42 protein-coding genes (2 of these 42 cut by a window edge) are annotated in these 57,671 nt (G+C 52.6%); 34 read left to right on the plus strand and 8 right to left on the minus strand.

The features are described from left to right. A protein-coding gene (locus tag ACI1P1_RS06950; RefSeq protein WP_416215942.1) for an MFS transporter crosses the window boundary here: on the plus strand, positions 1-191 show its end. 910 nt of this gene lie to the left of the window's left edge; only the last 191 of its 1,101 coding nucleotides appear in the window; the start codon falls outside the window, past its left edge; the stop codon is at positions 189-191. A 15-nt stretch (positions 192-206) separates the two neighbouring features. Here ACI1P1_RS06950 and ACI1P1_RS06955 read toward each other — a convergent pair whose 3' ends face one another. Next, complete coding sequence (locus ACI1P1_RS06955) at positions 207-650, minus strand: Lrp/AsnC family transcriptional regulator (protein ID WP_416215639.1); 444 nt, start codon at positions 648-650, stop codon at positions 207-209. Positions 651-795: 145 nt separating this feature from the next. Between ACI1P1_RS06955 and ACI1P1_RS06960 the strand changes: the two genes are divergently transcribed. The 5 genes from ACI1P1_RS06960 to ACI1P1_RS06980 all read left to right on the plus strand — a co-directional run bounded on the left by ACI1P1_RS06960 (position 796) and on the right by ACI1P1_RS06980 (position 5,370). After that, on the plus strand, positions 796-1,962 hold the full coding sequence (locus ACI1P1_RS06960) for a serine hydrolase domain-containing protein (protein WP_416215640.1): 1,167 nt from the start codon (positions 796-798) through the stop codon (positions 1,960-1,962). Positions 1,963-2,022: 60 nt separating this feature from the next. Further along, the gene (locus tag ACI1P1_RS06965) at positions 2,023-2,736 is read left to right on the plus strand and encodes a response regulator transcription factor (protein ID WP_416215641.1); all 714 of its coding nucleotides are present in this window, start codon (positions 2,023-2,025) and stop codon (positions 2,734-2,736) included. 1 nt (position 2,737) lies between these two features. Then, positions 2,738-3,679 carry a sensor histidine kinase gene (locus ACI1P1_RS06970; protein ID WP_416215642.1) on the plus strand — a complete coding sequence of 314 codons (942 nt, stop codon included), beginning with the start codon at positions 2,738-2,740 and terminating at the stop codon, positions 3,677-3,679. 82 nt (positions 3,680-3,761) lie between these two features. Continuing rightward, a complete protein-coding gene (locus tag ACI1P1_RS06975) occupies positions 3,762-4,685 on the plus strand; it encodes an ABC transporter ATP-binding protein (protein ID WP_416215643.1) in 924 nt (307 codons plus the stop codon). After that, entirely contained in the window at positions 4,672-5,370 is a 699-nt protein-coding gene (locus tag ACI1P1_RS06980; protein ID WP_416215644.1) for an ABC transporter permease, read from the plus strand. The genes ACI1P1_RS06975 and ACI1P1_RS06980 overlap by 14 nt, the downstream gene beginning before the upstream one ends. Before the next feature lie 23 nt (positions 5,371-5,393). On the opposite strand, the gene ACI1P1_RS06985 is transcribed toward ACI1P1_RS06980, so the two are convergent. After that, a complete protein-coding gene (locus tag ACI1P1_RS06985) occupies positions 5,394-6,263 on the minus strand; it encodes a GNAT family N-acetyltransferase (protein WP_416215645.1) in 870 nt (289 codons plus the stop codon). Positions 6,264-6,668: 405 nt separating this feature from the next. On the opposite strand from ACI1P1_RS06985, the gene ACI1P1_RS06990 reads away from it, so the two are divergent. Both ACI1P1_RS06990 and ACI1P1_RS06995 read left to right on the plus strand, forming a co-directional pair. Continuing rightward, on the plus strand, positions 6,669-7,241 hold the full coding sequence (locus ACI1P1_RS06990) for a DUF1062 domain-containing protein (protein ID WP_416215646.1): 573 nt from the start codon (positions 6,669-6,671) through the stop codon (positions 7,239-7,241). 321 nt (positions 7,242-7,562) lie between these two features. Beyond that, positions 7,563-13,376, plus strand: coding sequence for an S-layer homology domain-containing protein (locus tag ACI1P1_RS06995; RefSeq protein ID WP_416215647.1), 5,814 nt, complete (start codon positions 7,563-7,565; stop codon positions 13,374-13,376). Positions 13,377-13,424: 48 nt separating this feature from the next. Here the strand turns inward: ACI1P1_RS06995 and ACI1P1_RS07000 are convergent, their stop codons facing one another. After that, positions 13,425-14,327: an EamA family transporter gene (locus ACI1P1_RS07000; protein ID WP_416215648.1), complete on the minus strand. Its 903-nt coding sequence runs from the start codon at positions 14,325-14,327 to the stop codon at positions 13,425-13,427. Between the two features lie 113 nt (positions 14,328-14,440). On the opposite strand from ACI1P1_RS07000, the gene ACI1P1_RS07005 reads away from it, so the two are divergent. The 5 genes from ACI1P1_RS07005 to ACI1P1_RS07025 all read left to right on the plus strand — a co-directional run bounded on the left by ACI1P1_RS07005 (position 14,441) and on the right by ACI1P1_RS07025 (position 18,226). Further along, on the plus strand, positions 14,441-15,337 hold the full coding sequence (locus ACI1P1_RS07005) for an AraC family transcriptional regulator (protein ID WP_416215943.1): 897 nt from the start codon (positions 14,441-14,443) through the stop codon (positions 15,335-15,337). A 262-nt stretch (positions 15,338-15,599) separates the two neighbouring features. Beyond that, positions 15,600-15,806, plus strand: a complete 207-nt coding sequence (locus ACI1P1_RS07010; RefSeq protein WP_416215649.1) for a hypothetical protein — start codon at positions 15,600-15,602, stop codon at positions 15,804-15,806. A 31-nt stretch (positions 15,807-15,837) separates the two neighbouring features. Then, entirely contained in the window at positions 15,838-16,497 is a 660-nt protein-coding gene (yidC, locus tag ACI1P1_RS07015) for a membrane protein insertase YidC (protein ID WP_416215650.1), read from the plus strand. Between the two features lie 383 nt (positions 16,498-16,880). After that, a complete protein-coding gene (locus ACI1P1_RS07020) occupies positions 16,881-17,222 on the plus strand; it encodes a thioredoxin family protein (RefSeq protein WP_416215651.1) in 342 nt (113 codons plus the stop codon). Positions 17,223-17,359: 137 nt separating this feature from the next. Beyond that, positions 17,360-18,226, plus strand: coding sequence for a hypothetical protein (locus tag ACI1P1_RS07025; protein WP_416215652.1), 867 nt, complete (start codon positions 17,360-17,362; stop codon positions 18,224-18,226). A gap of 223 nt (positions 18,227-18,449) precedes the next feature. Here ACI1P1_RS07025 and ytxJ read toward each other — a convergent pair whose 3' ends face one another. Continuing rightward, positions 18,450-18,788 carry a bacillithiol system redox-active protein YtxJ gene (gene ytxJ / locus ACI1P1_RS07030; protein WP_416215653.1) on the minus strand — a complete coding sequence of 113 codons (339 nt, stop codon included), beginning with the start codon at positions 18,786-18,788 and terminating at the stop codon, positions 18,450-18,452. Positions 18,789-19,343: 555 nt separating this feature from the next. On the opposite strand from ytxJ, the gene ACI1P1_RS07035 reads away from it, so the two are divergent. Beyond that, positions 19,344-20,699, plus strand: a complete 1,356-nt coding sequence (locus ACI1P1_RS07035) for an FAD-dependent oxidoreductase (protein WP_416215654.1) — start codon at positions 19,344-19,346, stop codon at positions 20,697-20,699. Positions 20,700-21,003: 304 nt separating this feature from the next. Then, positions 21,004-26,718 carry an S-layer homology domain-containing protein gene (locus tag ACI1P1_RS07040; protein ID WP_416215655.1) on the plus strand — a complete coding sequence of 1,905 codons (5,715 nt, stop codon included), beginning with the start codon at positions 21,004-21,006 and terminating at the stop codon, positions 26,716-26,718. A 62-nt stretch (positions 26,719-26,780) separates the two neighbouring features. Here ACI1P1_RS07040 and ACI1P1_RS07045 read toward each other — a convergent pair whose 3' ends face one another. Further along, positions 26,781-27,413, minus strand: a complete 633-nt coding sequence (locus ACI1P1_RS07045; RefSeq protein ID WP_416215656.1) for a TraX family protein — start codon at positions 27,411-27,413, stop codon at positions 26,781-26,783. Between the two features lie 136 nt (positions 27,414-27,549). Here ACI1P1_RS07045 and wecB point away from each other — a divergent pair, with 136 nt between their 5' ends. The 3 genes from wecB to ACI1P1_RS07060 are packed head-to-tail and all read left to right on the plus strand — an operon-like array spanning position 27,550 to position 30,867. Next, positions 27,550-28,734: a non-hydrolyzing UDP-N-acetylglucosamine 2-epimerase gene (gene wecB, locus ACI1P1_RS07050; protein ID WP_416215657.1), complete on the plus strand. Its 1,185-nt coding sequence runs from the start codon at positions 27,550-27,552 to the stop codon at positions 28,732-28,734. An 18-nt stretch (positions 28,735-28,752) separates the two neighbouring features. Continuing rightward, positions 28,753-29,979, plus strand: a complete 1,227-nt coding sequence (locus tag ACI1P1_RS07055; RefSeq protein ID WP_416215658.1) for a MerR family transcriptional regulator — start codon at positions 28,753-28,755, stop codon at positions 29,977-29,979. Positions 29,980-30,024: 45 nt separating this feature from the next. Then, complete coding sequence (locus ACI1P1_RS07060) at positions 30,025-30,867, plus strand: SDR family oxidoreductase (RefSeq protein ID WP_416215659.1); 843 nt, start codon at positions 30,025-30,027, stop codon at positions 30,865-30,867. Positions 30,868-30,900: 33 nt separating this feature from the next. On the opposite strand, the gene ACI1P1_RS07065 is transcribed toward ACI1P1_RS07060, so the two are convergent. Beyond that, complete coding sequence (locus ACI1P1_RS07065) at positions 30,901-32,628, minus strand: amylo-alpha-1,6-glucosidase (protein ID WP_416215660.1); 1,728 nt, start codon at positions 32,626-32,628, stop codon at positions 30,901-30,903. 117 nt (positions 32,629-32,745) lie between these two features. On the opposite strand from ACI1P1_RS07065, the gene ACI1P1_RS07070 reads away from it, so the two are divergent. The 10 genes from ACI1P1_RS07070 to ACI1P1_RS07115 all read left to right on the plus strand — a co-directional run bounded on the left by ACI1P1_RS07070 (position 32,746) and on the right by ACI1P1_RS07115 (position 46,660). Then, positions 32,746-33,633 (plus strand): helix-turn-helix domain-containing protein, encoded by an 888-nt coding sequence (locus ACI1P1_RS07070; RefSeq protein WP_416215661.1) that lies wholly within the window; start codon positions 32,746-32,748, stop codon positions 33,631-33,633. A 221-nt stretch (positions 33,634-33,854) separates the two neighbouring features. Further along, on the plus strand, positions 33,855-34,811 hold the full coding sequence (locus tag ACI1P1_RS07075; protein ID WP_416215662.1) for an ABC transporter permease: 957 nt from the start codon (positions 33,855-33,857) through the stop codon (positions 34,809-34,811). An 11-nt stretch (positions 34,812-34,822) separates the two neighbouring features. Then, positions 34,823-35,704, plus strand: coding sequence for a carbohydrate ABC transporter permease (locus ACI1P1_RS07080; RefSeq protein WP_416215663.1), 882 nt, complete (start codon positions 34,823-34,825; stop codon positions 35,702-35,704). Positions 35,705-35,774: 70 nt separating this feature from the next. Beyond that, on the plus strand, positions 35,775-37,352 hold the full coding sequence (locus tag ACI1P1_RS07085; RefSeq protein ID WP_416215664.1) for an extracellular solute-binding protein: 1,578 nt from the start codon (positions 35,775-35,777) through the stop codon (positions 37,350-37,352). A gap of 133 nt (positions 37,353-37,485) precedes the next feature. Continuing rightward, positions 37,486-39,987, plus strand: coding sequence for an endo-1,4-beta-xylanase (locus tag ACI1P1_RS07090; protein WP_416215665.1), 2,502 nt, complete (start codon positions 37,486-37,488; stop codon positions 39,985-39,987). 134 nt (positions 39,988-40,121) lie between these two features. Beyond that, positions 40,122-41,960 carry a sensor histidine kinase gene (locus ACI1P1_RS07095; RefSeq protein WP_416215666.1) on the plus strand — a complete coding sequence of 613 codons (1,839 nt, stop codon included), beginning with the start codon at positions 40,122-40,124 and terminating at the stop codon, positions 41,958-41,960. Continuing rightward, positions 41,935-43,026 (plus strand): response regulator transcription factor, encoded by a 1,092-nt coding sequence (locus ACI1P1_RS07100; protein ID WP_416215667.1) that lies wholly within the window; start codon positions 41,935-41,937, stop codon positions 43,024-43,026. The genes ACI1P1_RS07095 and ACI1P1_RS07100 overlap by 26 nt, the downstream gene beginning before the upstream one ends. A gap of 105 nt (positions 43,027-43,131) precedes the next feature. After that, the gene (locus ACI1P1_RS07105; RefSeq protein ID WP_416215668.1) at positions 43,132-43,707 is read left to right on the plus strand and encodes a LysE family translocator; all 576 of its coding nucleotides are present in this window, start codon (positions 43,132-43,134) and stop codon (positions 43,705-43,707) included. Positions 43,708-43,732: 25 nt separating this feature from the next. Continuing rightward, the gene (locus ACI1P1_RS07110) at positions 43,733-44,512 is read left to right on the plus strand and encodes a helix-turn-helix domain-containing protein (RefSeq protein WP_416215669.1); all 780 of its coding nucleotides are present in this window, start codon (positions 43,733-43,735) and stop codon (positions 44,510-44,512) included. 198 nt (positions 44,513-44,710) lie between these two features. Further along, positions 44,711-46,660: a hypothetical protein gene (locus tag ACI1P1_RS07115; RefSeq protein ID WP_416215670.1), complete on the plus strand. Its 1,950-nt coding sequence runs from the start codon at positions 44,711-44,713 to the stop codon at positions 46,658-46,660. Positions 46,661-46,744: 84 nt separating this feature from the next. Here the strand turns inward: ACI1P1_RS07115 and ACI1P1_RS07120 are convergent, their stop codons facing one another. Together ACI1P1_RS07120 and ACI1P1_RS07125 are read right to left on the minus strand one after the other, a co-directional pair. Continuing rightward, a complete protein-coding gene (locus tag ACI1P1_RS07120; protein ID WP_416215671.1) occupies positions 46,745-51,064 on the minus strand; it encodes an S-layer homology domain-containing protein in 4,320 nt (1,439 codons plus the stop codon). Between the two features lie 277 nt (positions 51,065-51,341). Further along, positions 51,342-51,605 carry a hypothetical protein gene (locus ACI1P1_RS07125; protein ID WP_416215672.1) on the minus strand — a complete coding sequence of 88 codons (264 nt, stop codon included), beginning with the start codon at positions 51,603-51,605 and terminating at the stop codon, positions 51,342-51,344. A 169-nt stretch (positions 51,606-51,774) separates the two neighbouring features. Between ACI1P1_RS07125 and ACI1P1_RS07130 the strand changes: the two genes are divergently transcribed. From ACI1P1_RS07130 to ACI1P1_RS07155, 6 genes are all read left to right on the plus strand, one after another. Beyond that, positions 51,775-52,182 (plus strand): Rrf2 family transcriptional regulator, encoded by a 408-nt coding sequence (locus ACI1P1_RS07130; RefSeq protein WP_416215673.1) that lies wholly within the window; start codon positions 51,775-51,777, stop codon positions 52,180-52,182. A 79-nt stretch (positions 52,183-52,261) separates the two neighbouring features. After that, the gene (locus ACI1P1_RS07135) at positions 52,262-53,632 is read left to right on the plus strand and encodes an MATE family efflux transporter (RefSeq protein WP_416215674.1); all 1,371 of its coding nucleotides are present in this window, start codon (positions 52,262-52,264) and stop codon (positions 53,630-53,632) included. Between the two features lie 17 nt (positions 53,633-53,649). Then, positions 53,650-54,549, plus strand: coding sequence for a methyltransferase domain-containing protein (locus tag ACI1P1_RS07140; protein WP_416215675.1), 900 nt, complete (start codon positions 53,650-53,652; stop codon positions 54,547-54,549). A 203-nt stretch (positions 54,550-54,752) separates the two neighbouring features. Then, positions 54,753-55,211, plus strand: a complete 459-nt coding sequence (locus tag ACI1P1_RS07145) for a hypothetical protein (RefSeq protein WP_416215676.1) — start codon at positions 54,753-54,755, stop codon at positions 55,209-55,211. Between the two features lie 71 nt (positions 55,212-55,282). Beyond that, complete coding sequence (locus ACI1P1_RS07150) at positions 55,283-56,290, plus strand: NAD-dependent epimerase/dehydratase family protein (protein ID WP_416215677.1); 1,008 nt, start codon at positions 55,283-55,285, stop codon at positions 56,288-56,290. A gap of 672 nt (positions 56,291-56,962) precedes the next feature. Beyond that, on the plus strand, positions 56,963-57,671 hold the 5' portion of the coding sequence (locus ACI1P1_RS07155) for a sensor histidine kinase (protein WP_416215678.1). Its footprint extends 629 nt past the window's final position; the window shows 709 of its 1,338 coding nt (coding positions 1-709); its start codon is at positions 56,963-56,965; its stop codon lies off the right edge, out of view.

Consider the following 57,671-nt stretch of genomic DNA (forward strand, 5'->3'; position numbering starts at 1 on the left):
AAGCTGGGGGAAAAAACGCAGATATAGCCCAATCGATGCTGGTTACCGCATGGAATGTGGCAATCGGCGGAGGAGGAATTATCGGCGGGTTTCTTCTCGAGCTGCTTGGAGCCGGATTCCTCCCGGGAGCATTAATCATCCTGCTGCTTCCCGCCTTGTGGCTAGCTAAAAAGCATGGTTTTCCTTCCTGATGAGAGAATTACAGCTTATGCGAGCAAATTCGTTTCTTCGATGAGATTTTTGTAAGGGATCGGGGAAGACATGACGATCAGAGTCGTATAGGTTCCGTATTGATCGCACCGGTTTTCAAACTCCTCCAGCTCCTGGGTTGTTCCCGTGAGGACCTTCAATAAATAATTATGCTCTCCGCTTATCCGGTAACATTCCGTGACCTCCGGTGATAAACGGCAAAAATCCAGGAACGGATAGCAATTCCGGGTCCGAACAAGCATATAGGCTGTGCATTGTTTACCCACCTTTTGCGAGGAAATGACGGTTCGGTACGCCTCGATAACACCCTTTTCCTCCATACGTTTCACACGTTCAGTTACGGCTGGCTGAGATAGGCCCACCAGCTTTCCTAATTCTGTCATGGATAATCTCGCCTGGTTCTGCAAGTGGAGCAGAATGTTTTTATCAATGTCGTCCAAGAAAATCGCTCCTTTTAATTTTAAAGTGATCTCTTCCAAATACCTTTAGAATCATCGGAAATGTAAAGAGGCAGAAATTATTTATATAATAAAACATACTTGCCATGAATAATCAAGCAAATAACAGCAGGAGAGGATGAGAAGCATGAGAAATATAGATCTGGAATTGTTGCATAAAAATGTTAATGAGATAATGGATCGCACATTGGAGGACAAAAGGATCGTGGGTGCCGTTGTCCAAATTGCATTAGGCGGAAATCTCGTTTACAGCAGGCCTGCCGGTTGGGCCGACCGCGAGCAGAAACGGCCGATGCAGGAGAATGCTCTGTTTAGATATGCTTCAGTAACCAAGCCTGTCGTGTCAACGGCAGCCTTAGTATTAATTTCACAAGGGAGATTGCAGTTAAATGATCTGCTGGAAAAATGGCTGCCCGCCTTTCGTCCCAAGCTGCCAAACGGACAGTATGCTTCCATTACCGTTCGCCATCTGATGACACATACCGCCGGCTTAACCTACCGTTTTTTCCAGGAAGAAAAGGGAACTTATGAGCTTGCTGGAGTATCCGACGGCATGGATCTGGCGGGAATTACACTTGAAGAGAATCTGCAAAGACTGGCTTCTGTCCCGCTTCTATATGAGCCGGGGAAAATGTGGAGATATTCCATAGCAACAGATGTGCTTGGAGCGGTCATCGAAAAGGTTACCGGAATGCCGCTTCGTGAAGCTGTACGGGAGCTTGTCACTCATCCGCTTTCCATGCTGGACACGGATTTCAAGGCCGTGGATATGGACAGATTGACCGCAGCTTACGCAGACAGCGTTGGAGAGTCACGGCGCTTGCATGATTTTGATACCGTTCCTTTCGTGGAGGGGACGGCAGGATTCCTTCTTTCACCCAACAGGTTTACCGACAAAACAGCTTATCCTTCCGGGGGAGCCGGCATGATTGGCAGCGCAGGAGACTTTCTTAAGCTGCTGGAAGCTTTGCGGCAGGGTGGAAATCCGATTCTGCCGGAGGCTCTAGTCACGGAAATGACAACCAATCAAATTGGCAACCTTGTGATGCCTTATTGGCCGGGGAGAGGCTTTGGGCTTGGTTTTACGCTGCTTAAAGACCCGGCTGCTGCCCATACACCGGAATCGCCGGGGACGTGGCGGATGGGCGGCACTTATGGTCACTCCTGGTTTGTTGATCCGAGTGAGGAGCTTAGTGTTGTAGCGTTCACCAATACGGCCCTTGAAGGAATGTCAGGCAGGTTTACAACGGAGCTGTGCGAAGCTGTCTACAAGGGTATTCGGGGAGTGAAGTAAAACTATATTTTCTTAGGACATGAAGTATAATCTCCTTATAGCAGTAAAGGGGGAGCATACATGCCGCACAACATCTTGCTGATTGAGGATGATATTGAAATCGTGGCAATCCTGCAGAGCTATCTGACCAAAGAGGGGTATGCGGTATCGGCGGCATTTAACGGGCTGGATGGGATGGAGCTGTTCCGGAAACATGCGTTTGACGTCGTGATGGTGGATATTATGATGCCGAAGATGGATGGAATCGAGGTAATTAAGCATATTCGGGAGATAAGCTCAGTACCGATTCTTATTATGTCGGCCAAGGATAGCGAAGTGGATAAAGCGCTGGGACTCGGTTTTGGAGCGGATGATTATATCGCCAAGCCGTTTTCTTTGATCGAGGTGTCCGCCCGGATTAAAGCAGCGATCCGCCGGGCTACGATTTATTCAAACGCGGGCGCGGATACCGAGAAGCTGCTGCCAATGCCCAGAGTGGTTGAGATCGGGGCGCTGCGTATTGATTTGGACAATTACTCCGCGTCGAAGAATGGTGCGGATCTGAAGCTGACGGCTAAAGAATTTGAGATTTTGAAGCTGTTTGTTAAAAACCCGAATCGCGTGTTTACCAAGCCACAGCTGTACAGCTTCATCTGGAAGGAAAACTATTACGGCGACGATAATGTCATCAATGTCCACATTCGGCGTTTGCGTGAAAAAATGGAGGATGATCCTTCCGAACCCCGTTATATCAAAACATTGTGGGGAATCGGCTACAAGTGGGACGTTCATTGATATGGTGATCGTCCTGGTTATCGTTGTCATTATGTTGGCCGCGGTTATTGTCATGCAGCATCTGGCGATCCGGAAAAGAACCTCCAGCCTTGAAGAAATTCACCACAGACTAAATGATATCATCACCGGAGGATCAAGAGAGAAGCTGCTCTTTTTTACGGATGATCGCGCATTGATTCCGTTTTTAATCGAAATCAACCGGATGCTTGACCATAACCAGCAAGTAGCTGCGGATTTTGTAAAGATGGAGCAGTCCATCCGGAGGATGATTTCGAACATCTCCCATGATTTGAAAACGCCGCTTACCGTTCTGCTGGGATATGTTCAAATCCTGAACCTGGACCCGGACATGAGCCCGGAAGAACGAACCGTTCTGTTGTCCAAGCTGGAGGCCAAAGGAAATGATGTGTTGGGGTTGATCCAGCAATTTTTCGATTTGGCCAGAATTGAATCGGGGGACAAGCCTATTCCCCTATCCCGGGTGCATATGAACGAAATCTGCGAAAAAAATATATTAGCCTTTTACGATACCCTGTCGGTTGTAGGGTTCTCGGTGGTCATCCATCTCCCGGATAAGCCGCTGCTGGCGTGGGGGAATGAAGAGGCGCTTGACCGTATCCTCAATAATCTGATTACGAATGCCATCCATCACGGCGGCGAGGGTAAGACGATAGGACTTGATCTGCGGAGCGACGAACAATTTGTGTATGTGGATGTATGGGATCGGGGAAAAGGGATCGGCGAGCTGCATCAGGACCGGGTATTTGAACGGATGTACACGCTGGAGGACTCACGCAATCAATCCTACCAAGGCAGCGGGCTGGGCCTGACGATTACGAAGCGCTTGGCCGAGGCGCAGGGCGGGACGGTGTATGTGCACAGCAGACCCTACGACAAAACCGTGTTTACGGTCAAGCTGAAACGAATCACCTACACGACTTAAGAAATATGTAAGAAACGGGTAAGAAAAAAGCAGAAACTGACATGTACCCTATAGATAAGAAATCCAAAGGGGAGGCTGTCTGATGGTTCATATCGTAAAGACCAACCAACTGACACGAACATATGGGGGAAAAGAGGCAGTTTCGAATGTCAGCATGAGTGTAAAGCAAGGTGAAATTTATGGCATGCTTGGACCCAATGGGGCAGGCAAAACAACCGTTATGAAAATGATCACCAACCTGGTAAAGCCCACAGCGGGTGAAATCGAATTATTCGGTGAGCGAATCACGGACTCATCCTACAGACACTTGGGGCGGATGGGGATGATCATTGAGACCCCTATCTTCTATGATAAAATGACGGCCCATGAAAACCTGGAGCTTCATTGCGATTACATGGGCTACCATAACAAGAACTCGATCAAGGAAGCATTGGAACTCGTGAATCTGAATGCAATCGACAAGAAGCCGGTCAAGGAATTTTCATTGGGGATGAAGCAGCGCTTGGGCATAGCAAGAGCCATTACGACCAAACCCGAGCTGCTTATTCTGGATGAGCCGACCAATGGTCTTGACCCGGTAGGCATTAAGGAGATGCGGGAGTTATTCAGTGTACTGTCCAAGCAGTTCGGCATGACGATTCTTGTATCCAGTCATATTCTCGGAGAGATTGAGCTGATCGCGGATACGATTGCCGTGATGAATGGCGGGAAGCTGCTTCAGGAGGTTCCTATGGAGCATATCACGCGGCAGAACACGGAGTATATCGAAATTACAACCCGTGAATGCGGCAAAGCCGCTTATGTCCTAGAGAAGCAATTCCAGCTAACCAATATCCGTGTTTTCGATGGCGGGCAAATCCGGGTTTACGATTGCCGCGTGGCTCAGAATGATTTGATGAAAGCCTTGGTTCTGCACGACGTCGCCATCGAATCCATTTATAAGAAAACAGGGTCGTTAGAGGATTATTTTCTGTCCATTATTAATGGGGGTGATGTCGTTGTTTAAGCTGATGAAGCTTGAATTGCGCAAGTTCCGGATGGGCTTCTACATCCGTTCGGCAATCATCGCCAACATCGTGATATTAGGTCTAGTGTGTTTCATGAGCCTTAACCCGGAGATTCAAGACGGGTTGTCTCTGACCCATTACAGCATGGCCTTCACTGTCATTGATACGCTGGTAAGAGGAACCTACATCGTATTCGCCGCTGTCCTTATTTCAAACCTGGTGATCGATGAGTTCCGTACCAAATCGATCATGCTTTTGTTCATGTACCCGATCAACCGTAAAAAACTCATTGCCGCGAAGCTGATCATCATTCTGTTATTTACCCTGATTGCCAATATTGCAGGAAATCTGATGGTAGGAGCGGGCTTTCTGGCAGTAAACCTGTTCACTCACACGATATCCGGTCCGTTAACAGCTGCTGTATTATCTAAAGCCCTTCTTATGATCCTGATGAGTGCAGTCGTCACAGGCTTCATGGGGTTGATTCCGCTTTATGTGGGGATGAGGAAGCACTCCACTCCTGCTACCCTCGTATCCTCTCTCCTTATTGTCGCGATTGTCTGCCAAACCGTAGGTGGCGTCACGTTATACTCCTTTATTGCTGTACCCATCGGATTGGCCGCTCTTGGAGCAGTCATTGCTTATATGGCGATTCGCAACATTGAGTATACCGATGTGCCGTAGGTCGTGAGAGGCCTGCAATGGCACTATTCAAACCTCAACTGCAGGGAATCGCAAACCGGCGTATAGCCGATCTTTTGGTAGATGCTGTTCGAGGTGGGATTGGCCAGGTCCGTATATAAGACGCACTTGGTGAAGCCTTTATCCAAGGCAAGCTGGCTGATTTGGGCGACAATTGAAGTGGCGTAGCCCTTCCTGCGTTCATAGGGAGGGGTATAGACGAAGGCCACGCCAATCGCCGTCTGCATGACCCTTGTAAAGCCTGCCATGGCAACGGGTATCCCGTTGTCCTCCAGAATATAGAGTTTTTTCGATGCGATCCGGTAGAGGTAGGGGGTGGCATCCTCCTGCGGGATGGACATGTCGGTTTTGCCGTAGCTCCCCGCTGCGTTGAAGGCTTCTGCCCAGTAGGGGAAAAAGGGCATATCCTGTTTATTTAACAATCGAATGGTGCCCACCTGTTGAATGTCCGGGTTGACTGCCGTAAGCTCATAGATCCGCTGGTTCATAGTGGTTTGAAAGGTTAATCCTTTGCGCATGGTATAGGCTCTGGCGAAATGCTCTGCCAGGGTCTTTTCGGTGATGACTCCCGGAAGGTCACGGTCCTTCAGCCCGTCGATGAGACAGTCCACCGCTTCCGAATGGATGATATTGTCTGTTGCATAAAGCGTAATATTGTGGGGAGGGGTCATGAGGGCAGTAAGCTGAATGCCTCTGGCATCCGAAACGGTAGCCATTAGCCAATGGACAGGGTCGCGCCAGTCGGTTTTGTCTTTTCCTTCATGCCCCATGATGAGATTGCCCAGTGGAATCATATTCTGCGCTTCATGACGCATCAGCACCTCATAGGTATCCTTGTAGAACTCGTGCACATCTGCATACAGCTTGAATTGCATGGCCGCATCACCCTTTCAACTGTTCCTTGTTTGTTATGAGAATGCCAAAAAGCTCCATCCCACTATAGGAGATCAGGAATATTCTGTCAATCATTGAAACAGCAAGTTCATGAAGTGGGGAAAATCAATACAATCATTTATTCCATTTTGGTCAGGCACCAATCAGGATATAGTTGGGAATAGGAGAATGCAAAGGCGGGATTCTTGTGCCAATAACTCTGTAATGGTTAAGGACATGGAAAAGGATAAACCTCTTTTTTTGAAAGTAATGTTCAACAGGGAGAGGTCTGTCCATTTTTAACCATCACAGAGAACGCGGGATAATTTGTTTGCACTTCCATCGGGTACCCAATAGGGTCCCGCAGCTCATTACCGGCGTTCCTCTGATCCGGAGGAGCCAAGACTATGATTTTGCCCGGGGAATATCGGATTGAGATTATCCCTTTAGAAACGCCTAAGCTTCAAATCCATTGTCATAGATGCAAAAAATCGGCCGCCTTCTATTGCAGTGAAAAGTTCAGGGTAAATGCACAGCAGAAGCATATCGATGTTTGGCTTATTTATAAATGCGGACAATGTGACAACACCTGGAATTACCCTATTCTGTCCCGAATCCATACCCACGCATTGGATAAGAATCTCCACCGGAAGTTTATGAACAATGACAGAGAGACCGCTTGGAGGTATGCCTTTCAGATTGATCAGCTGCGCAAGGTATGCCACGAGGTGGACACAGACATTTCCTATACATTGAAAATAGAAGCGGTAGACCGTAAAGAAGAGAGCTGTAAGATTTTTTTGTTTTCTCCATATCTGTTTGATCTGCGGTTGGATAAGGTATTGCGGCAGATTCTTGGGATATCCAGGTCCAAGCTGGAGCACATGGCGGACTGCAACGGCATCCTAACAAATCCGCCGGTCCGTTTGAACAGTAAGCTAAAAGAAGATCTGTGGATTACCGTTTTGCCTCTTGAATAAGACTCCTACTATAAAGTCGTCCTTGAAGGAAAAAGGGCGGCTCTATTTTTTTAACCTGGCTGCAGAAAAAGATTAAGATTTTAATCATTCTTTAATTAGACTTAATGATCTGGATGAAGAATATTGGAGGATATTAGCGTGAAAAGTCGAAATATTATACATATTTTAGAAAATACATTCCTTATGCAGTATAAAACTGGAGGTTTATTAGTGGCTAAAAAAATGCAAAGGCCCCTCTCTTTATTGTTATCGTTTGTGCTGCTGCTTGCATCTCTTTCATTGTCTTCGATGCCGGCATCTGCAGCGGGAGCGCTCATTAATGTGAAAGGAAATGAAGCGACAACTGCTGTCACTCCTATAGCAGGGACTTCGGACAGCCATGGCAACACGTATGCTGCGGGCTCCATTGCAGGGACGGGAGCAGCAGGCTCTGCGACCTTTGGAGGTACGACAATCACGCAATCCGCCGAGGGAAAAAGCACGGCTTTTGTAGCCAAGTATGATGCAGCGGGGGATTTTGCCTGGGCCAAAGGAATAGAGTCCTCTGGAACGGGGGGCGGCGTTACTTCCGTTAAGGCGGATGCATCAGGTGTGTATATTAGCGGATATTTTGCTGATAAGCTTGATATTGGACAAGATGGAAGCTATGAGCAGGCACCTTCGGTTACAGGCAGCCTGACAGGGTATATTGCCAAGCTTGATCCAAACGGGGCTTATTTGTGGTCCATATCGATTACTTCAACGGATGCAGGCTCCACAGCATCGAGATTGGCGCTTGATGCCAACGGCAATGTCTATCTGACAGGCTATTATTATTCCTATGAGAACGATGTCATTGTCAACGGAACGCATGGTACGTCGGCGGTTCTGACTAAAGGTGAGAGCAGAGATTTTTATGCGATGAAAGTGGACACGGATGGAAGGATTATTTGGTCGACAGTGGGAAAGGGTTATATTGGTGATAATACTCCCTCCGGGATTGCGGTCAGCCCCTCCGGAGAGGTTTACGTGGTGGGGACCGCTCTTGGTTTGACCTTTGGAGGGGTTACTTATGGCAATGCAGCTGTGGGCGGATTCATTCTGAAGCTGGACGCAACAGGCGAGTTTCAATGGTTCAAAAAAATGATGGGCGCTGCTGCTGACAAGGTATTCCAAATTGCGGTAGATTCGCAGGGCAATCCTGTTATGGTTGGCCTCTTCAGCGGGACGACGTTTGATATCGATCCGGGTGCCGAAGTAACGGCAATCAGTGCCGACCATACGGACGGTTATGTGGCGAAACTAGACCCTAATGCTAATTTGCTCTGGTACAAGCAGGTGAAGGGCGCGGAAGGCGGGGTCGGATTATTTAATCGGGTGTTTATAGATCCCCAAGACAATGTATATGCTTCGGGAACGGTTGATGCGGCAGGCACTCATTCCCTGGACGGAATTCCCCTCAGCGGTAACGGGATTTCGGAACCATTCGTGTGGAAGGGCAATTCGGCAGGCTCTACAGCGTGGTTGAAATCGGTGGGGGGGCCAGGTTATGACCAGTTCGTTGATATTGAAATAGCTCCCAATGATGGAATCCGGGCCATACTGAGAATCGGGGATACGGCGGATGTTGACCCGGGCCCTTCCGTGCTTAACGCGTACACCTCGGCAGTTAATAAAAATGCGTTGGTGATTACCAACTGGTCCGCATCGGGTGAGCTTGCACCTTTTGCGGCAGCGGCTCCCGCCTACCAAATCAACGGTATGGACTATAGCTGGCAGGATGCTGTTCTGGCGGCTGATGGAGACCGGCTGGCGATTACAACCGATGGCTCTCCTTCTGCGCCGGTACGTATTCATGTGACGGCACCCCAGGGTTCAACGGTTACCTTACAGGGCAAACCCGGTAACACCTACACGGGTGTCTATGTTCAAGCGGATGAGCATATTACCCTGAATCTGGAGGATTTCAATATTACAGCTCCTGCCGGTGACAGCTTCAGCGGGATCAGCTTCACCAAAACGAACAGCACCGGCAATACGGTGTTGAATCTGACCGGGAGCAATACCATTCAAGGCTTCGAAGGCATCCGTGCGGCATTCAACCATCAGCTTACCATTACCGGTACCGGCTCCCTTATAACCAAGGGGCGTCCGGCTGTGGCAGAAGGAGCAGACAGCGGCCACGGCATCCATTTGCTCTCGGATGGCACCGGAGCTACACAGCCGGGGTCCAAGCTTATTATTGAAGCTGCTGTAACGGCGATCGGCGGCGATTCGACGGCGGAGTCCGGCGGGAACGGCATTTTCCTGGACTGGGGCAATATGCTGGTGAAGAGCGGTGTTGTGACAGCGAAGGGCGGCAACACCGACGGAGACCGGACAGGACTTTCCTCAGGATCTGTCACCAGGCGCGGCGGCCGGGGTATCCAGCTTGTTGGCTGGGGTTTCCCGCAGTCCTCCTCCGGCATCCTGACTGTCGAAGGCGGACAAGTGACAGCAGCCGGCGGTGAAGCCCTGGCGGTGAATCCGAACGGGTATTTTTTTGAGGGTGGCAAGGGTATCGACGCCGACACGGGAGTGTCCATAACCGGAGGTACGGTAACGGCAGCCGGTGGAAGCAGTGTGAACGGCATCGGCGGCCACGCCATTCAATCCTGGAATACACTGGATATCAGCGGCGCCAATACGGCTGTAACGGCTATGGGCGGCAAGGGCATCACCTTTTACGGCAGCGGAATTGGTTTGTATATCACCAATAATATCTCCATCAGCGGAGCGGTTGTGACTGCTACGGGCGGGGAAGGTTCAACAAGCGAATACGGTATCTTCTCTCCCAACGGCAGCTTAACCATCTCGAATGGTGCCCATGTCACCGCAAATGGTGGACAAGGGATTATCACGGATGCGGGAGCTTCGGGGGGGCCGGCGGTTTACGTTAGCGGGACGATCCATATTACGGGCTCTGATGTATCGGCGACCGGTGGAGACGGCCCGGTTAACGGATCTCATGGATTAATCTCCATTAACGGTGAAATTGTGATTGAGGATGGCGCATCTGTGGAAGCCTTCGGCGGAACGGGAACAACCGGTGTCGGCGGAGCAGGCTTACGCGCCTTCGGCAACGGAACAGGCAGCAAGGTCTTGATTGCTGCAGACGCGGGGGATGTTTATGTCCGTGGCGGACAAGGGGCTTCTGCAGTCAGGCCGTCCGTGATCGGCAAGGATGTATTTATTGCCGCAGGCAATGTTGGCCAGATTGCGATGGAAGGGTCAGTAAACCCCCGTTCCATCAAAAATACGGTGGGCGGCGATGATGTGTATATGCTATCCGCCTCGAAGAATCCACCTGCGGCTGGAGCCATTGTGTCCCAGGTAACTGGAGTATTGGGAGGAGCCTACACGTATCATGCGCCAACCAAGGCAGACGGAACGGCGTTCCTGTGGCTTCCTGCCGGGAACCAGACGGCGGCGTCAACCGGTTATACAAGCGAGAATCCGACGGTAACTCCTGATGACAGCGCATCTGTTGTCTTGTCCGTCGGTAGTAGCGCTCCGGAGCTGGGACTGAGCCAATGGGGCAACTATGACTTTGGTACAGCAACAGCCGGTTACGTAGCACCGGCGGCCCTCAGCGTAACAGTCAGCAATACGGGCACCGGCTCGACGGGAGCATTGACCGTTGCGCTAAGCGGAACAAACGCCAGTGACTTCATTCTGTCGAAGACTGCGGTCAGCGATTTGGCAGCAGGCGGCAGCGACAGCTTTACAGTTGTGCCGAAGGCTGGCCTGCTGGCAGGCCTATACACGGCAACTGTAACGGTATCGGGGGATTCGGTAACGGCGCAAAGCTTCACCGTGAGCTTCGAGGTAACTCCGGCATTAAGCAATGATGCAGGTCTGACCGGCATTGCAGGTCAAACCGCCGCAGCAGTCGGAGGCGGAGACGGCAGTACAGCCGACCAAGCAATTACCTGGACGGTGAATGTACCGTACAGCACAACATCACTGGGATTGTCGGATGTATCGACAGTCACCGGCGTCACCTACTACAAGCTGTACACAGACAATGCCTTCACCAGCGAGATTACAGGCGCGTCAACAGTTGACCTGACGGCAGGGGGAGCAACGGCCATCTACGTGAAGGTAATGGCCCAGGACGGGGTAACCGTGAAGTATTATGCGGTGACGGTGAACCGGGAGGAAGATCTGACGTATGGTATCGGGTTGAGCCAAACGGGCAACCAAGATTTCGGTACAGCAACAGCCGGTTACGTATCACCTGCGGCTTATAGTGTGACGGTGAACAATACGGGCACCGGCTCGACGGGAGCATTGACCGTTGCGCTAAGCGGAACAAACGCCAGTGACTTCATTCTGTCGAAGACGGCGGTCAGCGGTTTGGCGGCAGGCGGCAGCGACAGCTTTACGGTTGTGCCGAAGACCGGCCTGCCGGCAGGCCAATACACGGCAACCGTAACGGTGTCGGGGGATTCGGTAACGGCGCAAAGCTTTACCGTAAGCTTCACGGTATCTTCGGCGCTAAACAATGATGCGGTTCTGACCGGCATTGCAGGTCAAACCGCAGCAACGCCCGGAGGCGGTAACGGCAGCACAGCCAACCAAGCGGTCACCTGGACGGTGAATGTACCTTACAGCACAGCAGCGCTGAGATTGACGGATGTGACGACCGTCACCGGCGCCACCTACCAGATGTACACCGACAGCGGCTTTACCAGCGAGATTACGGGTTCCTCCACCGTTGCCCTCACAGCAGGCGGAGCAACGACCGTGTACGTGAAGGTAACGGCTCAGGATGGCGTAACCGTGAAGTATTTTGCGGTAATCGTGAACCGGGCGGCTGATTCGACCCCTACCTCAACGGATACCTCCCAACCGGCAGGCACTCCAGACAATGGGGTAGATGTTTACGTGAACGGCAAGGCGGAGAGTGCAGGCACAGCCACAGTGAAGCAGATTAACGATCAAACGGTTACCACCATTGACGTGAATCAGCAAAAGCTTGAGGGCAAGCTGGCAGCGGAGGGGAAGAATGCGGTTGTTACCGTCATGTTCACTAAACAATCGGATGTGCTTGTGGGTCAGCTAAACGGTGAGATGATCGCCAAGATGGAGCAGCAGCAAGCTTCCTTGGAATTGAAGACAAATACTGCTTCTTACAAGGTACCCTCGCTGCAGCTTAACATCCAAGGTTTGGCGGAAAAGCTTGGAGCCGGCGAACTGAAGGATGTGAAGCTTCAGATTCATATTGCCGAGACCGGTTCGGACAAGCTGAAAATCGTATCTGATGCCGCCGCGGCGGGAGGCTTCACGGTAGTGGCACCATCGGTGGATTTTACAGTCAATGCGGTATATGGTGACAAGACTATCGAAATCAAGGACTACTCGGTTTATGTGGAACGGAGGATTGCCATTCCGGAGGGGATCAACTCCAACAAAATTACAACCGGTGTTGTAGTGGAAGCAGACGGCACCGTACGCCATGTACCTACCCGGGTTGAGGTGGTGGATGGCAAGTATTATGCCGTGATCAACAGCTTAACCAACAGTACCTATTCCGTTGTGTATCATCCGTTGGAGTTCGCGGATGCAGCCGGTCATTGGGGCAAAAGCGCCATCAATGATATGGGCTCCCGGATGGTGATTGAGGGTGTTGGCGCGGATCGCTTCGAGCCGGAACGGGATATCACGCGGGCTGAGTTCGCCGCAATTCTGGTGAAGGGTCTCGGACTCCGGCTGAATGCGTACCAATCTGCTCCGTTCTCCGACGTAGCCCGCACGGACTGGTACGCGCAGGTTGTCCAAACTGCTTATGATTATAAGCTGATCGCGGGGTATGAGGATGGCTCCTTCCGTCCGGAAGTGAAGATTACCCGTCAGGAAGCCATGAATATCATGGCCAAGGCGATGCGAATTACCGGACTGAAAAACAAGCTGCAGGGTACAGCTGATGTGCTTGCGGGTTACCAAGACCAAACGGCTATCGCATCCTGGGCATACGAGGCTGCAGCTGACTGTGTGGCAGGCGGCTTGATTTCTGGAAGAAGCGCAGAGTCTATTGCACCCGTAGCCAATATAACGAGAGCAGAGGTGGCTGCCATTGTGCAGCGGTTGCTGAAGAAATCGGAACTGATTTAACCAATAGAAACGAGCCGCCCAGTCAAAAGGGCGGCTCTATTTTTTGTTCTATTTTTTGTTCAACGCCAACAACAAAATCATCCCAACAATACAAGCCGCGCCCATCCATTGGAAAAGTCCAAAGGGCTCTTTTAGCCAAACGACGGTTGTACCAACAGCTGCCAGCGGCTCTAAGCTGCCCAGCAGGCTTGATTCCTTAGGGGAAAGGCTTTGCAGGCTTTCGATATAAAACCAGAAGGCCAACATGGTGCCGAAGAGGATAACGAATATCAAGTACCAATAGGCCTCCGGCGTCATTGCAGCGAGGTTGATCTGCCAAGGCGGGTGGATGAAGCTTAATGAAACACCCCCGATTATCATCGCCCAGCCGACAATGACCAGCGAATCGTATTGCTTCAATAGAGGGACCGCATATAAGGTATAAAACGCCAAGGCCACCCCGGATAAAACACCCCACACAATGGCAGGACCCGGTACGGATAAACCGGAGACGGAGCCGTTGGTTAACAGGCAGAAACAACCGGCTAATGCAAGCGCAACAATCAGCAAATCTCTTCGCGTTAGAGAGGCTTGCTTGCGCAAGATTGAATAAACGATGATCATAACGGGCGCTAAATATTGCAATAACGTGGCCACAGCAGCATTCCCATGATTAATGGATGCCATGTAGGTGTATTGAACCGCAAGCATACCCAGCAATCCGAAGATCATCAGGCGGCTGGCGGTGCTTCCCCTTTTCCAGACATCGAATATTTGGGTCCGGTCCTTTGCAAAAAATTGAACGGTTAAAAGTAAAAGCCCCGCAATGAGCAAACGTGTCGTAACCAGCCAATTGACATCAATGGCGAATTGCTGAAAGAGCTTCTGGGCAACAGTGCCCCCAATTCCCCAAAACACTGCCCCGCATATCACAAGAATGAAGCCTGTTCTTCTGGTTTGTTCTCCACCCATCACTTCTTCTCCACCTTAATTATAATAATAGTGTAATATTAAGGGGATAAATGATTTATTTATACTCATATCGAGGGGAAAAGTATAAGGATATTGAGGTGGGGGATTTGCAGATAAGAAATTTCAAGGTTGACCAAAGCTTGAAGGAACTAACGGAGCATCGTACGACTGCGCTGCCCATCGCATGTTACCAAACCACCATTAACCAAAATGTACATGGACATATCCCGCTTCATTGGCATGACGAGGTTCAATTCGTTCGGATTATAAAAGGGGAAGCCATCTTCCAGGTGAATGAAGAAAGGCTGGAGGTCCGCGAGGGGGAGGGACTATTCATCAATAGCGGTTGCCTGCACATGGCGGAGGAAAAGGATCAATCGGGCTGCATCTACATGTGTTTGAATGTATCTCCACATTTCCTTTTGTCCCAGGAGCTTTATTCAACGTATGTAAGTCCTTATCTTCAGGCAACCAACCTACCCTATATATTCATCGATGCCAAGGAGGTTTGGGGAAAAAATATTATAGATACCATGCTGAATGTTAATGAATCCATTCAACAGAAATTACCCTACTACGAGTTGGATCTCACCGTGCAGCTGACAAACATGTGGAAGAACTTACTGGTTAACGGATTTCATCTGGAATATGACCAGACGGAAATCGTAAAGAGCCAACGGATGAAGCAAATGTTGAATTGGGTTCACCTGCATTATGCTGAAAAAATGCTGCTGGATGACATTGCAAGAGCCGGTCAATTGAGCCGTTCCGAATGCTGCCGCTATTTCAAACGGATGCTGCGGACAACACCGCTGAATTACGTAATGGATTACCGCATCCAGAAAAGCGTGCTTCTTCTGCAGGAGTCAGATTCTACGGTTACCGAAGTTGCTTATCAGGTGGGGTTTAATAGTACAAGCTATTTTATTGATAAATTCCGGAAATCGATGAACGTAACGCCCTTAGCCTATAAAAGAAATTGTGCTGCAAGCAAATTCATCAAACATTGAAACTCACCTATTTTTCTACCGTATAAGCAATATTAGATTTTCCCGTTGGGCGTATCGGAGGTGAGCCGGCTGGAGCAATTATTGGACTTGATTCCCTTGGCATTCTCCATTGTTCTTATCTCTTCCATGGTGCTCCTTCCCTTCACCTGTCTTTCATTGCAGGAGATACGCAGGGGTCACGAAATGGCTGCAGCAGACACGTCCTTGGTTGTAGCTGTCCGCTTGTCGCAGCCCAACCGTATTCAACGGTGGATTGTACGGATTGCCCAACGCAAAGATGCGCCTGATGAAGAGGATCATGGTCCTTCCCAACTTTGATGTTTCATACATTGAATTGAGGGAGGATCACGGTGAAAAAGAATTTGTTGCTTCACAAATGGGCGAGGCCCATGTTCGTCATGTTGGTGGGGGTTATGTCTATTTTGGTGCTCAGCGGATGTTCGGCTGCATCTACAACCAACCCGATTGATGCTGGTTCGCCAGGAGTCTTTAATCACTATTTGATTTATCCATTTTCGCTCCTGATTACATTCTTCGCTAATGTGTTTCAGGGGAACTACGGATTATCGATTATTCTCATGACCTTCATCATCAGACTTGCGATTTTGCCGCTTATGATGAATCAAACCAAGAAGCAAATGGCCATGAAAGAAAAGATGGCCGTCCTCCAGCCGGAGTTAACGGCTCTGAAGGAGAAGTACAAGAACGACTCCAGTACGGATGCCAAAAAGCAGGAGCAAACGGAGATGATGCAGCTTTACCAGAAGCATCAATTTAATCCTTTAAACATAGGGTGTTTGCCCATGCTTCTCCAATGGCCGGTCACCCTTGCATTCTACTATGCCATCCGGCGTACCCCGGAGATTGCCGCTCATGATTTTCTGTGGTTTAGCCTGGGGCATACGGATATGATTTTGCCGCTTATTGCCGCAGCCGTATATTACATGCAGTTCCGTGTGTCTCAATCTCTGTCAACCCAGTACCAGCAGGAACAAAAGAACCAAATGGCTCTTATCGGGCTTATGTCTCCCATCATGATGGGGGTGCTCTCTTTTGGGATGCCTGCCGCGCTGCCGTTATATTGGGCGGTTGGCGGTATATTCATTACAGTACAAACGGTTGTCCTGAATAAGCTATACACGAAGCCCAAGGCAGCGTAAAACGAAACAAAACAGAGCATCTGGGCCGAAAGCCCGGAAAATAAAAACCCACCCCAAGGTTGACCGCCGAAGGTGGGTTTATATTGCCTTAGACTTAGAAGGGGATTAACCATCCAAGCAGATGGTTAATCCCTATTTGTAGAACTGGGGTAAAACCAAAAGTTCTGATTCCTTTTATATTGGCTTGTATGGAGGAGTAGGATAGTTTCATTAAAATAGGAAATTCTCCTGACAAGAGCCGTGAAATGAAGGAAAATGCTAGGTGTCTTCCCATTCCTCCAGGGTGGTAATTTCTCTCCAGTTCATTGCCGTGTTCTCCCTTCGGTTGTAACATGATTCAATAATTAGTCAAATGTATGAAGAAAGATAGAGGTGGCTGCGGTATGAAAGAGGTCCATTCCTTATCTTCACTGGATATGGTGGAGTCGTTTCTGCAAGAGCATCAAATGAGCTTCCTGTACGTATCCAGACCGGAATGCACGGTATGCCACGCTATTTTGCCCAAGCTAAGAGAGCTCTTAGGGTCTTATCCGAAGATCCAATTGGGGCATATCAATGCCAATCAGGTGGAAGCGGTGGTTGGACATTTTTCGGTTTTTGCCGTCCCCACAATGTTAATGATGATCGAACAAAAGGAATATGCAAGATGGGACCGGTTCGTCCGGTTTGACCTTTTAAATGATCACATCAAGCGGGTTTATGAGGTCATGGCCCCCGAGGGGTAAGCACCGATTATCCCCGTTTGCCCTCAAAAAAGTTGCACGGACAGGCTCCGCTATTTTATATTCTTAATAAAAATCCCCAGGTGTTTCCTTCGTTTGGTTATGATTCCATTCGAAGGGCAGCCCCAAAGGAGAGGAACATGAATAAAAGAATGGCTGTGATGGGGCTGTCTGTGATGTTACTGTTCTCCGGCTGTTCCTTGGGCAAGCCGAAGCCGACTTATGAGGCAGAGAAGGCGCAGATGATCTCCGCGATTGAGAGCAAATATCCGTATCTGGAAATTGTATCGGCGGAGGTATGGGCCTCTGAACGGCGAATGAACGGGGTGAAAACCGGTCAGATGATCGGGACCTTCGTGGATAAGAAGGACCCCAGCTTCGCTCTGCAGGCGGCAATGCAAGATGATGGCACAGTAAATATCGAATTCAGTGAAACCATGTACAAGGCCCGGATCGAACTCATTGATATTCTGAAGAAGCATAAACCGGGCAATGTGCTGAATGATTATCTGGAGTTCCAGCCAGAGGGGGTAGTGGGCCCTGTAACGATCATGACCTTCACCGATCTGGATCCTGTCATTGTGGGTGTAATGAGAAAATCCATCAACAGCCAAGCGGAGCTGGAGGACGATTACCTGATGACCCAAGAAATGAACGAGGTAGTGAAGAAATACTATCCGGAGCTGGAGTTCGACGGTGTCCGGGTTATTCATTGGGAGCAGGGAAAGTTCGACTGGGAGAAATGGCTGGAGTATAGTTCTAGCGGGGCCGATTATTGGATGACACAAACGATTAAAGGCAGGCTGGTAGAGGATCTGGACCATGACGGTGGCGGGTATTCCAAAAAGCATTGGAAATCCGGGTTTTACTCCGATAAGAATGCGCTGCCCACTCGGGTGCTGGATTACACGGTGTATGGCGCAGATGGATTCCAGCCCGGAAGCAAGGAAGATTTTATGGCTCAGGCTATGGAGCTTGGTAAGGTGAAGGCAGCCGCCGCGAAGTAGTTATGATGCCGAAGGAAGTCAGCCCAGTTATGACTGAGAGCTGGCTTTTTTTCTTAGAAGAGAGAGAGGGATGTCCATGAAAGGAAAGGTTGTGCTTATCATTGGTGTGAATACCGGAATGTGATTGGCTGCGGTGATCGAGATGGCGGCAGATGAGCCCATGTAATCATGGCCTGCCGGAGCCTTAAGCGGGGTACTCCAGGCTCCGGAGTTGGCAGTTTTATTAATCTAATACAGCCGCCATATGTGCCTTGGTAACAGACCAGTGGGAGGCGGTCCAGTATTTGGCTTTATCCTTCACGTAAATGATTTGCGGGGACTCGTGCTTTACACTCAGATCCTCGGCAATTTTGTTGGATACGGGGCGGGATTCGATAACCTTGACCAGGGTAAAGTCCACCTCCTGATTTGGGGCTCCCTTCAGATAGTCCTCATATTCATGAAGCGCATTGGCGCTGACCGGACAGGTTGTGCTGTGTTTGAGGATCACTTGTCCGCGTTCGGAGGACTTCGCCAGGATGTCTTCCCATTCCTCCAGGGTGGTAATTTCTCTCCAGTTCATTGCTGTGTTCTCCCTTCGGTTGGTCAATTTATTAAGTTGAATTTTAACATGATTCAATAATTAGTCAAATGAATGAAGAAAGGATAGAGGGCCGCCGCGAATGGCTAACGAATCTGTAACACTTTATTTTGCCAACAACGCCACGATTCCAAATCTAACGAATCTCTGCCACGTTATTCGTCTTTTTGAAGGGCATTTTGGTGCAAATGTCAGACAAATAGCGTGGCTGGGATTCGTTAGAGCGTCTCTCCCTCCAGGCTCCGGTTGTGGCATCAATGCCCGGAGGATAATAACCGTATAATTGTATCCCTGAAGAGTGGGCTCACCCCACTCCTTTCTTTTTGAGCAAAGCTTATAATGCAGAGGCACGAAGAACAACCTTTACCCCTTTTTGAAAGCAAAATCACCTTTAATCAGCAGAATAGATGCATCCCCCAGACTCGCTGCTTTCAGTAAAAATCGAAGCATAACCGGTCAACTCCGCTACACATGGCAGCCTCCGGTCTGCTTGTAGAATTGGGGGAGAGCTAACAATAATAATGGATAGGAGGAATCATGTTGAAGCCATTCACAGCATTTTCAAAGTCTATTCCGTTGGATGATTCTTGGGAGGTCATCGTCGTGGGTGGAGGTCCGGCAGGCTGTGCGGCAGCTGCCGCGGCTGCCCGGGAGGGAGCAAGAACCTTGCTCATTGAAGGAACAGGAGCCCTGGGGGGAATGGGAACCTCCGGACTTGTTCCCGCCTGGTGTCCCTTCTCGGATAAGGAGAAGCTTATCTACCAGGGGATGGGGCAGCGTGTCATGGAGACCCTGAAATCCCAGATGCCCCATGTGAAGCCGGAAATGGTGGATTGGGTGCCCATCGACGCCGAGAAGCTGAAGGTGGTTTATGATGAGCTGGTAACGGGCTATGGAGCCGCTGTCCTGTTCCATACCATGCTGAGCGCGGTGGAAACTGATGAAGACGGTAGGGTTACCGGCATTATTGTCACGAACAAATCAGGCTTAACCGCATTCCAGGCCAAGGTATATGTGGATTGCACCGGAGATGCGGATTTGGCCGCTTGGGCGGGAGGCGAGTACAGCAAGGGCGATGCCCAAGGCTCCTTGCAGCCGGCCACACATTGCTTTATCCTGGGCAACGTTGATGAATACGCTTATCTGAATGGGCCGAATCTCCATAACCAGAATAAGCAAAGCCCGATTTACGAGATTGCCCAATCCGGCGAATATCCGTTAATCCCGGATGCCCACCTGTGCAATAATCTGGTTGCTCCGCGGGCTACGGGCTTTAATGCCGGACATATCTGGGAAGTGGATCATACGGATCCGTGGAACACCTCCCAGGCGATGATACGGGGCAGAGCTATGGCCCAGCAATACCGGGATGCCCTGGCTAAGCACCATCCCCGGGCTTTTGCCAATTCTTATGTCGCCTCGACTGGAGCACTGATGGGCATCCGGGAAACACGCCGCATCCTGGGCGACTATATGCTCACCTTGGAGGATTATCTGAACCGCCAAAGCTTTCCTGATGAAATATGCCGGAACAACTATTACATCGACATTCACTTTACAGAGGAAGAAGCCAAAGCCCTGCTGGAAGGGAAACTGGTGGAGAAGCAGCGCAGCTTTCGTTACGGACCAGGTGAGTCCCACGGCATACCCTATGGCTGCCTGACGCCCAAGGGGCTTGCAAACGTACTGGTCGCTGGCCGTTCAATTTCCTGTGAACGAGCGGTACAGGGCAGCGTTAGAGTGATGCCGGTATGTCTGGCTACTGGTGAGGCTGCCGGTCTGGCCGCTGCTATGACAGCCACAACGGCGGCCGCTGATGTACACGCTGTAGATGTGTCTGTGTTAAGAAGCCGTCTCAAGGAGGCAGGGGCATACCTGCCTGACCAATCTTAATCCTTGGAGGGGCAACCACTATGATAAAACCGACCAATGCAGCATTGGAACCGGGGGCTGTCCTCAAAGCCCCCAACTAAAAAAAGGTTGGATGGAAAAACGTATGTTTTTTCGTCCAACCTTTTTTGTATCTGGATGCCCAGGATGCCTGAGAACAGTACAATTGTATCCCTGAAGAGTGGGCTTACCCCACTCCTTTCTTTTTGAGTAATGATTATAATGCAGATGTTAATGATTCCACAAAAGGAGGATGTAACCGCTTACGTTTTTGTGCTGGAAATTAACAATGAATAGGGAGGTCTTTATGCTTACAAGAAAAGTAATCAGTCTTTTGTTGGTGCTCGCCGTTGCGCTTACAGGATTTATCCCGCAGGCGGCTAGTGCTGCCGACACCATTTCATACACCGGCTCCGCTGATCCGGCTTCTCTGGCACCGCAGGCCACGGGTGGACCGGCGGTTATTCAGAACTACCCGATGCCTTCCATCTATACTCCATCCGACATTTTCTCCTTGAAGGCGGATCAGGAGGCCGTGCCCGTCGTCAAGTATCTACCGGAATATGACTACGCGCAATTTTCCTTTGCCGGGACGGTTACCATTGAAGTGACGGCGGACAAGCCGATCACGTCGTATTCCATCAGTCCGCTGGCCAAGAACATCCAAGGGACTGTGGACGGCAATAAGCTGACCTTTACGCTGTCCACCTCCACCTATGTGATCGTGGATATCAACGAGGCTCCGAATGAGAATCCGGACGAGAAGGATCCGGAGAAGAAAAGAAAACGGCTTGTTATCGCAGCAGATCCGTTGGAAACGGATATTCCCGCCTCCTCTGGCCCGGGAATCTATAATGTGACCGACGCGCCCTACAATGCGGACAGCACAGGGGCTACGATCACCTCAGATGCCATTCAGCAGGCCATCGACGATGCCCATGCTGCAGGAGGAGGCATTGTATTTATTCCTGCCGGCGTGTATACCTCCAGCAATCTGACCCTCAAAAGCAATGTCACCTTCTACCTGGCCGGGGGAGCGGTCATAGTCGGCACAGGCAGAGGAGAGGATTACCGGAATGACTTCCGCAAGGATAGCATTTCGGATGGCACCTACTTTATCCGTACGGAAACCAACTCCGAGAATATTACCATGCGGGGACGGGGCACCATTGACGGCAAAGGGATCGAGATGCGTAAACGCAAGATGGTGAACCCGCCACGGAAGGAGGGGCTGCCGGAGGAGCGTCAGCACAAGAACGGACAGGGATTCATCAATAATCTTGTGGTGCCGATGGCAACCAGCCATTTCACTTTTGACGGGCTGACCCTGCGGGACGGTGGTTTCTGGGCCTTCCTGATCGTCCGTTCCGATGATGTGAAGATCACCAATTACAAGGGCTACCAGGACTTATACACCCTTGAGGACGATGCTATCGATATCAATGAGAGCCAGAATGTACTGGTGAAGCATGCCATTGCCATCTCCGATGACGATACCTTCTCCACCAAAACCTGGCCGCAGAAGGGCATGTCCAAGGATTGGCCGGGAGAAATTGAGCATTTGGAAAATGTGATTTTCGATGACTGTTTGGCCTGGACACGCTGCGCAGCCTTCAAGCTGGGTATGGGCATATGTACCCCGCAGATCGGCGTCACCATCCGGAATTCGTATGTGTATCAAGCCGCCCGGGCGCTGCTTGTGGATCATGCCTATACCGAAAACCCTCTTCCGGAGGAGGGCTGGGCCAGAGATATTACCTTCGAGAATATCGATGTCGAACGAGTGGGGATTAGCCAATTCGGGAATTATTGGGTTCGGGTCTCCACCAGCACAGCCGGGGATGTAAGCAATATCCTGTTCAAGAATATTAATGTCCGTGATACCGGGGGAGAAACCTCTCCCATTCAGGGGAATCCCACAAGAGGCGGCATGGTGAACGGAGTCACCTTTACGGATGTGGTTGTGAAGGGCAAGCTGGCCAAAAGCCTGGCTGACATGAAAGCATCTGTGCGGAATGACAATGTGAGCGGCCTCGTGATTGCCAATACAACTCCGGCCATTTTCAGCGATAATTTTGAAGACGGAGACACTGTGGGCTGGACAACGGTCGCAGGCACCTGGGCAGTGACGGCAGAGGACGGTAACCAGGTTCTGTCCACCAGCAAAACCCAGACGGCTCTCATTACTGCCAACGCAGGTGCGGCCTGGACGGATTATACCTATGAAGCCAAGGTGAAATTGCCGTTTATAAACAATGAGGAAAACGCAGGCCTTGTCTTCCGTGTGAAGGATGACAAGAATTTCTACATGTACCGAATGAATGCCAAGAGCAAGAAGCTGGAGCTGTTCAAGTCCGTAGAAGGTACGATGACCGCGCTGACGGACGTTCCTTTCACATCTGTTAAGCAGTGGTATACCGTGAAGGTGATTGTGAAGGGCAATACGGTCAAAGGTTATGTGGACGGGGAGTTAAAGACGGAATGGACGAATCCGACAACCGAATTAACTTCGGGGGGAGTTGGCTTCCGCACCACCTCAGCCAAGGTTTTGTTTGACGATGCCGCTGTGACGGCAACCAATGAAGCGCCAACAGATATTGTACTCTCCCATAATAGCGTAGCGGAGAATACCACTCCGGGAGGCATCGTCGGCACCCTCTCCACCATCGACCCGGATGCGAGTGAGCCCTTTGCGTATGCATTGGTTTCGGGACAGGGAGATACGGACAACAGCAGCTTTTCCATCGCTGTGTTGGGAAATTCCCTTATTGTCCGTGCCGAACCGGACTACGAAACCAAAAACAGCTACACTATCCGGGTGAGGAGCACGGATTCAGGCGGACTTTATGTGGAGAAAAGCTTCACCATCCATGTAACGGATGCAGATGAAACACCCGTTGTTACCAATCCTAATGCGGTCCTGTTCAGCGATGATTTCGAAGATGGCAATTCCACAGGCTGGACATCTAATGGCGGCACCTGGAATGTAGCTGCAGATGACACGAAGATTTTGGTCCAAAAGGCGAATACCACGGGCCTGATTACAGCCGGTGACACCTGGACGGATTATGTGTATGAAGCCAAGGTGAGGGTACCGATTAGCAATGCCAACGCAGGACTTGTCTTCCGGGTGTTGGACAACAAGAATTTTTATATGTACCGGATTAATACCTCTGCCCAAAAGCTGGAGCTGTACAAATCTGTGGACGGAGTTATGACCAACGTATCCAGCAAAACGTTCACCACAGCTGCGAAGCAATGGTATACGCTGAAGGTGATTGTCCAAGGAAATACGGTTAAGGGTTTTGTGGATGGGGAACGGACCATGGAATGGACCAATCCCGTAACGGAATTAACAGCCGGCAAAATCGGCTTCAGAACCACCTCTGTGGATGCGGCATTCGATCAGGTGGTAGTGACAGGGATCAACAAGGCTCCTGCTGACATTTCCCTGACTCAAACCAGCGTATCCGAGCAATCACCGGCGGGAAGCACTGTAGGGTCCTTCTCCACCACCGACCCGGATGAAGGAGACACCTTCACCTATTCGCTGTCGGCAGGGGAAGGGGATACCGGCAACGCAAGCTTCGGCATCTCCGGGAATACCCTGCAGACGGTAACAGCTCTGGTGTACGATAACCAAAGCAGCTACAGCATCCGGGTCAGAAGCACAGATGCATGCGGGCTGTATACGGAGAAGCCGTTTACCATTACTGTTGTGAAATCCGGTGTCCACCTTGCTGATGCCGCCAACAATACCGTCTTGCTTGATCGCAGCAGAATAGCGGCAGGGGATATGGTGGTCATTACGGCCGCAGGAGATAGACAATCTTCTGAGGGCTCCGTGGCAGGCGATGAGAAATTCGTTCCCGCCACCTGGTCCTCCACAGAGAGCGGCAAAAACGGCGGCTTCCAATGGGATGGGGAAAAGGGAGCGTACATCTCCAGCTATACCGCTTCGGAGGCGGGGGCACATGTGGTAACGGCTGTGTTCCAGAAGATGAACTGGAACGGCTCGTCCTGGGTTAACGGAGCCACGGATACCAAGACGGTGACTCTGGATGTATATGCGCCGGGCAATGCTGAAGGCAACAGCCTTCACATCACCCCAAGCAGTACAGTAGTTGGGCAGACTGTCATCATCACAGCAGAGGGATATAACCAGGGGCTGACGCCTTCCGTAGTCGGCGACGAGCGGTATATCCCCGCAGTCTGGAGCTCCACAGAGGCCGGCAAGTCGGGAGAATTTACGGTAACGGAGCAGGTATACCAAGCCGCTTACGTCCCGGCTCAAGCAGGCAGCTTCACCATCACCGCCACCTTCCAGAAGCAGGTATGGGACGGAATGGCTTGGATGGATACCACCACGGGTACACAGAGCGCGGTTCTCACTGTCGTTCTGGCACCGGCGGCCAATGTGGACCTTAATACGGTCACAGTGACCCCGACAAGCATAACCGCAGGCGGAACTGTAACCATTACCGCAGCAGGGGACAGGCAGAATGCCGGGGGTACAGTATTTGGGGAAGAACGCTATATTCCAACTGCCTGGAGCTCTACAGAGAGCGGGAAATCAGGAGTGTTCACCGTAAACGGGCAGGAGTATTCCTCCCGTTACACCACCGCTTCTGCAGGTACGTACAACATAATCGCTACCTTCCAGAAACAAAGCTGGGACGGAACAGCGTGGATCGACGGCACAGCCGATACGAAAAGCGTGAATTTGACTGTCATTGCCCCAGTGGAAGAGGAACCGTCTCCTTCAACGGGTGGTGGCATTCCTGGTACAGTCACTCCGGCTGGCAGTGTCGGCGCAACTGTGACCACTCAGGAAAACGGCCAAACGGTTACCACCATTTCGGTTGACTCAAGCAAGCTGGAGCAAAGGCTGATCCAGGCCGGCCAAGGCGGCACTATTACCATTCCGGTAGATACTGCAGCCGACAAGGTTGTTGTGGAGCTTACCGGAAACATGCTGAAGAGTATGGGAACCAAGGCCGCGGTCCTGGAACTCCAAACAGGGAAGGCTACCTATACCCTGCCTGCCGCACAAATTCAGATGGAAGACATCGCCCGCCAATTGGGAGCGCAGTCGGAGCTGAAGGACATCAAGCTCCACATCACCATTGCAGCACCTGCGGCGGATACGGTGAAGCAGGTACAGAACATGGCCCAGCAACAGGGTTATCAGCTTGCCGCAGAGCCGGTAGAGTTCAAGATTACCGCCGCTGGCAGCAATAAAACCGCCGATATTACTGCCTTCACCGGTTATGTGAAAAGAACCATTGTTTTACCGGACGGAACCGTTCCGGGCAAGGTAACTACAGGTATTGTGCTGAATGCCGACGGCTCCTTCTCCCATGTACCTACGTCCATTGTGCTGACCGGCGGGAAATATTATGCCACCATCAACAGCTTGACCAACAGCACCTATGCGGTGATTTACAGCCCTAAAACCTTTGCAGATGTGACTGCTCATTGGGCAAAGGATACCGTGAACGACATGGCTTCCCGCCTTATTATGGAGGGCAGCGGCGAAGGCCGGTTCGAGCCGGACCGGGACATTACCCGTGCGGAATTTGCCGCGGTGATGGTGAAGGGGCTTGGGCTGATGCGGCCGGGCACCGGCAAGGATGTGTTCCAGGACGTAGCCAAGGGCAGCTGGTATTACGATGCAGTAGCCATTGCGTATGCCAACGGAATAATCGACGGATATGAGGACGGCACCTTCGGACCGATGAGTACCATTACCCGGGAGCAGGCCATGGTTATGACGGCCAGAGCCATGAAGCTTACCGGCTTAAAGGCAGAGCTTACCGCTAACGAGGCAGAGCAGCTGCTGGCCGGGTTTACAGACGCCGGCGAAGCAGCCGATTATGCCAAGCTGAGTATGGCAGCCTGTCTCAAGACCGGCATCATGACCGGCCGGGATAATGACACCGCAGCACCCAAAAGCAACATCACCCGCGCCGAGGTGGCCGTCATTGTCAAACGGCTGCTGCAAGCGTCGGGCTTGATTTAGCAGCAAGCAGCGGAAGTAACAAGGGATCTGTTTATGCGCCAGCATAAGCAGATCCCTTTTTTTTAACCAAACAGATACCGGATCAACAGCAAAATGACAAAATGGGCCGGGTAAAAGCTGCGCCACATCCACTTGGGAATCCGGAAACCATCCACCCACCGCACCAAAGCAGGCGCGTACGCGATAAGCAGGGTAGTGCCGAGGCTTGCCATCTGGAGAATCCAGGCGGGTCCATTTGCAAACACAGCAACGATGTTCAGAACAAAATGAAGAATGACCATCACATGGCCGGAGGTGTATCGGTAGATCAGCAGCAGCAGAATGCCGTAGAAGCCGTAATCGAACGGGAATACCTCCAAAATTACAGTAACCACGGAAACCAGCAGGATTTTCAGGGGAAGGGATTTCAGCCGGTCCAGAGCATACAGCACAAACAATCCAAGGATCAGCGTGCCGAGCACATTGATATGATTGGGCCGAATGGCCAGCATATAGGGCACCTGGGCCAACACACCGATCAGCAGCAGCCGGCCAAAATAGCGGTGCACATCCCGGGTGCGTTGGTAACCCAAGACCAGAAGATAGGTATAAATCGGGAAGGCCAACCGCCCGATGAATTGCCACAAGGCGTCCTGCGGCAGGAACATTCTCCCAAAATGATCGGACGTCATCGACAGCATCGCCAGAATTTGCATCCCATTCTCCTTTCACATAAAACTTAGATTTATTATAACGCATATGGTGGAGAGTGAGGACTCCACTTTCCTCTTGCATGTGACGTAACGTTATCCCTTACGCTGGCTTTACCGTAAACGAAGGGGGAAATGTACGATGTCCGAACGCAAGAAGATTATGGTGATTTTCGGCACCCGTCCGGAAGCGACGAAGCTGGGGCCGGTGGTTCAGGAATTAAAGAAACACACGGAATGGTTTAAAACCAAGGTGGTGGTGACCGGGCAGCATCAGGAGCAGCTGTATCAGGCACTGTCCCATTTTGATATACAGCCGGATGTGGATTTGGCCATTATGAAGGAGAACCAGACCCTTGCCGACATTACCTCGGCGGCTATCACGGGACTGGATGCGATGATTGCCGAAGACCGTCCGGATTTTATCCTGATTCACGGCGACACCCAAACGGCGGTATGCGGCGGAATGGTGGCTTTTTTTCATAAAATACCTGTTGGGCATGTAGAGGCGGGACTGCGTTCCCACAACAAATACTCGCCGTGGCCGGAGGAGATAAACCGGAGAATTGTAGACGTGGTGACGGATATTTCATTCGCGCCTACACCGGTTAGCAGAGACAATCTGTTGAAGGAAGGCTACAATGATAAGGACATCTATGTGACAGGACAAACGGCGGTGGATGCCGCAATTGCAACCAACTGCACCAGTTATATATTTAACGAAGACATCCTGAACCGACTGGTCAAGCAACCGGGTCGAATCATTACTGTGACCGTTCACCGGAAGGAAAACTACGGGGCTCCCATGCAGCGGATGTTCCGTGCCATCCGGCGGATTGCCGATGAGCATCCCGACGTGTCTATTATCTATCCCGTTCATCTAAGCCCAACCGTCCGGGAGGCCGCGTTCGGAATGTTATGGGGTCATGAGCGGATTCATCTGCTGGATCCTATCGAATATTCGGATATGATTAATCTGCTGGCCCGCTCCTTCCTGGTGATGAGCGATTCCGGCGGTCTTCAGGAGGAGACGCCTGTATTCCATAAGCCCCTTGTGCTCATGCGGGACACCACGGAGCGGCCTGAGGCGGTTGCCGTTCATGCGGTTTATCTGGCCGGGACGGAGGAAGAAGCCATTCATGAGATCACCAGCCGGCTTTTGACGGATAAGAATATTTATCATTCCATGTCCAACACGGTGAATCCGTTTGGCGACGGGCTGGCGTCGAAGCGGATTGTGCAGATTATCGCCTGTCATTTCGGATTTGTTCCTGAGCTTCCGGATGAATTCCAGGGACATCTGGCTGCAGCGGGCAAAAGAGAGTAGCGAACGGGGGCAAAGAAGGTGCAGCTGCAGGAGGATTGGATGACCGCGGGGCAATTTGCGGATAAGGCAGGCGTAACCAAACGCACGGTGCAGTTTTATGATAAGGTAGGATTATTAAATCCCAGCTACCGGACCAGCTCGGGGCACCGGTATTACACCAAGCAGGATTTGGCCCGTCTGCAGCGGATTATGACGTTGAAGTATATCGGCATGTCCATTGATGAGATCCGAAGCATCGTCCAGCGTGACGGGCATGAGGCGGACCTGAAGGAATCCCTGCGCGTGCAGAGCACGATTATCGGCCAGAAAATGGAGCATCTCCGCCTGGTTCAAAAAACAGTGAAGGAAACCCTTTCACTGCTGGAAAGCCTGGATCAGGCTGAGGGCTCCGTTCCCCCGGCAGGAGAAGACGAAAGCAGTCCCGGATGGGAGCTGTTCGCGTCGATTATCCGGGTGGTGAATCAGGAGTATGAAAGTGCATTTAACCTGCAGACAAGAATCCACCTCCACGATGGCTTCAGTATAAATCCCCACACATGGCATCATTGGCTGTTCGATCAATTGGCCATCCCGGAACAGAGTTTGATTCTGGAGCTGGGCTGTGGGGACGGGACCTTGTGGCAGCGGAATGCGGACCGGATACCGCACGGCTGGAATGTTACCTTGACAGACTTGTCCGAGGGTATGCTTCATGACGCCAAGGAAGGGCTGAGGACCTGCGTTCCTGCTGACAGATTCTGCTTCTCCCCGGCAGATGCACGCTCCATCCCGTTCCCCGATGCAAGCTTCGATGCGGTGCTGGCCAATCATATGCTCTATCATGTCAGCGAGCGGCACCAGGCTCTTAAGGAAATCCGGCGTGTGCTGAAACCCGGCGGGATGCTGTTGGCCTCCACCATGGGCAGCCGGCACATGATAGAGGTTAAGGGCTTTTTGAGCCAAGTGAATCCGAGCTATGATTTTGGACGCCAGGATTTCGCCTGCGAGTTTGGGTTGGAGAACGGGGAGGCACAGCTGTATGCTGCAGGCTTCACGGATATCCGGGTTAAGCAATATGAGGATGCCCTGCAGGTAACGGATGCGCAGCCCCTTATCGATTACATCCGGACTACCCCCGGGGGCCGGGAGAACCTGACGGACAACCGTTTGTCCAAGCTGGAGCTTATGTTAAACGAGTTCATCCGGAAGGAAGGCGCTATCCATATTACCAAGGAGGTCGGGTTATTCACCGCCTGCCGCCAATAAGCAGCTGTCAGGGAACTGGACTTGTCCAGAGGAAGGAAGATGTCCATGAGAGGAAAATATGTCCTGATCACTGGCGCTAATTCGGGAATGGGACTGGCGGCCACAGTGGAAATGGCCCGTAGAGGAGCGACGGTGATTATGGCCTGCCGGAGCCGTCAACGCGGGGAGGAAGCGCTGGCGGAGGCCAAACGCCGGAGCGGCTCTGAGCAGATTTATCTGATGCTCTGCGACTTGGGTTCGTTTGTAAGCATCCGCGCTTTTGCGGAGGAATTCAAAGCCGCCTATCCGGTGCTGGATGTATTGATGAACAATGCCGGCGTGGTTACCGTCAGACGCGAGCTTACCGCCGATGGTTATGAACGGGACTTGGGCGTGAATCATCTGGGGCATTTCCTGCTCACCAACCTGTTGCTGGATAACCTCAAAGCGGCGGAGCAAGGCCGGATTGTCGTGGTGGCCTCCGGTGCCTATAAAATAGGCAAGCTGTATCTGGATGATCATACCCTGTCCCGCGGCTTCAACCCCGGCAAAGCATACGCACGCTCCAAACTGGCCAATATCCTCTTCACCCGTGAACTGGCAGCCCGTCTGCAGGGCACAAGCGTAACCGTAAATTGTCTGCATCCGGGAGCGGTGGGAACCAGCATCGGCGTAAACCGGGAGACGGGATTTGGCCGCTCCGTCCTGAAGCTGCTGTCCCATGTTTTTCTGACCCCCGAACAAGGTGCGGACACCGCCATTTATTTGGCCACGGCGCCGGAGCTGGGCAGCGTAAGCGGGCAATATTATTACCGGCGTAAGATCCAGGAATTGGCGCCGCGGGCGAGGAATGAAGAGGAAGCGGCACGGCTGTGGAAGTGGAGTTTGGAGCAGTCCGGGCTAGATTAGGTCCTATTCAGACAGGCGGCCATATGAACCGGTTTAATTTGTATCCTCCTCCAGCAGCAGCAAGGCGGTGAGCGCGGCAGTCCAGTGATAATCGCGGATGCTGTCGGTTTTGACACGGATATCATACGGCTTGCGGCGGGGACCCTTGCGGTCGCAGTCCACCGGGTCCACCCGGTCGGTGGAGTCGTAATATTCGAACACAACGCCGTATTTCAGGTAATATTTCTGAACCAAACCGATGGTCCGCTGCTTCAGCCATTCCGCCTCCTCCCGTCTGCCCTGCTTGCGGAGCCCCAGGATGATGAATACATTCATGTTAATCCAGGTTGGCCCCCTCCACATATCCGTACCCCATTCCGGCTGGGAGACGGCAATGCTTGGCACCGGGCAGGGAGTCAAGAAGTGAAGAGGGTCCTTCAGCATACGCACCAGCCCCTCCGTATGCTGTTCAGGCAGGTTGTCCAGCAGCAGGGGAAGAAAGCCGCTGACGGCCTTGACGGGGGACAGGCCGCCCTCCGGCTCCAGGTCGTAATAGAACTTATCCGTTTCGCTCCATAAACGGGTCTGAATCCGCTGCGACAGCTCTTCCGCATGCCGGGCCCAGAACGCAGCCTTTTCCTCCTGCTCAAGCTCCCGGCAAATCAGTGACAGATAGTACATATCCCGGGCCATGAACACATTGAAGTCTACCGCATCCACCTTGACGCCCTTGTCGAAGCGGGAGGAATTATCCATACCCGACTCGCCGGAGCGGCACATGACATCCCCTGCAATAGCCCATTCCAGGAGCCCGTTGCCGTTGACATCCCGGTGCTGCAGGCTCCATTCCAGATATCTCTCCAGATAAGGGAGCGCATAGGCCAGCGCTTCCGGCTTGCCCAGATGCCGGAAGTTCTCCCACATCCCCCAGGCCAGAATAGGCGGCTGCGTAATGCTGCTTCTCCGGCCGCTTACGGAAATCTGATGGGGGATCATGCCGTCCTCCTGCTGGGCCTCCAGCATCGTGAACAGACACTGGCAGCTCAGCTCCGGGTCCAGAGCATTCATGGCCAGGGAATGAAACACGGTATCCCAAAGCCACATGTCCCTATGGGGTACCCGGTCAGGGGTGGACCAGTGCTGCTTCATCCCGGCTTCGGCCGCCAAGGTGTTCACCTTCATAACGGAAACACACTTCTGCAGCAGCCGGTCCAGGGCCGGGTCCGGAAGCTTGGGCAGGCGGAGGCAAGAGGCGACCCTCTCCGCCACCGTTTCCTCCATGGAAACGCTCATTCCGGCTTGGGCCCGGGCAACGGCTTCCTCGCGGCTGACCCCAAAGGAAACCGCGAACCGGTGCTCCTGCCGGGCCAGCACCACCCAGTCGCCGGCTTGTGGGTCCCGCGTAAGCGTCAAACCCGGAGCAGCCTCCGTTTCGGCGCCGGCCGCAGCTGCGGCTGCTTCCTCCGCAAAACCAAGGGCAATGCTGCAGCCTTCACAAGCTTCTCCCGCCAGCGTATGCCAGTGGGTATAAGCGAGAGTCAGGGCTCCCGCCGCGCCCGCCCAGGAGCACACATCTCCAGTAACATAGGCCACGCTGAAATCAGCGGGTAAACCTACGGATAGCTTCCGCCTGCGCGGAGTATGAAATAACAGGTCCGGCAGCCGTTCCCCCCAGGTGCCTACAAACCGGGAGGCCGTATGGGTTGGTCCATCCATTCCCGAAAAGGCAAATATCCCGCCTTCCCCTATCCGGTCCGGCAATCTTTCCAATCCCAGAATCATGATCATATCCCCCTTATGGTTGCTGTTGCTGAGCTTTAGTATGAGGGGAAGCCGCTGTTCTTTCTATACCTTCCTTTGCGGAAAAATGATACAATCCTGCTATTGGGAGAGGATGCGATGACGTACAAAAAAACGGAGCCCTTCGAGGGAAGCGCCTTCCCGCTGCGGGTCACGGTGCAAAAGCGGCAGGGCATTCTCGTGAACCCCCATTGGCATGAGCATCTCGAGGTGATGCAGGTGCTTGCGGGCAGAGTGCGGGTGCAGGTTAACGGGAAGAGGTATGAGGGCCAAGCGGGAGACATCTTTTTTGTGAATTCCAATGCGCTGCACGGTGTGGAGGCCTTGGAGGCGGAGGCGGAGCTGCTCGGGGTGGTCTGGGATATCCGCCTCACCGATTCATTCATGGAGGAAGTGGAGCTGCAGCACTTATACCATCTTCTGCTCCGCTCGGAGGTGGATCCTGTGCTGGCCCGTGCCCGGCAGCCGGAATGGGAGGTTTGCAGCGGGACCCTGCAGGAGCTGCGCCGTGAATATGAAGGCGGCGGACTGGGTTACCGGACGGCGATCAAATCCCATGTATTCCGGCTGATCCGGGAGCAGCTGCGCAAGCTGCAGAGCACCGCCGGTCTGATGAAGATGACCCGGGAGTATGAGCGGCTGAGGCCGGCCATTGCGCTTATTGAGCAAGGCTACAGCGGCAGGCTGCCGCTGCAGGAGGTGGCCGGGACCGCAGGACTGAGCCTCTTTCATTTTTGCCGCCTGTTCAAACGGGTCATGAACCGGACAGTCCAGCAGTTCGTGCAGGAGGTCCGCCTCCGGGAGGCCAGACGGCTGCTGCGGGATACGGACCTGCCGGTGGCCGAGCTGTCGGAGCGGGTCGGTTATGGCAATCCGAACTATTTTGCCCGGGTGTTCCGGGAGCATACCGGCACCACGCCGCTGCGTATGCGCAAGCAATACCAGGATATGAAGGCGGCGGGTCAACACCCGCACGAACCGGAATAACCCTCCCCAAACCATTGTTGGGGAGGGTTATTCTATATAAATTGCATTTTTAACATTTTATGAGAAAGTTCCGCTGCAGCCCTTCAACTGGATACGTATTCTGCGGGAATTTCATAAACGGAGTAATATTCCTACAACATATCATAGGATTCTCATATTGTTCCGGGGGGAGGTTTTTTCTACAATGAAGACAGATAAAGAAGACGGAAGGAGACACAGACATGGAGGATATACAGGTTTCCCGGCAGTTGGCCGCAGAGACCGTAAGAGTAAGAAAAAAGCCAAGCTACTTTGTGAAGAATCATCCTTTTTACCTCATGCTTGTTCCGGCAGTGCTGTACTTTCTGATTTTCCGCTATATCCCGCTGGCGGGGTCGGTGATTGCGTTTAAGGACTACAATATTTTCAAGGGAATTATCGCCAGCGATTGGGTAGGGCTGCAATGGTTTCAGCAGCTTTTTACCTTCCCGAAATTCGTCAGGCTGCTGCAGAATACGCTTCTTATCGGCTTCTACCAGATCATCTTTTCTTTTCCCGCCCCCATCGTATTGGCTATTCTGATGAACGAGCTGCGGATGATGAAGCTCAAGCGCGTGGTGCAGACTATTGTGTATTTGCCCCATTTCCTGTCGTGGACCATTGTTGCCGGTTTGGTGTATATGCTTCTGTCTGTACAAACAGGGCTGGTGAACACGGTATATGTTAACCTGACCGGCAACGAACCGATTAATTTCCTGCAGAATGCCGATTATGTGAGAACAGTCATCGTAACCTCCGGTATGTGGAAGGAGGTAGGCTGGGGGACGATTATCTTCCTGGCTGCCTTAACCGGCATCAGTCCCAGCCTGTATGAGGCGTCAACCATTGACGGAGCGGGGCGCTGGAAGCAATTCGTCCATATTACCCTACCCGGACTCCTGCCGGCCATTACGGTCATGCTTCTCTTGAAGCTGGGGCATGTCATGGATTTGGGCTTTGAGCAAATTTATCCGTTTCTGAATCCGCTTACGTCCGAGAAGGCCGATGTTTTCGATACCTATACGTACCGGGCCGGCGTAGTTGGCGGTCAATACAGCTTTACGACTGCAGTGGGATTGTTTAAGTCTGTGGTTGGTTTTGCACTGCTGCTTGTATCCAATAAGGCAAGCAAGCTCACAACCGGAGAAGGTTTGTTTTAGGGGGAAGTATAATGAAAATCAGAAAGTCGCCTGCTGAAAAAACCTTTGAAATCGTAAACATCTCCTTCCTGCTCGTCATGTGCGCGGTTATGCTGATTCCGATTCTGCACGTGGTTGCAGGCTCCTTAAGCTCCGGGAATGCCTTAACCCACTCCCGGGTCGGCATCTGGCCGGTGGAATGGACAGTGGAGAATTATCAGGTTGTATTCACCAACACAACCTTCTGGCGGGCCTTCGGCGTTTCCGTATTTCTGGCGGTTGCAGGTACCTTCATCAATATTCTGATGACTGTAATTACGGCGTATCCCCTTGCCAAAACAGGTCTGAAGGGCCGCCGTGCCGTGATGCTGTTCATCATTTTCACCATGATCTTCAGCGCTCCGCTGATTCCCTCCTTCCTGGTGGTCAAAACCCTTGGATTGCTGAATACCATTTGGGCGCTTATCATCCCCAGTGCCTTAAGCGCCTTTAACATGATTCTGTGCCTGACCTTCTTCCGGTCCCTTCCGGAGGAGCTGTTCGAGGCCGCCCGTGTGGACGGTATGAATGAATACCGGATTCTGTTCCGGATCGCCATTCCCCTGTCTATGCCGATTCTGGTTACCCTGCTGCTGTTCTATGCCGTTGGACATTGGAACAGCTATTATTCAGCCATGCTGTATATCTCTAACGCCGCCCTCCGCCCCCTCCAGCTGTATTTGTACTCCATTGTGGCCCAGGCCTCGGCGTCCGACCTTCAATCCGGCAGTGCTGCGGATGTATTGCTGGACCTTTCGCCTCAAGGCTTGCAGATGGCGACAATTATTGTAGCTACCGTTCCCATTGTGCTCATTTATCCCTTTATCCAGAAGCACTTTATTAAAGGGGCGCTGATCGGCTCCTTGAAGGAATAGCCAATCATGCATACGTTATGATGGGTTTGCCGCCTTTCATATAGAAGATCAAACGGGAGGTTATCAAAAAGTGACAACAAAATGGGGTCAATATGTCATTGCGTTAAGCGTTGCCGGTTTGGCCGTGGCCGGCCTGGCTGCATGCTCCGCCAAGGAACCGGCAGCGGAGCCATCCCCTGCGGTAGGAGCCTCGGCAGCGTCCGGCCCATCCGCTTCCGCCGCCGTAAAGGGCAAGTTCAGAATGTTTGCATCCGACTTCAACAACCAGTATCCGGCTTCCCCGTCGATGCAAATTCCGGCCATTAAATACATGGGGGAAAAGACCAATACGGACATTGATCTGGTTTTTATTCCCCATGGCCAATACGCCGACCAGCTGCGCATTAAATTCGCCTCCGGAGACATTCCCGATGTATACCAGACCTGGGGCATTGCCGACGCCGAGCCCATCCAGAATAATCTGGCCCTGGAGCTGAATGAGCTTCTGGACAAATACGGCCCCAACCTGAAGAAGAATATCCCCCAGTCCGCCTGGGATGCGGTTACCATCAACGGCAAAATCATGGGTATTCCCACTCCCGCCACCCGCAATGCCCCCGCTGAGCGGCTTCTCTATGTCCGTAAGGACTGGATGGATAAATTGGGTCTGCAGGCGCCGAAAACCTCGGAGGAGCTGCTCGCCGTTCTGCGGGCCTTCAAGGAAAAGGACCCCAACGGCAACGGAAAGCCGGATGAAATTCCGTTCTCCGCCCGGGAGAAATTCACCTGGCTGGACAATCTCTTCGGCATGTGGGGAGTGAATCCGGATTCCTTCTCCATATACAACAATGAGGTGATCCCCAGCTTCATCCACCCCAACACCAAGAAGGCGCTGGAATTTGTCAAAACCCTGTATGCGGAGAAGCTGATCGACTCCGAGTTTATGACCAACACCTCCACCATTTGGAAGCAAAAAATTCTGTCGGACCGGGTTGGCATGTTCAACAGCAATCAATCGGTGGGCGGCACCTGGTTTAGGGACTTGAAGAGCTCCCTGAAGGATAATCCCAACGCGGATCTGATGGCGATCCCCACGCCGGTGGGCACCGGGTACAGCGGTCCTGTGGGCCGGGTGGAGCAGCCGGTGAACAAAACCTTCATTCTGTTCAAGCAAAGCAAGAATGCGGAGGCGGTTATCCGGTTCTTCAACTGGCTGGCCTCGGAGGAGGGCAATGCGTATGCCGCTTATGGTCCTGAGGGCCAGGCGCTGACCCGGCAGGGAAATGATTGGGTCCATACCTCCGAGAAGGATAAGGAATTGCAGCAAGCCTGGAGAAATGCCATCTTCAACATTGTGGAGCTGGATTCCACGATTAACATGGTGAAGCAGGATGAAGCCATTCTTGCCCACATGAAGCAGGCTATCGAGGTTTCGAAGAAGGAGGGGATTCCGAATCCGCTTGCCCCCATGCCCATTCCCCAATCCCTGCTGTCCCAGAGTGAGCTGAAATGGAGCGGATCCTTGTTCCAGGAGGCCGTTGCCAAGATTGTTGCCGGTGACAAACCATTGGATTCCTTCGATGAGTTTGTGGCCGTGTGGAAGAAGCAGGGAGGCGAGAAAATTATTAAGGAGGCGACCGACTGGTATAACCGGAACGGCAAGAAATAACCCGCTTGCCCACTATTTTGCGCAGCGTCCGGATGCTGTCCGCCAATGGGTCAACCCGGCCCATGGTTCATTGGACAGCATCCGGCGGAGCCGGGTAATCATCACATCCTTTCAGGAAATGGAGCGTGAATTTATGAAAAGGCTTACAGCTCTGGTTTTGGCCATATGTTTATCCTTTATGCCTTTTGCTGCCGTTTGGGGCGGTACCGCCTCAGCAAGCAGCAGTAGTACCGCAAGACAAATGATATTCGATGACCGTTCTACCTTCGAGGTGAACCAGGATTTTGCAATGGGCGGGGCATACAGAGCGGAGTATGTATCCCTTTCTACAGAGGCGGACCACACAACCGGAGAAGGAAAAAGCCTCAAAATGGCAAACAGAGCTTTTTTGTACAACAGGGTGAAGCTGGAGCATATGTTTTCGGAGGCTGATCTGGGCCGGACCTTTACGGTTACCGCCTGGGTTTATTCCCGGGATCAGGCTGCTCCCGCTCTATCGATCGGCACTTACGGGGCTGCCGGTACAGCATATGCAACGGCCCCCGCAGCCTACACAGTGGCGAATGTGCAGCCGAATACCTGGACCCAGCTTGTGCTGCAATATGAGCATAAGGATAAGAACGTCACGCAGCTGGGCATTGATCAAAAAAACGGCGATGCAGTAACCGTGGCGTCTACGCTGTTCATGGATGACATCACCATTACTCCGTCGGATCAGTTCCTTCCCTTCGAAACGAGGGTGACAAAGGAAGGCAGAAGGCCAATACCGGTTGTTGCCGATACCGGAAAGGGCTATAACGATTTAATCTTCTATGACAGAGTGTTCGAGGAGGAGCCGGATACGGAAACGAAGGACCCGGACACCATGTTCAATGAGCTGCCTCCGGGAAGAGTTATCAAGGACCAGGATGACTTGATTGGCGCCAGTGTCACAGGCCCGGAGTACGGCCAGCTGGAGGTTGTACCGGCAACGGGTATGCCCTTTACTACTGCGTGGCAGGCTACGGTAAGTACCGTTCCGGAGAATCCGTGGGGCTATCAGCTTGTGTTGGATAACATGCAGGAGGGTGTGGATTATACAGCCGGAGATCAGATGCTTCTGGTATTTTATATGAGAACCCTGGAAACCTCCAAGGAGGACGGAACGGGCATGGTGCAGACGATTGTTGAAATGGATGCGCCGCCCAATTCCAAAGCCCTGGCGGAGAATGTTATCACCCTTGCCGGGCAAGGCTGGCTGAAGGTATATCTGCCCTTTACGGCCAAAGCGGGGTATCCGCGTCTGTGCATCCGGTTGGGCTATCAGCTGCAAACGGTGGAATTCGGAGGGTACGAGTTAATCAACTATGAGGATCAGGTTACGTTTGACGAGCTGCCTTCCTCCTCTGTGATGAAAACAACGGATGGCAGAGGCGTTTTCAACAAGAATCAAGCATGGCGCATCGATGCCTGGAACAGAATTGAGCAGATCCGCAAGGGCGATATCCATGTTGTGGTTCGGGATCAAAACGGGAACCCGGTTGAGGGCGCCCAGGTGGACGTGAACATGGCGGAGCATGAATTCAAATGGGGAACGGCGATTAATGCCAACATGCTGGGCAATAGCGGAGTGAACGAGCGGTACCGCGCTGCTGTAGCGGCCCTTTTCAATTCGGCTGTGTTGGAAAGCGAGCATAAGTGGATCCCCTATGAAACCAATCCGCAGCGGGCTATGGATCTTGTGAACGGGGCGGGGTCCCTGGGACTGAAGAGCGTAAGAGGCCATACCTTGATCTGGGACAGAAGCTTCCCCAACGGCTGGACCCCCAACTCCTCCATCCCCCAGGATCTGGCAGAGATGCTGGCCCAAGATGACACAACAGGGCTGGAGAATAGAATAAAAGGCCATTTCGCAAGTATTCTTCAAGCCGCTCCTCCAGTGGTGGATGAGTGGGATGTGCTCAACGAAACCATTTCCAACAATGCCATGCGGGCCAAATACGGCAATATCATTATCAAGGACTGGTTCCAATGGGCAAGGGATGAGGCGCCCCAAGCGAAGCTCTATCTCAATGAAACAGGGATTATCGGCTTAAATCCGTCCAGGCTAGCCACCTTCAAGGTTATTCTCAATTCCATGGTGGCCAATCAGGTGGACTTTGACGGCATCGGCATTCAAGGCCATATCGGAGACAACTTCACGGATATGGAGGATGTTTACGCCGATATGATGGAGATAGCGGCATACGGGAAGGAAATGAAAATAACCGAATTTGATATGGGAGCGGCGATCAGCCAAGACCGTGAATATGAGTCCAGCTTTACCAGGGATATGATGATCATGGCGTACAGTATGGAGAATATGACCGGGTTTTTCATGTGGGGCTTCAACAGCGGCATGCATTGGCTGGACAACGCTCCTGTGCTCAACAGCGATTGGACTCTGAAGGCATCGGGCGGCCAATATCTCGATCTGGTATACAACAAGTGGTGGACAGATGAAAGCGGCGCAACGGGAGCAGACGGGACATACAGCACACGGGGCTTTTATGGAGATTATGATGTCACGGTAACGGTCAACGGCACAACGAAAACCGTCCAGTTCCCCCTATATAAAGGGCAAACCAACACCGTCGAAATCATGCTGGAGGAATGACCTCAGCCTTATGGCCGCCGCTCCATCCCATACCTGGGAGAGAGCGGCTTTATTTCTTGCTGATCGCAAGGGTTCGCAGCTTTACATTGCCTGGAGCAGCAAATAGAATGAAATAAAGGCGCAGGTGATGAGGATTGAAAACGCTTACCAGCAAAATGGCCACTTCACTGAAGTGGAAGCTGACGGTGATGTTTTTCTCCGTCATTCTGCTTATTGTTATTGCGATTGCGGTGTTTTCCTATGAGGAATCCTCCCGGAGTATAAAAAGCGATATCGAACGCTTCAGCACCCAGATTCTCAAGGAATCCAACCTGAACCTGGAACGGTATTTCAGGGAATACGAGCAATTCCTGGCGAATATGGCGGCCAGCAGCAGCTACAGGCAGTGGCTGAAGGCCAATGAGGTATCGGAACGGATCAATGCCTTCAACAGCTTGAAGGATAATTATATCCACTCCTTCGCCACCATGCATCCGGAGATTCTGTCCGTAACCATCCTGAACAAAAACGGGAACGAAAACTCCTATACCCTTGAGAGAGAGCCTGCCCTGCGCTACGACTACTCCATGAAAAACGAGGTTTGGATGCCCGGGATTACCATCTCCAAGGAAATGACGATGCTGCTTTCCTCCAATGAGAATTATGTGGAGCTTGGCAATGACAGCATAAGCGACACCATAATCACCATTGTGAAAAAGTATGAGTTTACCTCGGATTTGCACGGCTATATCAAAATGGATATTGCTCCCCGTCCGATTCAAGCCATCCTGTCCGAAACCAAAATGGATGCCAACGGAATCGGACTGATTGTTGATGAACAAGGAATGCTCATTGCCTCCACCGATTCGGAGCACGCGGCCGGGCTGCTGCCGTCCTTGCTGGCAAACGGCTTGTCTGCGTCTGGGGAGGGCTCCTTTTTTTTGAAGGACAGCAGTCAAATGGTTACCTACCGCAGCATCGCCAAAACGGATTGGAGGATTGTCTCGGTTGTTCCCTGGCACGCGGTGGCGCGCAGCATCTACCGGGTGAAGAATGCAACGATTCTGATTGCCCTGATCGGCCTTGCCGTTGGTATGGTGCTGGTTGTATTGGTATCCGAATCCAGCACACGGAGGCTGAAGAAGCTAAGAGGGGTGATGTCCCAGACCGGCTTGAATAATCTGGAGGTCCGGGTGGACATTGAAGGCAGGGATGAGATAGCGGATGTAAGCCGGGTCTATAATAAGATGCTCGACAATTTGGAGTCTTCCCTCAAGGAATTGAACCAGTCCCGAACCTCCCGGCAGGAGGCGGTGCTGTCGGCTCTGCAGTCCCAGATTAATTCGCATTTTCTCTATAATGCACTGGAATCCATTAAGTTCATGGCCTATTTGGCCAATCAGGACGATATTGTCAAAACCACGCTGGCCTTATCCGATATGCTCCGGTACGTCTCCAATTACCGGAATACCTGTGTGCCTCTCCAGCAGGAAATACAGTACGTGGCCAATTATCTGCATATCATGCAAACCCAGTATGGGGAAGAGCTGACCTATGAAATCATTCAGGGGGCAGGCACAAATGAGATATTTTGCCTGAAGGCGGTCATCCAGCCCATCGTGGAAAACAGCATCCGATACGGCCTGGAGCAAACGGGGCAGCAGCTGTTTGTCCGAATCGAAACGGCCCTAACCCCGGAGGACTATCTGATGATCCGGATTTGCGATACGGGCCCCGGCTTCAATGGGGAAACGCTGGCCCGATTGAAGGACAAGCTGCAGCAGAACAATGCGGGTGCCCATTACCGCCAGCTCTCCAACATCGGTCTGCTTAATGTGCATTACCGGCTGCGGGTTTATTATGAGGATGAACAAGCGGGAATCACCATCAGCAACCGGATGGATCACCACGGCGCCGAGGTGATCATCACCTTGCCAAACCGCCCCGCCAAGGAGGGAGAGTCTGTTCATGAACCGAATCTTGATTGTGGATAATTCCCCTATCATCCGTACCGGATTGGCCAAGATGACGGAGAGTTATCCGGGGGAGGTGATGGTGTCGGGAACAGCGGCCAATGGCCAATTGGCGTTGGACTGGCTGGAAGGGCATTATGCGGATATTTGCATAACCGATATCCGAATGCCCCTAATGGATGGTCTGGCGCTTATCGAATATGTGAACGGGCATTACCCGTGGATGTCCAGCATCATTATTTCCAGTTACGATGATTTCACCTATGCCAAATCGGGCCTGGAGCTGGGAGCGGTGGATTATCTGCTCAAGCCGGTCAGCGAGGAGAATTTATACCGGGTATTGGATAAGGCGTTCCGGCGGATTCGGGAAACCCGGAATCATGCCGCCAACGGGCTGCTGCTAAAGCATCTGACCAGCCACCGGGACATGATGGCGCGATGGGTGGAGCATATCCGCTATAACCGGCATGAGACCATGCCATTATTGATTGTGGATACGCTGGATATGCTGGAAAAATGGGTGGACGGGCGGTATGATTTGCTGAACCCCCTGGCAATGGAATGGCTGTTCCTGGTGGTGGAGGAGCTGAAGCATGAGAAAATTACCTTCCATCTGGAAGAGGGCAGGGATTTGGGATTGGGTGACAAGATGATTGCCGCCCACAAGGTCAGATTTTACTTCCGCATATGCTGTGTCAGAAGGCTGGAGGAAGGCGCGCGTTATTTATTCCACATCATGAATGGGGACAGAAGCAACCAGACGCGCAAGGCCATCGAACGGGTCCAGGCTTTCCTGGAGGAGAACTATGCTTCCAAGGATGTAAGCCTGCAGCAGGTGGCGGATCATGTCGGATTCAGCAAAAACTACCTGTCGAATCTGTTCAAGCAGGAAACAGGCACCACCATATGGAATTATCTGCTCGATGTCCGGATGAAAAAAGCCAGGGAAATGCTTCTGAATACAGACCTGAAGCTGTACGAAATTGCAGACAGGCTCGGGTACAGCGAGCAGATTTATTTTTCGCGTATGTTCAAGGAGCGTTACGGGTTAAGCCCCTTGGAATTCAAAAAAAGGATCGAGCAATAATCAAGGAAGTGCCGCGGCGGAAGAAAACTAATATCTGCAATAATATACTATATGGTTTTTCACTGAAGATGTAGGCTATGAGAAGAGTGTGTAAGGGGGATTCTCATGGATATTGCATCTTTTTTGATTTACTGTACAATCGCTACGTTTACACCGGGGCCAACGAATATCGTTATCTTGTCCATCGTGAATCAATCCGGAGCCAAAAAAGCGATGAACTATTCATATGGAGCGACGGCCGGTTTCGGGCTGCTGCTTGCGGTTTCTGCCGCTTTGAATACGGTGCTGGTCACGATTCTGCCGAAAGTACTCCTCACAATGCAGGTTGTTGGCAGCATGTATATGCTCTATCTGGCATACCTGATGTTCCGGAAACATACATCAAACCCGACTGAGGTTCAGGCGGCTACCTTTATTTCAGGCTTTCTTATGCAGTTTTTAAATCCCAAGGTCGTCCTGTTTACCTTAACGGTGATTCCCGCCTTTATTTTGCCCTATTATCATGCTGTACCGGCGGTGACCCTAAGTATCTTGGCCATTACTGGTATAGGATTTTTGGCTTTTACCACATGGGTGCTTTTCGGGACTATCTTCCGGGTGTTTCTGCAAAAGCATAATAAGGTAGTGAATATCGCAATGGCGGTATTATTGGTGTATGCTGCTATCATGGTCTGGAAGTAGCCCAGCCTGGGATCGAGGTGCAGGGATGGAGAAGTTTCTCTATAAACAAGCGGCAGGCATCACTGCGCTGTCTGCAACGATGACTGAATTCAAGTATAAAAAGCATACGCATCAGGAATATGCCATAGGCGTTACCCTGCGCGGTATCCAACATTATCACTTGGACGGCTGCCTGCAATTGTCACATCAATATGGTGTTATGTTGTTTAATCCTGAACAGGCACATGATGGAATGGCCCACGATAAGGAGGGGCTTGATTATGTGATGCTGTACATGGATCCTTCCTTGCTTTTGGAGGTGATGGAGAAGAAGGAGATTGTGCGCTTTTCAACCCCGATTGTGTACGATTACCGGCTTGGGCAGCGGGTCCTGGGTCTTTCCCAAGCTATACTGGGCGGGAAGGATGAGGCGTTATGCACGGAGTTATTCTTCGCTCTGGCGGACAGTCTTGTCCACACCGGTTCTTCTGCGGGAGCCAGGAAAGATGCCGTGGTCATAAAAAAAGCAAAAGACATGCTTCACGCCAATCTGGAGCATGTCCTTAAGCTGGATGAGATAAGCAGGGAGCTGCATCTGTCCAAGTTTCAATTGATCCGGCTATTCAAGGCTCATATGGGGATTTCACCCTATCAATACTTTCTTAACTGCAAAATTGAACGTGCCAAGCTGCTGATCGAGAAAAACCGGGATGTATATTCTGCCGTTGCTGCCTGCGGGTTTGTTGATCTGTCCCATTTTAACAGACATTTTAAGAGTGTATACGGAGTCACCGCTTTTGAATATATTTCACATCTGAATTCTTAACAGGAACTTAACCCAATATCTAGAAAACCAATGCTACAATAGGAAATGAAAAAACGATATACGGGCTTCGGGTGGAGACGCTGAGAATACCTGCCGTACGTTTTGAGGAGACAATTTTTGATGTCTTCCAAGGCGTGAGCGCAGGTTTTTTTGCGCTTTTTTGTGCGAAGCTAATAAACAGGACAAGGAGTGGATGAGATGAGGAAATGGGCAGTTTGCTTTACCATGTTTGTGATGCTGGTGGCACAGGTGATGGCTTCACCTCCGTCAGTGAAGGCAGAGGACGGCTTTGCCTCCAGCAAAACGCTGGCCATCGATGATCTGACGGTGTCCAACTTCGCCACGGGAAGGAAGGTGGTAACCCCCTTCGGGTACACCAGCGGCATTCAGGATGTGGAATATGTGCCTTCCGTGGGGACTGCACCGGTGGGAAGATTCTTCACGGTATTAAACGGCAAAACCATCAAAAGCTCCAAGGTGGTAAACGGCAAGCTGGAATATGAATCGGACTTTCTGTTCCGGGACGACCGGAGCGGAGCAATCCCCGGGTCCAATGGCGACGTGTATCCCAAAACCAGCTTCACCCATACGTCCGGCATTTCGTACAAGGAAATTGGCGGGGTTCCGTATGTTTTTATCCATGAGTCGTGGGGGGACAGCAACCCGAAATACAAGGATGAGGTGCTTTACAAATGTAGAATTGACTACGCCGGCAAGCTGCTGCACATTGAAGGGGCAATGGTTGTGGCAAGCTCCGCTTCAGGATGGCCGGTTGCCCAAGACGGGCAACCCTTCAATACCGTACAGGAAATTTCCGGGGGAGATATCGTCGGAGACTGGATGTATTCCATCGAATGGTCCTACAGCACAAGCGTGACCCCCACCACCCATGTCTTCAAGACCAACATTAACGACTGCACCAATCCGGGAACCCTCCGGCCCCGTCATGTCCAATATGCCACCACCTCGGTTAACGAGCTTCCGTTTATGCTGAACCAGGGGATCAAACATGTGAACGGCAGATGGTTTGTGACCCGGAACCCCAACGGCAGCGGTTTGTATGAGATCAAGATCAAGGAGGATGCGGCAGGCAATATTACCGGCGTGGATTATCTGGGCAAGATATCGGGTGAACGCAGTCTGGAGGAGGAGGGCATTACCGCTTATGAGGGCGATATCATCTATTACTATAACAATGCTCTGGAGAAATACCCTGCTTACCGGGTGGCACTCACGGCTAAGGTCCGGAAGGAACGGATTGAAGTGCCCTTAACTCGCATTATCGGGGCGCAAAACGATTATGATGATCTGAGAGTATACCAGGGTAACGCGGAGGTGCCCAGGCTCATCGCCAACGGCAAGCTGGTGTTCCAGGCGGATAATTCCGCGCAAGGGCCCACCAATCCTTACCCCACATACACCATCCGGTACGGCAATGAGGCGCTTCCGGCCCCGGCTTATTCAACGGCTGACATCAACGCCATCAATAGCGCGGCGGTCACAGGGAATGTCACTGCTAGCTTGACGGAATCCTTGGGATATACGGATGATTTCTCCAAAAACACGTTGAGCCAGTATAAGGTATATGACCTGGGAGACACCTCCGGTCCCTCCGCCTGGTCCATTTCCGGCGGGAAGCTGAACCAGCTCTCCAATCTGTACGGCCCTGTGGACAAGGGGGTGTCGTATCCTTATGAGCGGGGTACCCAGCTGATCCTGGACCGGGTATATGACGGGGATTGGGACTTGTCGGTAAAGGTCAAGGCAACGGATGATGACGGCATCGGTCTCGTCTTCGGGCAGCAGGACGGCGCCAATTTCTATTGTCTGGAGTGGGACAAGCAGTACGCGGGGCTTGGCTTCTGGAAGTCGGTCAACCAGGCCAATACCGGTACAGTGGTGGCACAGACGAAAGGATACGGGTATTCCACCAACACCTGGTACACCCTCTCCGTACAGAAACGCGGCAGTGCCTACTCCTTCTATGTTAATGGGGAGCTGAAGCTGCAGGCGGAGGATGCCACCTTCACCACCGGCCGTGTTGGTTTGTTGTCCAGGGGCAGCACCGGCCTTTCCTTTGATGATTTCAGCATCACCCTGCCGGGTGCCGCTTACACGGATGACTTGGCACAAATACTGGAACAGTGACGGAGGAATAACGCGGCAGCAACAAAAAGGGGCCAGCTTGCGATTGCCCGCAGCCGGCCCCTGCCGTAAACATTATGAATGGTATTAGGAAATGAGGTCCGATTCCTTCAACAGGCGCCGAATGATGACCGCAGTCTCGGCACGGGTGATCATCTCCTGAGGTGCAAGCTCAGCCTGGCTTCGTCCGGAGACCAGCCCCGTGCTGATGCTGGCTGCTGCTGCTTCCTTGGCCCAATCGGCAAGCTTGGCAGCATCTGAATATTCGGCCAGAACCGGGGGACTGCCGCCAGCGGATAGTCCCGTCAGCTTCATCGCCCGGGCTACCAGCACCATCGCTTCCTCCCTTGTAATCTTCGCATTCGGGCGGAAGGTGCCGTCCTCATACCCGCCGATAAGTCCATAGCCAGCTGCTGTTTTGACCACAGGGGCGTACCAGTCGCTGTCCTGCACATCAATGAAGCGGCCGGTTCCTGCCCCGGGCTTCAGCCCCAATGCCCGTACCACAACGGCGGCGAATTCAGCGCGTGTAATATCCTGGTCCGGTGCAAACAAGTCTTCCGATATACCATGGATGACCATCCGGGAGCCCATGTCGTTCACATCCGTCTTCGCCCAGTGGCCGTTCACGTCTGTGAATTCCAGCGGATGCCAGACCACTGTATACGAACTGTTGGTCAAGCTGTTGATTTGCGCGTAATAGGTCCCGTTCCGGCTTGTGATCTTGGTTGGTACATGACGGGTACTGCCATCCGCCTCAATCACCACACCGGTGGTAATGTTGTTGGAGTCTGTTCCTGCCGGCAGCGCAATCGTCCGCTCCACATAAGCGGAGAAGCTTTCAATGGCAACTGTCCGGTCGTTATATACGGCGGTGACATTGAACTCCATTAATGGTGCTGCTAAGCGGAAGCCACCCTGCTGAGCTGCAGTCTCAGCCGTCTTCACAGTGGCGGAAGCTGCTTTGGCAATTTCAATCCGGACCTTGATGTCCTCTGCCTGTACGCCTGTACCAAGCTGCTGAGCGACAGAAGCGGTCAGAATCTGCCCGGACGGCAGGGTGTACGATCCGGCAGGTGTGTCAATAACCACAACCGCTTGCTGCTTCTGCATTTGTTGGAATAATGCCCCTGGCAGCACACTGGCGATCCGGTCCGCTTCGGCGGTTACCGGGATGGTAATGACGGCGTTTTTGCCTTCAGCTTCCAGCTTGGCTGCGATTTTCTGCGTATCGACGGTAACGGTTAGCACAGTCTGGCCGTTCACTTCGCTCTTCGTAACCGTTCCGGCCGATTCGGCCTTGCCGTTAACCAGCACCTCAAATCCATTTCCGGGAGAAGGACCCGACTCTCCGCCTGTTGGAGTGCTTGAGCTGCTATCGTCATCGTTGGAGGGCGATGCGGGAACCACGGAATTGGATTCAGTCGCCGTGCTGCTGCCCATGGCATTAACCGCCCGCACAGTAAAGATGTAGCTGGTCCCGTTCGTCAGGCCAGTAACGGTAATGGGGCTGGAGGTTCCGGTTACGGTAATAGGTCCGGGTGAGGAGATAACCTCATATCCGGCAATGTCTCTGCCGCCGTTATCGCTTGGCGGGGTGAAGCGGATGACGGCCATGCCGTCGCCTGCAGTGGCTGTTACATTCGTCGGCGCTCCCGGTACAGTGGCGGGAGTGGCTTGAAGCTCAGCCGAGGCCAGTCCGAAGCCGGCTCCATCCTTGGCTTTCACCATGAAATAATAGGTTGTTCCGTTAGTTAAATTCTGCAGTGTATAGGTGGTGTCTGTTACTGAAACGACTGTCGCGTTATCGAACTGCCCGGCAATCGTCGAAATGTACACATTATAGTACGTAGCTCCCGTTACCGTTTCCCAGCTCAGTGTTACTTGCTGATCAGAAGGAATCACGGTAAATCCGGCAGGCGCCGGAGCGGTGGGAATCGTCGCAAAAGCGGAATTCAAGCTGCTGACTCCGTTGATGCTCTGAATCACGTAATACGTATGCCCCGCCGCCAATCCGCTGAATCTCCATACACCGTTGCCCTGGTCTGAGGGGCTGCCGGACAGAGCCTGGTTGTCCATGCCGTACAGTGTCAATGCCGCCCCGACAAGTACATGGCTGGCATCCGCATAACCCTCACCCGCAGTCAGGACCGGTGTTCGCAGAGTGACACCTACCCAGGATGAATTATCCCCTTCCTCCCCGTTCACAGTTTGGGTCACATAGAACCAGAGGCTGTTCGGCGTTATGTTCCAAAATGTATAGGTCGCATCCGTCACGTTAGGCGCTGCTGCCACCAGAGTGCCGTCAGTTACGTACAGCTTCAGCTCCGCACCGGGGATGAAGCCGCTGACCGCAATACTCTCTTCTCCCCCCGCCGCTACTGGAGGTCCGGGTATCACTGGCTGGACAGTGGCAAAAGCAGTGGGCTGGCTCCACACTCCGTTGATGCTTTGAACCGCATAATAGGTGGTCCGGGGCAGCAGTCCCCCGAATCGCCATATGCCGTTGCCCTGATCCGCCGGCGTGTCGGAGATGATGCTGCCGCCCGAGTCATACAGGATCACTGCCGCCCCCGGGAACAGATTGCCGGCATCCACATAATCCGTTCCTGCGCTGATGACAGGTGTACGCAGGCTCACGCCGAACCAAGGTGAATTGTCGCTTTCTTCCCCATCGACAGTTTGCGTGACATAGAAACCGCGGCTGTCCGGTGTGACGTTCCTGAACGTATAAGTGGCATCAGTCACACTATCTGCGGTTGCCAGCAGCGTGCTAGTGGTGAGGTAGAGCTTCAACGCCGCGCCAGAAGTGAAGCTGCTCACTGTGAGACTTTCTTCGCCTCCGGTCGCCGCAGGAGCCGAGGGCACAACGGCTTGTACGGTGGCAAAGGAGGAGGCGGGGCTATAGACTCCATTGATACTCTGGATGGCATAATAAGCCTTCCGCGTTGCCAGTCCGCTGAATCTCCACACACCGCTGCCCTGATCGTCAGGACTGCTGGAGATGAAGCCGCCGTCCGAGTCATACAGTGTCACTACGGCACCCGCAAACACATTGCTGACATCCACATAACGGACCCCTGCTTGCGCTGCCGGCGTTCCCAGCGTCACACCGAACCAAGAGGAATTGTCGCTTTCTTCCCCGTTTACAGTCTGCGTCACATAGAACCATAGGCTGTTGGGAGTTACGTTCGGGAAGGTATAGACTGCACCTGTTACGTTATTTGCCGTTGCCAGCATCGTCCCGTTGGTGAGATAAAGCTTCAACGTCGCACCGGAGGTGAAGCTGCTCACCGTAACACTCACTTCGCCTCCCGCTGCAGCAGGTGCTGCGGGTTTAGGCGGTGCCGGTGTGACAGAGCCTGAATGGGAGCTTACCACTCCATTGATGCTCAACTGAGCATAATAGGCGACATGTGGCGTCAGCCCGCCGAATCTCCATACGCCGTTTCCCTGGTCCGCAGGACTGTTGGAGATCAGGCTGCCGTTTGAGTCATACAGTGTCACTGTTGTGCCGGTTAGCACATTGCTGACATCCACATAATCTGTTCCCGCAGCAGCGGACGGGGTTCGCAGAGCGGCGCCGATCCAGGGGGAGTTCTCACTCTCGGCCCCGTTAACCGTCTGGGTTGCATAAAACCCTCTGCTGTCTGGGGTTACGTTCGTGAAGGTATACTCAGGGTCTGTTACGCTGCTCGCCGTATCAACAGGCGTGCCGTCAGACAGATACAGCTTTAGCGTGGCGCCGGACGTGAAGCCGCTAACGGTGATGCTTTCTTCACTTCCCGCAGCTGCAGGAGCATGGGGAGCGGCCACAGTCGCGAAGACAGAAGGCTGGCTAACCACACCATTGATGTACTGTGATACATAGTAGGTGGAACCCTTGAGCAGCGGGATGAATCTCCAGACCCCGGAGCCTTGGGAAACCGGCGTATGGGACACATAACCGCCGTTCGAGTCATACAGCGTCACTGTTGCCCCTGTAAGAATATTGCCGGCGTCTACATAACCAATCCCTACGGCGAGCGTAGGCTGGGGGAGGGTGACACCGAACCACGGCGAATTGGGACCTTCTTGACCGCCCACCGTCTGGGTGACATAAAACCACAAGCTATTAGGCGTCACTCCCGTAAATATGTACTCAGAGCCGGTCACATTCGCGGCTGTATCCACCAGAGTACCGTCAGTCAGATACAGCTTCAGCGTGGCGCCCGGTGTGAAGCCGGTGACCGCAGCACTGACCTCGCCTCCCGTTGCAGTAGGGGCCGGCGGCTCAGCATGCGCCGTTCCGGCGACCGCCAGCAGCAGGAATACAGCCCAGATCCAGACAAATAAGCTTGTCCAGATGGTTTTTCGGGTTGCAGCCTGATTGCATAAAGACGTGCTTGAGTTTAGTGTAACATCCATCTTTCCATGCTCCTCCCGATAAATGATGGTTAATGCAGCGTTGTCGAAATATGAAGTAAAAAGTGCCTATGTTCACCATTAGTCTAGCAGAATTCAACTATATTTGCGCGAAAAAGTTCGATTTTTTGACACAAGTAATATACAATTTATTTTCCCGTCCGTACTGTGCATCGCGCTTCAATAACATCATGGCATGCCCAAAAATGCAAAAGAAGCATGGTGAACCATGCTCCGCAAAGAATCGGGTTCAAAGGCAAGCTGAAGATGTTCTTTGTCTTCATCTGACCAGAAGGCCCAAAATCATCATAACCAGACCAAAGATAGCGGCGCCGCGTTTGATGCTGCGGTTGGAATTGGGGCGCATAAACAGGGTAATGAGGAACCCCAAGGGCAGGACAAGGCCGTTTAAATGGAAGGTAAAGCTTCCGAGAAAGTAATATCCCAACAGCTTGAGGACCAGGAAATCCTCATCCCGTTCCCGGCTTTTGTGGAGCAGAAGAACTCCCGCAATCAGGATGAACAGCCAGAACATAAAATACATGATACACCTCCCGTATCCAGAAAATAGGACTTTACATAGTTTACGGAAACCGGCTTGGCCAGGTTTCTTTTTTGGGGGAAGAGGCCATAAACCGCTTGAGCTTGACACTCCCAATCATCGAGGTTATTATAGACACATGAAGTCCGTGATTGAAGGCGGTGAATCATCAATGAAGTTCTCTAAGGCAACGGACTATGCGCTGCATATTATGCTGTTTCTTGGCAATGCGGCCCGGGAGGGCAAGCATATCGGAGTCCAGCAGTTGGCTGAGCACCAGGGGGTTTCGCCCACGTACTTGTCCAAAATCCTGACCAAGCTGGTCAAGGCAGGCATGGTTGAATCCGCCTCCGGCGCTAACGGCGGGTACAGGCTGAAGCGCAATTGGGAGAATATTTCGTTCCTGGACATTATCCATGCTATCGAAGGTACGGCCTCCCTGTTCGATTGCGGCCTTAATCATGGTCCGGAATGCCTTGTACAGAGGGTAATGGTAGCTGCGGAGGAGGAAATGGAGGCTTATCTGCGCAGCCAAAAGATATCCGAGCTGATCAAAACCGCTTCTTTCTCAATTTCCTGATGAAGAAGCGTTATTTTTTGGACTAATCGTAGACATTATGTATCCATGAAATCTGTATAAAAGGAGTACCATACGAGAGATGAATAAAGCGGATGATCTTGGAGCCTGGCCCATCAACAAGTTAATTCTGTATTACGCTGTCCCCAGCATCATCAGCTTGGTCATTTCGTCCATGTATACCATTGTGAACCGGATTTTTATCGGCCATATACCGGGGGTAGGGGCGCTTGCTCTGACAGCCATCGGTTTGACCGCTCCGGTCACGACCTTCTTGTTCTCCATCGCCGCATGGATAGCGGTGGGCGCCAGCTCCAGCATTTCCATCCGTCTGGGACAGGGGAAAAAGGCGGAGGCGGAGGCTTTGGCCGGGCATGCTCTCCTATTATCCGTTCTGGTGGGAATTGTGCTGAGCCTGATGTATACGCTGTTCCAGGATCCGCTTTTCCGGTGGCTGGGCATCCGTGGGGAAGGTTTGTCCTATGCCAAGGATTATATGGACATTCTCATGTGGGGAGCTGTTTTTCAGCTGCAAAGCTTTATATTTCCCAATTTGATCCGCGCCAGTGGAAATCCCCGCTTCTCTGCGGTGATTACGGCAGCGGGGTGTCTGTTGAATATCGGACTGGATGTGTTGTTCATTAATCTGCTACAGTTCGGGATCAAAGGTGCGGCTATGGCAACAGTTCTGTCGCAGCTGGTGATGGCAGGAGCAGGAGCTTTCTATTTTGCCAAAGGGAAATCGGTGCTTCTGTTAGCCCGCCGTCACTTTGCCTTAACGCTTCCGGTTTTGAAGCCGATGCTCCTGATCGGGATGGTGCCGTTTATGAACCAAATGTCCATCAGTATTTCGCAGGCGGTGAGCAATTATTCATTAGCCCGTTATGGAGGTGAGGCCTACATCGCATCAATGGCCGCTATTACTTCAGTGATCTACATGGCCATGATGATTGTGAACGGATTCTCCCAGGCAACTCAGACCATTGCCGGCTTCAATTATTCCAGAGGCAATCAAACCAGGGCGTTCCAAACTCTGGTGCTGTCCGTGGTGTATAGCAGTGCCGCCATGCTGATTGGTTTTGGATTTCTGCAAGGGTTCCCCGGCTTTTGGGCCAAGCTGTTCAGCCCCGACCCGCAATTGATTGAAGTGGCGGCGGAGGGCTTGCGGCTTTACTCCTTCGTTGTGTTCTTGGCGCCTCTCTTCTTGATCGGGAGCGGGTTTCTGATGGTGACGGGCAAGCCCAAAACAGCCCTTGTGCTGGTGATTTCCAAGCAGTGCCTGATCTTAATGCCGCTCACGCTTTTGCTGCCGCCCCTGATGGGTACCAGAGGGCTGTGGCTGGCCCAGCCATTGACGGAGCTGATAATCGGCATGGCGGTGGCCGTTATTTTGCTGAAACTGTATAAGCCGTTGCGGAAGATGGAGTCCCGGAAGGAATCTATTCCATTATAAATAAGGAGTTGGGATACATGAAGGAGCTTATGGATACATCCGTGTGGGAAAGAGCGTGGAAAGAGGACCCGTTCACTGCGGTGAATAGAATGAGGAAGGCGGGAATCGACCCTGTGCATGCCTTCGACAAAAAGGCGGAGTCCTTCAACAAGGAGGTTTTTAGCGAGGAGGGCAGGCGCAGGGCCAGACGGATCATTTCTTGGCTGGAGGATCAGGGTGTGGTGCTGAACGGGGCCGCCATACTGGATATAGGGGCAGCCTCCGGCGGGTTTACGGTCCCATTCGCCCAGGAGGGAGCCCAAGTAACAGCATTGGAGCCTTCGACGCCTCTTGTCCGGCTGTTGGAGGAAAACGTGGCGGAGCTTGCAGCTGACGGTAAGGTCGGCATTGTCGCCGAGCCCTTCGAGGACATTGACCTTGCCGCCAAGGGCTGGGAGAAGGCGTTTGACCTTGTGTTTGTGTCCATGTGCCCGGTGCTGACCGATTGGGAGGCCGTGGAACGGGTGCTTCGCTGCGCCAGACAATTTTGTTATATGAGCACGATGGTGGGATCCCCCGAACACAGTCTATTGGATGAGCTGTGGCCTTTGGTTACCGACCGGCCAGGCAAACCCGGCAATATGGAGATGGCTTACCTGACCCAATTGCTGCTGTTGAAGGGATATGCCTTCCAGTCGCTGGTAACCCGCGAAATCAAAACCACGGTGCTGACCCATTCGGCTGCCTTCGATGAAGCCATCTCCATGCTGAAGGTGTCCGGTATTGAGGCAGATGAGCGGGTGCGTCATATTGTAGCCGAGCATCTGGCCCGGAAATATCCGGGCGAGGAAGTGACCATCCGGCAAGGAGGCCGCTTCGGCAAGGTGCTGGTCCGGCTGCAAAGCCAGCATATGTACAGCAGGGGTGAAGGGCAGTAAGGAGAAAATGGGATACGTAAAGCGAAATAATGCAGCATGGGGCGAAAAAGCGGTGTAAGACACCCTCCAGCAGGTTTTCTCGACACGCCCTTAACGGTTATATGAAGGTACGGCGGCTCCGGGGATGTGAGGAGCCGTTTTTTTGTGCAGGAATTTCCATAATCATGGTAAAATGTGAGGGAGATGGTGGAAGGGGGACGCAGATGAATCAGGTTACGCATGCTGTCCGGAATCCGAGAGGGATCCAATTGATCATAGCGATGGCGATACTGAGCTTAAATTTTTGGATCATGGTACGCCGTTTGGATGAGAAATCCGGAACCACGGATTATATTGTCACGTGGGGAACATTTTTCATTGTTGCAGCTGTCCTGCTTGTGACTGTGTACCGGGCTCTGCAGAAGCCCGTCGAGCTGCAGCTGGAGAAGGGAAGGGTCTTGCTGAGAGGGCACACCCTTCCGGCAGAGGACATCCGGGTCATTATGATAAACGGCTATTTTTCACCGTTGATCGGCATTAAACCTTATGGAAAACGGATAGTGCCCGTGCCCTTCTGCTTCCGCTTTGCCCGGGACCAGGACCAGGGTCAGGACGATCTTATCAAGTGGGCCAGGGATAACGGAGTGAAACTGGTATATAAACGGTTTATCCGATGGTTGTAGGTGTTATGGAAATGGGTTAAAAAGGAATATCAACATATAAAAACAGAAATTAATAACTGGAGGTGGATGCGGTGAGATTGCTGATTTTGGGAGGCACTGTGTTTTTGGGGTATGCCCTTGCCGAGGAGGCGGTGGCGCGCGGGCATGAAGTGACGATTTTCTCCCGGGGGAAATCGGCCTCGGGATTGTTATCCAATGTGAAGCACCTGATCGGGGACCGGGACGGAGGGCTGCAGGCGCTGGAGCAGGGCACATGGGATGCGGTCATCGACACCTCCGGTTATGTGCCCCGGCTTGTGAAGGCCAGCGCTGAGCTCTTGGAGGGGCGGGTGGGACAGTATACCTTTATCTCCTCCGTATCCGTCTACCGGGATCTGAGCCGGCCCGGCGCCGTCGAGGAGGACGTGGTGCTGGAGCTGGAGGACGAGGAGAGCGAGGACGTGGCGGCCCATTACGGCGCCTTGAAGGCGCGCTGCGAGGCGGTGCTTGCCGAGCAGCTGCCCGGGCGGGTGCTGGTCATCCGCCCCGGTCTGATCGTCGGTCCGCGGGACCCCACGGACCGCTTCACGTATTGGCCGTCGCGGATCGCCCGCGGCGGGGATGTGCTGGCACCGGGGCCAACGGCCGCGCCGGTGCAGATCATTGACGTGCGCGACCTCGCGTCATGGATTCTATCCATGACGGAGGCCCGGCGCACGGGGGTGTTCAACGCGGCCGGGGAGCCGGGCCGCGTTACGATGCAGGCGCTGCTGGAGCGAAGCTGCAGCGCCCTGAACCCGTCCGCCCGGCTGGTGTGGGCGGATGGGGATTTTCTCGCCGGGCAGGGCGCCGGCGCGTGGGTGGAGCTGCCGCTGTGGCTGCCGGCCAGCGGCGAAACCGCAGCCTTCACCGGCCTGGTGCAGGTGAAGGTGGACAAAGCCCTGGATGCGGGCCTGTCCTTCCGCCCGCTGGAGGAGACCATCCGCGACACGGCGGAGTGGGACGCCGGCCGCCCCGCGGATATCCCGCGCAAGGCGGGCTTGGCTCCGGAACGGGAAGCGGAGCTGCTGGCGGCGTGGCAGAGAAGGCAAAGTATGTAAAGCTAAGGCTAGGGCGTGACTGAAAACTCCGAGGGGAGCAGATTAGCCTGAGTTTTTGTTCCAGGCAAGGTGCTTTTTGAAGGCGTACCGGGGGTACGTCAAGCAAAAGTAAAGCAGGATGTGGTAACCTTCGAACCGGACGCCGACCGCCGCTGCGCCAACAATAACGTAACGGAACTATCCGACCCTTAGAGACGAAATTCCGCCATCTGGGCGGGGTAACGGAACTCAGCGGCCGTTAGCGGCGGAATTCTTACGATTTCGCCGCTTCTTAGCCTGCTAAGGGCGTCTCAGTTCCGTTAGCTTCGGCAAACCACTGTTTTAAGCTTGTAAGAGTTACTCCGTTCCGTTAGCCCATCGTCCCCTCCGCCTTAGCCATTCTTTAGCGTAGCCGTCCCCGTCCATCCGTCATTGCATTGCGCGCCAACGATCCCCAGTGTATTTGCGCAGGAACGGGGGAAGTCGGCAGCACGAGGACGGCAGAGTGCGATGGGCTGGGGAAGAGCGGTGTGACGTGCGTTGGGCGATACGAGGGCGGCCAGTCCATACCCTCCCGGACAACCCCTGGAGCCGGCTTTCGGGAGGACGAATTTTTTTGTCCGGCTTTTCCGCAGCCGCTTCACGAAAATGGTATAATAAGGCATACGAAAACCGGGGAGTGTCCAGTCTTCTATGCTTGCAGTCCTGATTATTTTATGGACAGTGGGTCTTGTCCTGCTTGTCTTTGATCCGCGTAAGCCCTCTGTCCGGTGGATGGCCGGATTCCTGTTCTGCGGCGGGGCCGGCGGGCTTTCCGCTGTCATCGGCGATACCCTTATGCCTTACGGGGACATACACGGCTATACCCCGTCCATGCAGGAGTGGCTGGACCGGGCCAGAATTGTCTTTTCGCTGCTCCAGTATTACGGGCTGCCCTTCACCTTCATCATGTTTGCCTCCCATTATAATCCAACCCGGCTTTCCGCCAATCTGCGCAAGGCTCTTCCGTATGCGGTGCTGGCGCCGGTGGCCTTTATCCTGCTCACCCTCCGCCCGGTGCATCCCATTCCCTATCGGGCTGTCGTATTCTGGGCTATACCCGTGGTGGCTGCTGGGGCTTATCTGGTGCTGAGCCGCCGGGAAACGCTGTACCTGCTGCGGCGCAACCACCGTTATACGGCCGCCGCCATTGTGCCTGCCGTTCTGTATTGCTCGGTGATGAACTATCTGCTGCCCGCTTTTGGCTTTACCGAAATGTGGCGCTACAACACATGGGCCATCGTGCTGGCCTTTGTGATTTTCGTAATCGCCATCTTCAAATACGGGTTTCTCGATATGCAGGTGCTCCTGACCCAAAGGAGGCTGGATATCTCCCTTCGGGCCATGACCTCCGGTACGGCGG

Source organism: Paenibacillus mesotrionivorans (assembly GCF_046098205.1).
Taxonomy (GTDB): Bacteria; Bacillota; Bacilli; order Paenibacillales; family NBRC-103111; genus Paenibacillus_AR; species Paenibacillus_AR mesotrionivorans.

Excerpts from the sequence above, each read along its gene's own strand:
- ACI1P1_RS07125 (WP_416215672.1), bottom strand. The coding sequence starts at position 51,605 with ATGTATTTTATGTTCTGGCTGTTCATCCTGATTGCGGGAGTTCTTCTG.
- ACI1P1_RS07145 (WP_416215676.1), top strand. The coding sequence starts at position 54,753 with ATGAATCAGGTTACGCATGCTGTCCGGAATCCGAGAGGGATCCAATTG.
- ACI1P1_RS07060 (WP_416215659.1), top strand. The coding sequence starts at position 30,025 with ATGAGAGGAAAATATGTCCTGATCACTGGCGCTAATTCGGGAATGGGA.
- ACI1P1_RS07115 (WP_416215670.1), top strand. The coding sequence starts at position 44,711 with ATGAGGAAATGGGCAGTTTGCTTTACCATGTTTGTGATGCTGGTGGCA.
- ACI1P1_RS06990 (WP_416215646.1), top strand. The coding sequence starts at position 6,669 with ATGATTTTGCCCGGGGAATATCGGATTGAGATTATCCCTTTAGAAACG.
- ACI1P1_RS07140 (WP_416215675.1), top strand. The coding sequence starts at position 53,650 with ATGAAGGAGCTTATGGATACATCCGTGTGGGAAAGAGCGTGGAAAGAG.
- ACI1P1_RS07045 (WP_416215656.1), bottom strand. The coding sequence starts at position 27,413 with ATGCAAATTCTGGCGATGCTGTCGATGACGTCCGATCATTTTGGGAGA.
- ACI1P1_RS06985 (WP_416215645.1), bottom strand. The coding sequence starts at position 6,263 with ATGCAATTCAAGCTGTATGCAGATGTGCACGAGTTCTACAAGGATACC.
- ACI1P1_RS07065 (WP_416215660.1), bottom strand. The coding sequence starts at position 32,628 with ATGATTCTGGGATTGGAAAGATTGCCGGACCGGATAGGGGAAGGCGGG.
- ACI1P1_RS07110 (WP_416215669.1), top strand. The coding sequence starts at position 43,733 with ATGGAGAAGTTTCTCTATAAACAAGCGGCAGGCATCACTGCGCTGTCT.
- ACI1P1_RS07020 (WP_416215651.1), top strand. The coding sequence starts at position 16,881 with ATGAAAGAGGTCCATTCCTTATCTTCACTGGATATGGTGGAGTCGTTT.
- ACI1P1_RS07120 (WP_416215671.1), bottom strand. The coding sequence starts at position 51,064 with ATGGATGTTACACTAAACTCAAGCACGTCTTTATGCAATCAGGCTGCA.
- ACI1P1_RS07100 (WP_416215667.1), top strand. The coding sequence starts at position 41,935 with ATGAACCGAATCTTGATTGTGGATAATTCCCCTATCATCCGTACCGGA.
- ACI1P1_RS07075 (WP_416215662.1), top strand. The coding sequence starts at position 33,855 with ATGGAGGATATACAGGTTTCCCGGCAGTTGGCCGCAGAGACCGTAAGA.
- ACI1P1_RS06980 (WP_416215644.1), top strand. The coding sequence starts at position 4,672 with ATGTCGTTGTTTAAGCTGATGAAGCTTGAATTGCGCAAGTTCCGGATG.
- ACI1P1_RS06970 (WP_416215642.1), top strand. The coding sequence starts at position 2,738 with ATGGTGATCGTCCTGGTTATCGTTGTCATTATGTTGGCCGCGGTTATT.
- wecB (WP_416215657.1), top strand. The coding sequence starts at position 27,550 with ATGTCCGAACGCAAGAAGATTATGGTGATTTTCGGCACCCGTCCGGAA.
- ACI1P1_RS07080 (WP_416215663.1), top strand. The coding sequence starts at position 34,823 with ATGAAAATCAGAAAGTCGCCTGCTGAAAAAACCTTTGAAATCGTAAAC.
- ACI1P1_RS07105 (WP_416215668.1), top strand. The coding sequence starts at position 43,132 with ATGGATATTGCATCTTTTTTGATTTACTGTACAATCGCTACGTTTACA.
- ytxJ (WP_416215653.1), bottom strand. The coding sequence starts at position 18,788 with ATGAACTGGAGAGAAATTACCACCCTGGAGGAATGGGAAGACATCCTG.
- ACI1P1_RS07000 (WP_416215648.1), bottom strand. The coding sequence starts at position 14,327 with ATGGGTGGAGAACAAACCAGAAGAACAGGCTTCATTCTTGTGATATGC.
- ACI1P1_RS07135 (WP_416215674.1), top strand. The coding sequence starts at position 52,262 with ATGAATAAAGCGGATGATCTTGGAGCCTGGCCCATCAACAAGTTAATT.
- ACI1P1_RS06975 (WP_416215643.1), top strand. The coding sequence starts at position 3,762 with ATGGTTCATATCGTAAAGACCAACCAACTGACACGAACATATGGGGGA.
- ACI1P1_RS06965 (WP_416215641.1), top strand. The coding sequence starts at position 2,023 with ATGCCGCACAACATCTTGCTGATTGAGGATGATATTGAAATCGTGGCA.
- ACI1P1_RS07090 (WP_416215665.1), top strand. The coding sequence starts at position 37,486 with ATGAAAAGGCTTACAGCTCTGGTTTTGGCCATATGTTTATCCTTTATG.
- ACI1P1_RS07130 (WP_416215673.1), top strand. The coding sequence starts at position 51,775 with ATGAAGTTCTCTAAGGCAACGGACTATGCGCTGCATATTATGCTGTTT.
- ACI1P1_RS07035 (WP_416215654.1), top strand. The coding sequence starts at position 19,344 with ATGTTGAAGCCATTCACAGCATTTTCAAAGTCTATTCCGTTGGATGAT.
- ACI1P1_RS07040 (WP_416215655.1), top strand. The coding sequence starts at position 21,004 with ATGCTTACAAGAAAAGTAATCAGTCTTTTGTTGGTGCTCGCCGTTGCG.
- ACI1P1_RS06960 (WP_416215640.1), top strand. The coding sequence starts at position 796 with ATGAGAAATATAGATCTGGAATTGTTGCATAAAAATGTTAATGAGATA.
- ACI1P1_RS07070 (WP_416215661.1), top strand. The coding sequence starts at position 32,746 with ATGACGTACAAAAAAACGGAGCCCTTCGAGGGAAGCGCCTTCCCGCTG.
- ACI1P1_RS07025 (WP_416215652.1), top strand. The coding sequence starts at position 17,360 with ATGAATAAAAGAATGGCTGTGATGGGGCTGTCTGTGATGTTACTGTTC.